50 protein-coding genes and 1 tRNA gene (2 of these 51 running past the window's edge) are annotated in these 57,494 nt (G+C 62.4%); 23 read left to right on the top strand and 28 right to left on the bottom strand.

Annotated features, from left to right (window positions below):
- Positions 1–517, bottom strand: the 5' end (the start) of a protein-coding gene (locus PQQ86_RS00965; protein ID WP_408264218.1) for a sensor domain-containing phosphodiesterase. It extends 752 nt beyond the left edge of the window; only the first 517 of its 1,269 coding nucleotides appear in the window; the start codon lies at positions 515–517; its stop codon lies off the left edge, out of view.
- Between the two features lie 383 nt (positions 518–900).
- Here PQQ86_RS00965 and PQQ86_RS00960 point away from each other — a divergent pair, with 383 nt between their 5' ends.
- Entirely contained in the window at positions 901–2,556 is a 1,656-nt protein-coding gene (locus PQQ86_RS00960) for a Na+/H+ antiporter (protein WP_408264216.1), read from the top strand.
- Positions 2,557–2,653: 97 nt separating this feature from the next.
- Here PQQ86_RS00960 and PQQ86_RS00955 read toward each other — a convergent pair whose 3' ends face one another.
- The 8 genes from PQQ86_RS00955 to PQQ86_RS00920 all read right to left on the bottom strand — a co-directional run bounded on the left by PQQ86_RS00955 (position 2,654) and on the right by PQQ86_RS00920 (position 11,804).
- Positions 2,654–3,961, bottom strand: a complete 1,308-nt coding sequence (locus PQQ86_RS00955; protein WP_408264214.1) for a solute carrier family 23 protein — start codon at positions 3,959–3,961, stop codon at positions 2,654–2,656.
- A 127-nt stretch (positions 3,962–4,088) separates the two neighbouring features.
- Positions 4,089–5,654 carry a methyl-accepting chemotaxis protein gene (locus tag PQQ86_RS00950; RefSeq protein WP_408264212.1) on the bottom strand — a complete coding sequence of 522 codons (1,566 nt, stop codon included), beginning with the start codon at positions 5,652–5,654 and terminating at the stop codon, positions 4,089–4,091.
- Positions 5,655–6,090: 436 nt separating this feature from the next.
- Positions 6,091–6,702: a DUF2239 family protein gene (locus PQQ86_RS00945; protein WP_408264210.1), complete on the bottom strand. Its 612-nt coding sequence runs from the start codon at positions 6,700–6,702 to the stop codon at positions 6,091–6,093.
- A gap of 180 nt (positions 6,703–6,882) precedes the next feature.
- A complete protein-coding gene (locus PQQ86_RS00940) occupies positions 6,883–8,394 on the bottom strand; it encodes a sensor domain-containing diguanylate cyclase (protein WP_408264208.1) in 1,512 nt (503 codons plus the stop codon).
- Between the two features lie 209 nt (positions 8,395–8,603).
- A complete protein-coding gene (locus PQQ86_RS00935; protein ID WP_408264206.1) occupies positions 8,604–9,305 on the bottom strand; it encodes an NAD(P)H-binding protein in 702 nt (233 codons plus the stop codon).
- On the bottom strand, positions 9,302–10,252 hold the full coding sequence (locus PQQ86_RS00930; RefSeq protein WP_408264204.1) for an oxidoreductase: 951 nt from the start codon (positions 10,250–10,252) through the stop codon (positions 9,302–9,304). Before PQQ86_RS00930 ends, PQQ86_RS00935 begins: the two co-directional genes overlap by 4 nt.
- A gap of 47 nt (positions 10,253–10,299) precedes the next feature.
- Entirely contained in the window at positions 10,300–11,175 is an 876-nt protein-coding gene (locus PQQ86_RS00925) for an SDR family NAD(P)-dependent oxidoreductase (RefSeq protein WP_408264202.1), read from the bottom strand.
- 56 nt (positions 11,176–11,231) lie between these two features.
- The gene (locus PQQ86_RS00920) at positions 11,232–11,804 is read right to left on the bottom strand and encodes a TetR/AcrR family transcriptional regulator (protein WP_408264200.1); all 573 of its coding nucleotides are present in this window, start codon (positions 11,802–11,804) and stop codon (positions 11,232–11,234) included.
- Positions 11,805–12,269: 465 nt separating this feature from the next.
- Between PQQ86_RS00920 and PQQ86_RS00915 the strand changes: the two genes are divergently transcribed.
- Entirely contained in the window at positions 12,270–13,988 is a 1,719-nt protein-coding gene (locus tag PQQ86_RS00915) for a methyl-accepting chemotaxis protein (protein WP_408264198.1), read from the top strand.
- A 98-nt stretch (positions 13,989–14,086) separates the two neighbouring features.
- Here PQQ86_RS00915 and PQQ86_RS00910 read toward each other — a convergent pair whose 3' ends face one another.
- Complete coding sequence (locus tag PQQ86_RS00910; protein WP_408264196.1) at positions 14,087–16,297, bottom strand: xanthine dehydrogenase family protein molybdopterin-binding subunit; 2,211 nt, start codon at positions 16,295–16,297, stop codon at positions 14,087–14,089.
- Positions 16,298–16,299: 2 nt separating this feature from the next.
- Positions 16,300–16,761, bottom strand: coding sequence for a (2Fe-2S)-binding protein (locus tag PQQ86_RS00905; protein WP_054037852.1), 462 nt, complete (start codon positions 16,759–16,761; stop codon positions 16,300–16,302).
- 186 nt (positions 16,762–16,947) lie between these two features.
- Between PQQ86_RS00905 and PQQ86_RS00900 the strand changes: the two genes are divergently transcribed.
- Complete coding sequence (locus tag PQQ86_RS00900) at positions 16,948–17,892, top strand: AraC family transcriptional regulator (protein ID WP_408264194.1); 945 nt, start codon at positions 16,948–16,950, stop codon at positions 17,890–17,892.
- Positions 17,893–18,028: 136 nt separating this feature from the next.
- Here the strand turns inward: PQQ86_RS00900 and PQQ86_RS00895 are convergent.
- The 5 genes from PQQ86_RS00895 to PQQ86_RS00875 form a co-directional block, all read right to left on the bottom strand.
- Positions 18,029–18,104 (bottom strand) — tRNA-Ala (locus PQQ86_RS00895).
- A gap of 88 nt (positions 18,105–18,192) precedes the next feature.
- Positions 18,193–18,543 (bottom strand): c-type cytochrome, encoded by a 351-nt coding sequence (locus tag PQQ86_RS00890; RefSeq protein ID WP_408264192.1) that lies wholly within the window; start codon positions 18,541–18,543, stop codon positions 18,193–18,195.
- The gene (locus PQQ86_RS00885; protein WP_408264190.1) at positions 18,540–19,334 is read right to left on the bottom strand and encodes a BON domain-containing protein; all 795 of its coding nucleotides are present in this window, start codon (positions 19,332–19,334) and stop codon (positions 18,540–18,542) included. Before PQQ86_RS00885 ends, PQQ86_RS00890 begins: the two co-directional genes overlap by 4 nt.
- Positions 19,335–19,360: 26 nt before the next feature.
- Positions 19,361–19,948, bottom strand: a complete 588-nt coding sequence (locus PQQ86_RS00880) for a phosphoheptose isomerase (RefSeq protein ID WP_408264188.1) — start codon at positions 19,946–19,948, stop codon at positions 19,361–19,363.
- Between the two features lie 227 nt (positions 19,949–20,175).
- Positions 20,176–20,619 carry a YraN family protein gene (locus PQQ86_RS00875; RefSeq protein ID WP_408269998.1) on the bottom strand — a complete coding sequence of 148 codons (444 nt, stop codon included), beginning with the start codon at positions 20,617–20,619 and terminating at the stop codon, positions 20,176–20,178.
- A 37-nt stretch (positions 20,620–20,656) separates the two neighbouring features.
- On the opposite strand from PQQ86_RS00875, the gene rsmI reads away from it, so the two are divergent.
- A complete protein-coding gene (gene rsmI, locus PQQ86_RS00870) occupies positions 20,657–21,535 on the top strand; it encodes a 16S rRNA (cytidine(1402)-2'-O)-methyltransferase (RefSeq protein ID WP_408264186.1) in 879 nt (292 codons plus the stop codon).
- A gap of 208 nt (positions 21,536–21,743) precedes the next feature.
- Here the strand turns inward: rsmI and PQQ86_RS00865 are convergent, their stop codons facing one another.
- On the bottom strand, positions 21,744–22,334 hold the full coding sequence (locus PQQ86_RS00865) for a septal ring lytic transglycosylase RlpA family protein (RefSeq protein WP_408264185.1): 591 nt from the start codon (positions 22,332–22,334) through the stop codon (positions 21,744–21,746).
- 638 nt (positions 22,335–22,972) lie between these two features.
- Between PQQ86_RS00865 and PQQ86_RS00860 the strand changes: the two genes are divergently transcribed.
- The 3 genes from PQQ86_RS00860 (at position 22,973) to PQQ86_RS00850 (ending at position 24,792) form a co-directional block, all read left to right on the top strand.
- The gene (locus tag PQQ86_RS00860; protein WP_408264183.1) at positions 22,973–23,617 is read left to right on the top strand and encodes an MBL fold metallo-hydrolase; all 645 of its coding nucleotides are present in this window, start codon (positions 22,973–22,975) and stop codon (positions 23,615–23,617) included.
- On the top strand, positions 23,614–24,243 hold the full coding sequence (locus PQQ86_RS00855) for a 3'-5' exonuclease family protein (RefSeq protein WP_408264182.1): 630 nt from the start codon (positions 23,614–23,616) through the stop codon (positions 24,241–24,243). The genes PQQ86_RS00860 and PQQ86_RS00855 overlap by 4 nt, the downstream gene beginning before the upstream one ends.
- A gap of 90 nt (positions 24,244–24,333) precedes the next feature.
- Positions 24,334–24,792: an Lrp/AsnC family transcriptional regulator gene (locus PQQ86_RS00850; RefSeq protein WP_012431468.1), complete on the top strand. Its 459-nt coding sequence runs from the start codon at positions 24,334–24,336 to the stop codon at positions 24,790–24,792.
- Positions 24,793–24,806: 14 nt separating this feature from the next.
- Here PQQ86_RS00850 and PQQ86_RS00845 read toward each other — a convergent pair whose 3' ends face one another.
- From PQQ86_RS00845 to PQQ86_RS00835, 3 genes are all read right to left on the bottom strand, one after another.
- The gene (locus PQQ86_RS00845) at positions 24,807–26,051 is read right to left on the bottom strand and encodes a cation diffusion facilitator family transporter (RefSeq protein ID WP_408264180.1); all 1,245 of its coding nucleotides are present in this window, start codon (positions 26,049–26,051) and stop codon (positions 24,807–24,809) included.
- A 260-nt stretch (positions 26,052–26,311) separates the two neighbouring features.
- Positions 26,312–26,614 (bottom strand): H-NS histone family protein, encoded by a 303-nt coding sequence (locus tag PQQ86_RS00840; protein ID WP_054037926.1) that lies wholly within the window; start codon positions 26,612–26,614, stop codon positions 26,312–26,314.
- Between the two features lie 395 nt (positions 26,615–27,009).
- Positions 27,010–27,672 carry a HugZ family pyridoxamine 5'-phosphate oxidase gene (locus tag PQQ86_RS00835; protein WP_408264177.1) on the bottom strand — a complete coding sequence of 221 codons (663 nt, stop codon included), beginning with the start codon at positions 27,670–27,672 and terminating at the stop codon, positions 27,010–27,012.
- Positions 27,673–27,797: 125 nt separating this feature from the next.
- On the opposite strand from PQQ86_RS00835, the gene PQQ86_RS00830 reads away from it, so the two are divergent.
- Together PQQ86_RS00830 and PQQ86_RS00825 are read left to right on the top strand one after the other, a co-directional pair.
- Entirely contained in the window at positions 27,798–29,009 is a 1,212-nt protein-coding gene (locus PQQ86_RS00830; protein WP_408264175.1) for an MFS transporter, read from the top strand.
- A 257-nt stretch (positions 29,010–29,266) separates the two neighbouring features.
- The gene (locus tag PQQ86_RS00825; protein ID WP_408264173.1) at positions 29,267–30,838 is read left to right on the top strand and encodes a collagen-like triple helix repeat-containing protein; all 1,572 of its coding nucleotides are present in this window, start codon (positions 29,267–29,269) and stop codon (positions 30,836–30,838) included.
- Positions 30,839–30,928: 90 nt separating this feature from the next.
- On the opposite strand, the gene PQQ86_RS00820 is transcribed toward PQQ86_RS00825, so the two are convergent.
- The 3 genes from PQQ86_RS00820 to PQQ86_RS00810 all read right to left on the bottom strand — a co-directional run bounded on the left by PQQ86_RS00820 (position 30,929) and on the right by PQQ86_RS00810 (position 34,768).
- A complete protein-coding gene (locus PQQ86_RS00820) occupies positions 30,929–31,945 on the bottom strand; it encodes a cupin-like domain-containing protein (protein ID WP_408264171.1) in 1,017 nt (338 codons plus the stop codon).
- Positions 31,946–32,086: 141 nt separating this feature from the next.
- Positions 32,087–33,232 carry a branched-chain amino acid ABC transporter substrate-binding protein gene (locus PQQ86_RS00815; protein ID WP_408264169.1) on the bottom strand — a complete coding sequence of 382 codons (1,146 nt, stop codon included), beginning with the start codon at positions 33,230–33,232 and terminating at the stop codon, positions 32,087–32,089.
- Between the two features lie 432 nt (positions 33,233–33,664).
- The gene (locus PQQ86_RS00810; RefSeq protein WP_408264167.1) at positions 33,665–34,768 is read right to left on the bottom strand and encodes an NAD(P)H-dependent flavin oxidoreductase; all 1,104 of its coding nucleotides are present in this window, start codon (positions 34,766–34,768) and stop codon (positions 33,665–33,667) included.
- Positions 34,769–35,042: 274 nt separating this feature from the next.
- Between PQQ86_RS00810 and PQQ86_RS00805 the strand changes: the two genes are divergently transcribed.
- Positions 35,043–35,741 (top strand): dienelactone hydrolase family protein, encoded by a 699-nt coding sequence (locus PQQ86_RS00805; protein WP_408264166.1) that lies wholly within the window; start codon positions 35,043–35,045, stop codon positions 35,739–35,741.
- 207 nt (positions 35,742–35,948) lie between these two features.
- The gene (locus PQQ86_RS00800; protein ID WP_408264164.1) at positions 35,949–37,451 is read left to right on the top strand and encodes an amidase; all 1,503 of its coding nucleotides are present in this window, start codon (positions 35,949–35,951) and stop codon (positions 37,449–37,451) included.
- 27 nt (positions 37,452–37,478) lie between these two features.
- Here PQQ86_RS00800 and PQQ86_RS00795 read toward each other — a convergent pair whose 3' ends face one another.
- The 4 genes from PQQ86_RS00795 to PQQ86_RS00780 all read right to left on the bottom strand — a co-directional run bounded on the left by PQQ86_RS00795 (position 37,479) and on the right by PQQ86_RS00780 (position 42,137).
- Entirely contained in the window at positions 37,479–38,771 is a 1,293-nt protein-coding gene (locus PQQ86_RS00795; RefSeq protein WP_408264162.1) for an MFS transporter, read from the bottom strand.
- A 274-nt stretch (positions 38,772–39,045) separates the two neighbouring features.
- On the bottom strand, positions 39,046–39,357 hold the full coding sequence (locus PQQ86_RS00790; protein ID WP_175051830.1) for a high-potential iron-sulfur protein: 312 nt from the start codon (positions 39,355–39,357) through the stop codon (positions 39,046–39,048).
- 202 nt (positions 39,358–39,559) lie between these two features.
- Positions 39,560–40,666, bottom strand: a complete 1,107-nt coding sequence (locus tag PQQ86_RS00785) for an NAD(P)/FAD-dependent oxidoreductase (RefSeq protein WP_408264160.1) — start codon at positions 40,664–40,666, stop codon at positions 39,560–39,562.
- A 493-nt stretch (positions 40,667–41,159) separates the two neighbouring features.
- Entirely contained in the window at positions 41,160–42,137 is a 978-nt protein-coding gene (locus tag PQQ86_RS00780) for an AAA family ATPase (protein WP_408264158.1), read from the bottom strand.
- Between the two features lie 294 nt (positions 42,138–42,431).
- On the opposite strand from PQQ86_RS00780, the gene PQQ86_RS00775 reads away from it, so the two are divergent.
- Both PQQ86_RS00775 and PQQ86_RS00770 read left to right on the top strand, forming a co-directional pair.
- The gene (locus PQQ86_RS00775; RefSeq protein ID WP_408264156.1) at positions 42,432–42,926 is read left to right on the top strand and encodes a hypothetical protein; all 495 of its coding nucleotides are present in this window, start codon (positions 42,432–42,434) and stop codon (positions 42,924–42,926) included.
- A gap of 68 nt (positions 42,927–42,994) precedes the next feature.
- The gene (locus PQQ86_RS00770) at positions 42,995–43,792 is read left to right on the top strand and encodes an endonuclease/exonuclease/phosphatase family protein (RefSeq protein ID WP_115781607.1); all 798 of its coding nucleotides are present in this window, start codon (positions 42,995–42,997) and stop codon (positions 43,790–43,792) included.
- Between the two features lie 98 nt (positions 43,793–43,890).
- Here PQQ86_RS00770 and PQQ86_RS00765 read toward each other — a convergent pair whose 3' ends face one another.
- A complete protein-coding gene (locus PQQ86_RS00765) occupies positions 43,891–44,880 on the bottom strand; it encodes an aldose 1-epimerase (RefSeq protein WP_408264154.1) in 990 nt (329 codons plus the stop codon).
- 338 nt (positions 44,881–45,218) lie between these two features.
- On the opposite strand from PQQ86_RS00765, the gene PQQ86_RS00760 reads away from it, so the two are divergent.
- The 10 genes from PQQ86_RS00760 to PQQ86_RS00715 all read left to right on the top strand — a co-directional run.
- Entirely contained in the window at positions 45,219–46,271 is a 1,053-nt protein-coding gene (locus PQQ86_RS00760) for a LacI family DNA-binding transcriptional regulator (protein WP_408269995.1), read from the top strand.
- A gap of 113 nt (positions 46,272–46,384) precedes the next feature.
- The gene (locus PQQ86_RS00755; protein ID WP_408264152.1) at positions 46,385–47,410 is read left to right on the top strand and encodes an ABC transporter substrate-binding protein; all 1,026 of its coding nucleotides are present in this window, start codon (positions 46,385–46,387) and stop codon (positions 47,408–47,410) included.
- Between the two features lie 385 nt (positions 47,411–47,795).
- Positions 47,796–49,361 (top strand): sugar ABC transporter ATP-binding protein, encoded by a 1,566-nt coding sequence (locus tag PQQ86_RS00750; protein ID WP_408269993.1) that lies wholly within the window; start codon positions 47,796–47,798, stop codon positions 49,359–49,361.
- A gap of 40 nt (positions 49,362–49,401) precedes the next feature.
- Positions 49,402–50,379 (top strand): ABC transporter permease, encoded by a 978-nt coding sequence (locus tag PQQ86_RS00745; RefSeq protein ID WP_093644891.1) that lies wholly within the window; start codon positions 49,402–49,404, stop codon positions 50,377–50,379.
- Between the two features lie 29 nt (positions 50,380–50,408).
- Positions 50,409–51,368 (top strand): ABC transporter permease, encoded by a 960-nt coding sequence (locus PQQ86_RS00740; protein WP_408264151.1) that lies wholly within the window; start codon positions 50,409–50,411, stop codon positions 51,366–51,368.
- 587 nt (positions 51,369–51,955) lie between these two features.
- Entirely contained in the window at positions 51,956–52,726 is a 771-nt protein-coding gene (locus PQQ86_RS00735) for a ferredoxin--NADP reductase (protein ID WP_408264149.1), read from the top strand.
- A gap of 431 nt (positions 52,727–53,157) precedes the next feature.
- A complete protein-coding gene (locus tag PQQ86_RS00730; RefSeq protein ID WP_408264147.1) occupies positions 53,158–53,994 on the top strand; it encodes a sensor histidine kinase in 837 nt (278 codons plus the stop codon).
- Positions 53,995–54,004: 10 nt separating this feature from the next.
- Positions 54,005–54,661, top strand: a complete 657-nt coding sequence (gene rqpR, locus PQQ86_RS00725; RefSeq protein ID WP_408264145.1) for a response regulator transcription factor RqpR — start codon at positions 54,005–54,007, stop codon at positions 54,659–54,661.
- Positions 54,662–54,944: 283 nt separating this feature from the next.
- Complete coding sequence (gene bcaP, locus PQQ86_RS00720) at positions 54,945–56,336, top strand: branched-chain amino acid transporter BcaP (RefSeq protein ID WP_408264144.1); 1,392 nt, start codon at positions 54,945–54,947, stop codon at positions 56,334–56,336.
- A 1,025-nt stretch (positions 56,337–57,361) separates the two neighbouring features.
- Positions 57,362–57,494, top strand: partial view of a (2Fe-2S)-binding protein gene (locus PQQ86_RS00715; RefSeq protein WP_408264142.1) — the 5' end (the start) only. Its footprint extends 386 nt past the window's final position; the window shows 133 of its 519 coding nt (coding positions 1–133); it begins with the start codon at positions 57,362–57,364; its stop codon lies off the right edge, out of view.

Raw genomic sequence — 57,494 nt, 5'->3', positions numbered from 1 at the left:
CGTCGAGTGCAATCAGGAAACCACGCTCGCGAAACTGACGCACCGCGTCAGCGAGACGTTCGAGATCTTCCGCGCGTTGTTCGAGCACCTCGAGCACGATTCGCCGTGGCGACAGATCGAGCCGCTTGAGGTTGGCGAGCAATGCGGCGGCGAGATACGGGTCGGTGAGCGCGCCGGGATGCACGTTCAGGAACAGCCATTCGCGCTCGGCGCCGAGTACCTTGAAGTTCTCCAGATGCAGGGTCTGGGCGAGCCGGTCGACCTGCAACACGTCGCCAAGACGCGCCGCCTCACCGAATACGTCGAGCGGCGACACGGGCCGGTCGAGCGCATCGTGCGCGCGCAGCAGTCCCTCATAGCCCACTGCCCGCATATGCGACAGGCTGAAAATGGGTTGAAACACGCTAGTCAACGTCAGCTCGCCATGCTGCGCCGAAAAACGTTCGAGCCCCGACGTCACCTCGACATCGAAGCCATGCGGCGCGCTGGCCGTCCTTTCCTGTTGCGCAATCGTCATGCAATCCTCTCACGCGAGAGCCGGGCCGGTCCGAACGCGGAAGCGAACAACCTCGGCACCATTTCTCAAAATGTGCGTCATCGATATTCCTTAAGCAAGCTCCATGCGCACGCTGGCGCACATTCGAATGAAATTTGCATGAAAGATTGCACCGATGAACGAGCCAATGCGCCGCACGTGGGCGCAGAGCGCACCGTTAAGGTGCATTACCTTACCTGGACGCTTGCCGACCGCGCTCGCGGGACCTTGCCGGGTTAACAATGACGTGGCGCGGCAGCGGGCTAAACTTCTGCCTTGTGCCTCACGCGCGCCTCGTGATCGATATGCGGCGGCATCGTCGACGATCGCAGAGGACGCACCGCTATATCTCCAGAAATAGACCGATGGATATTGTCTTTACCGTACTGATTCTTTTGCTCGCCGTCGCCGCATCCGGCATCGTGGCCCGGATGATGCGGGTCGCCTTGCCGCTGCCGCTGGTCCAGATCGCGATCGGCGCATTGCTCGCATGGCCGAAGCTCGGGCTGCACGTCACCTTCGATCCGGAAATTTTCATGATGCTGTTCATTCCGCCGCTGCTGTTCGCGGATGGATGGCGAATCCCAAAGCGCGAATTGTTCATGGCGCGCCGTTCCATCCTGATGCTCGCGCTTGGCCTGGTTTTCATGACGGTGCTGGCGGTCGGCTACTTCATCCATGCGCTGGTGCCGTCGATCTCGCTGCCGGTTGCGTTCGCGCTTGCCGCGGTGCTGTCGCCGACCGATGCGGTGGCGCTGAGCGGTATTGCCGGCAAGGGCAAGATTCCTGGGCGGCTGATGCATATCCTCGAAGGTGAGGCGCTGATGAACGACGCGTCGGGCCTTGTCGCGTTGAAGTTCGCGATTGCCGCGGCGCTGACGGGGGTGTTTTCGCTGCGCGACGCGTCGATCAGCTTCGTGATCATCGCGGTGGGCGGTCTCGCGACAGGCGCGGCGGTGAGCTGGCTGTTCAGCTTTGTGTCCGCGCATTTTCTGAGTCTTAACGAAGAAGGCGATCCGGCGCCCGGCGTAGTAATGACGCTGCTGATTCCGTTCGCCGCGTATCTGATCGCCGAGCGCTTTGAGTTCTCGGGCATTCTGTCCGCGGTCTCGGCCGGCATGATGATGAACTACGCGAACATCGCGAACGCCGGACCGGTGTCGTCGCGAGTGCGCGGGAACAGCACGTGGACGATGATCGAATTCGTCTTCAACGGCATGGTGTTCATTCTGTTGGGCCTGCAGTTTCCGCACATTCTCGGCCGCGCGCTGCTCGACGCGCACGAGACCAGCGACGTGGAGGTGGGGCGGCTGATCGGGTACATCGCTGCGGTGGCGGCGGCGCTCTACGCACTGCGCTTCGTGTGGGTGTGGTTGCTGCGCTGGTTCGCGAGCCGCGGCGCGGCGAAGCACGGCATGGCGAGTGCCGTGCCGGGGTTGCGCACGGTCACGGTGACAACGGTAGCCGGCGTGCGTGGCGCGGTGACGCTGGCGGGTGTGTTGTCGTTGCCCGAGGTGTTGCCGGGTGGTGCGCCGTTGCCGGGGCGAGACCTGGCGATTTTCATTGCGTCGGGTGTGATTCTGCTATCGCTGCTGGTGGCAGTCGTGGCGTTGCCGCTGTTGTTGAGCGGCTGGCGGCGGGGTAAGGATCCGCATGCCGCAGAGGAGGCGATGGCGCGCACATTGGCGGCGCAAGCCGCGATTCGCGCGGTTGATGAAGTGCACGATAGAGATTGCGCGGATCTGGATGAGTCGGCATCGGCATACGCCGCGGATGTCACCGCGCGAGTCATGGACATTTATCGACGGCGGCTCGCCACGCTGGAAGACGAACAGGAGCCACGTGAACTGGCGCGCCGTGCCGATGCGCTGGAATTCCGGATGAAGTTGGCGGCGATGCGAGCCGAGCGGAAGGTGCTGCTTGCGCTGCGCAATAGTCAGGCAATCAATGACGAGACTTTGAACAAGCTCATGCGCGAGGTAGATCTGTCGGAGACGGCGCTGACAGTGCGGAAACGATAGAGGTAGCGGTAGCAGTCAGCGTCTCGACGCGGCGATGGCCTTTCTCTTGGTCGCTTGTTCTCCCGATCACAAAAGAAAAGGCCATCGCCCAGATCAATCAGGCCACCGGCCCCTGCGCCGGCTTCCTTCTCAGGAGCGCGTACAAAATGATCGCGCCAAAGGTCGCGGTACCGATCCCGCCAAGTCCGAAGCCACCGAGCTTCAACGAAAAATCTCCCGCGCCCAACACGAGCGTCACCGCTGCCACGATCAGATTCCGGTTGTCGGAGAAATCGACTTTATTCACGACCCAGATGCGCGCGCCAGTCACCGCGATCAGGCCGAACACGACGATCGACACGCCGCCCAGCACCGGCCCCGGAATGGTCTGAATCACCGCACCGAACTTCGGCGAAAAGCCCAAAACCAGCGCAATCGCTGCGGCAATCATGAACACCAGCGTCGAATAGATTTTGGTCACGGCCATCACGCCGATGTTCTCGGCGTACGTCGTCACCCCGGTGCCGCCGGCAAAGCCAGACAGAATCGTTGCGAGTCCGTCGCCGATAAATGCACGTCCGACATAACGATCGAGGTTCTGACCGGTCATCGCGCTCACCGCCTTGATATGCCCAAGATTCTCAGCAACAAGGATCACTGCGATCGGCGCGAGCAAGGTCATCGCCTGCACGTTGAAAACCGGCGCGGTGAACTGCGGCATACCGAACCACGCAGCGTTCGCCACAATCGCAAAGTCGATCGGCTTGCCCATGCCGAGACCATTCGTGACGATCGCGTAAATCACGTACGCCATCAGCAGGCCGACCAGAATCAGCAAACGCTGCAGCATGCCGCGCGCAAACACCGCGACCGCGCCGACGCACAGCACCGTCACCAGCGCCATCCACGAATCGAAGTTGCTGCCGCTCACGCCATGCACCGCGATCGGCGCGAGATTCAAGCCGATCACGCAGACGATCGCGCCCGTCACCACCGGCGGCATCAGCGTTTCAATCCATCGGGTGCCGACCGCCGACACGATCAGGCCAATGATCGCGTACACCACGCCGCACGCGATGATTCCGCCCAACGCCACCGGAATATTCATGTTCGGACCGTGGCCGCCGTACCCCGTCACCGCGATTACCAGACCGATGAACGCGAAGCTCGAACCGAGATAGCTCGGTACGCGCCCACCCACGAGCACGAAGAACAGCAACGTGCCGATCCCCGACATGAAGATGCACAGGTTCGGGTCGAAGCCCATCAGTAACGGCGCAAGCACGGTGGAACCGAACATCGCGACAACGTGCTGAATACCCATTGCAAACATCTGCGGCCACGCGAGACGCTCGTCGGTGCCGACAATGCGGCCCTCGGCAGCGTTCGGCTGGGCGCGCCAGCGTGGGAAATAGGAATCGGCCATGGCGGGGGTTCTCCTCTGTCGGCGTTTTAGTGGACGACGCAGCGGAACTGCGCCGTCTGGGAATTACGCGCGAGTGTACGGAGAGCCACCAGGCCTGGCAAGGGCGGCAAAACGCGTGTGAAGAGCGCTATGCGTGCCGAGCGTCCAGCGAGAAAACCGTGACCGCCGTTTGCAACTGCCTCGCCTGGTCCGCCATTGACGCCGCCGCGGCCGCCGCCTGCTCGACCAGCGCCGCGTTCTGCTGGGTCACGTCGTCCATCTGCGCGACCGCGCGGTTCACTTCTTCGATGCCGGTGCTCTGCTCCTGCGACGCCGACGAAATCTCACCCATGATGTCGGTCACGCGTTTTACCGCATGCGTGACTTCCGCCATCGTCTGACCGGCCCGCTCGGCCAGTTCGGCGCCGCTGCCCACACGCGCCGTCGAGCTTTCGATCAGCTCCTTGATCTCCTTGGCCGACACCGCGCTGCGCTGCGCGAGCGAACGCACTTCGCCCGCCACCACCGCGAAGCCGCGGCCCTGCTCTCCGGCTCGCGCCGCTTCTACGGCTGCGTTCAGCGCGAGAATGTTGGTCTGGAACGCGATCCCTTCGATCACCGCGATGATGTCCGTCATGCGCTTCGAGCCGGCTGCCAACTCGCGCATGGTTTCGACCACATCGCCGACCAGGCTGCTGCCGCGCGCCGCGACTTCCGACGCACCATGCGCGACACCACCTGCCTGCTGCGCGTTCTCGGCGTTCATCTTCACCGTCGACGTCAGTTCCTGCATGCTCGACGCGGTTTCCTGCAGCGCGGCAGCCTGCTCTTCGGTGCGTTGCGACAGATCAGTGTTGCCCTGCGCGATCTCGCCCGACGCCATCAGGATCGATTCGCTCGACTCGCTGATGCCCGAGACGATGCCCGCCAGCCGCTCACGCATGTTGCGTAGCGCGAACAGCATGCTGCCGGTGTCGCCCGCACGAGTGTCGACGCGCACGCTCAGGTCGCCATCGGCGATGCGGTTGGCGATATGCATCGCGTAATCGGGTTCACCGCCGAGCTGGCGCGCGAGGCGTCGTGCGATCACCGTCGCGAGCAACGTGCCCGCCGCGATCGCGCCCAACACCAGCACGAGCATCACGATGCGCATGTGCTGATAGTCGGCGCTCGCCTCCTGCTGGGCTTCGTTGGCTTGCTGACGGCGATAGTCGATCAGCGCCGTGATGCGATCACGCAACGCCTCGCTCGACGCAATCGCGCGGCGCACGAGTTCGTTGTTGTCGACGCCTGCCGGAATCGGTTCGAGACCGATCTGCTGATGCACGATGCCCTCCCACACGCCCGACTTGCGCAGCACTTCGTCGAACATCTCCTGCCCCCTGCTGGTCGCGATGGTCGCGTGATACTGATCGTAGGCGCCATGCATCTCCTTGAGCGATGCGACGATGCTGTCCTTCAACTTTTGACGGCCGGCGTCGTCAGCGGCGTAGCCGAGATTCGCGGCGGCAAGATCGGAATCAATCTTGTGGCGGTTCGCCTCTTCCATCCAGTAGAGGCCATTCATGTGCTGGTCGCAGATGGCATCGGTAATGGCGTGCATCGACGACAACGTCTTCAGCGAAGTCCCACCGATCACGACGCAAAACCCGATCACAACGGCAAACGCCAACAGCAGCTTCCTGAATACGGTCATGCGGTCGAACCACTTCATCTCACCATCCTTCACAAGTCCTAAGGGGACGCTCGCGTCGCTGCGCCATGGCAAAACATTTCGCCAGTTTTCAGCTACGAGGCGACGCTGCCACCTCTTTTACGGCGTGCGTAACGAAGACTTGATGCGATAAATGGTGGGCATAACCGGGACAGGATGATGTAAGGAATGCCTGGCACACGGGGCCGGATCGCTACGTGAACGTGTTTTGTATGTCGGCGCGATGATTGGGATTTGTCTGATATTTGGGGATGAGCCGGGCTTTTAGACTTTGTTTGTTGCGTTCACCCCCCATGAGCGCACGTGATGTTGATGTAACTCTCCGACTTACCGCTCACGCTCCCCGGCGTGAGCGGCTTTTTTTTTATCTATACGTTTCGTCGGCCGACGCACTCGCCGGTGCGTCCGGCGCGTTCAATGCAGTGCGCGGTTGAATTTACGGATGCGTGACGAGCGCACCTTCAGCCAGGCGCAGCGTGTGATTGCGCACATCTTCCGGCCATGTCGAGACGATGCCGTCAAACCGGGCCCGATCGTCGGCATAGAGCGCGCGCGTTGCGTCTTCGTAATCAGGCAGATTGCCGGCGATCGCGGTCATGAAGCGATACACCGCTTCTTGCGCTGCGCGTTTGCGGTCCTTGTCCTCACCTGCGAGCCGCGCCGCGTCGACCAGTTTGCGCAGCGCGACCGAAGCGCCACCCGATTGCCCGTTGAGCCAATCCCAATGACGCGGCAGTAACGTGACCTCTCTCGCCACCACACCGAGCTTGGGCCTGCCGCGGCGCGGAGTGTCGTCTTCCCTGACGTCAGCGCTTGGTGCAGGTTGTTCGCCGGGCGCCTCGCTAGCCAGCCGCGCCAGAATCTCTTCAGGCGTGCCGCGCAAATCAAACTCGACCGGGCGACTCGTGACATCGTCGAAAATCAGCACGGGTGCCTGTTCACCGCGCGCCAGCACTTCGCGTACAGCGAGCGCCACATCGGACATGGGGCCCGCGGAAATGCGGCGGTGCCCTTCGAATGCGATACAGGTTGCAGGGTGGGGGGTCATGACAAATTCCAGAAAGATGAATTTGTCGAATTATACCCGGGTATAAATTGAACGCAACATATTACCCGGGTAAAATTTTTCAGCGCAGCGCGCGCGGTAGGTTCCGCGCCAATCAGCGCTGGCCCTCTGCTCGAACTCAGCGCGATCCGCGGACCGGCACACCTCTGAAATTGTCCTGCCTCATTGCGCCGGCGACGCCACGGCACTCCGCCGATCCGCCCGCGCCGCCACCGGATAGCAAAGCACCTGGTTGCGGCCGGCGTCCTTGGCCTCGTAGAGCGCCTCGTCCGCGGCGATTGCGAGCGCGCGGCTCGTCGCAAATACCTGGCGGCTAGTGCACGCAATGCCGATGCTGATGGTCAGCACATGATGCGAACTCGCGACATGGCGAAGTTCGAGCGCCTGAACCGCCGTGCGAATTTTCTCAGCGATGGTCGCCGCTCCGGCTTCGTCGGTATCCGGCAGGAGCACGGCGAATTCTTCGCCGCCGTAGCGCGCAGCGGTATCGCCCGGGCGCCGCACGCTCTGTCCGATGCAGCGCGCCACGGCGATGAGTGCATCGTCGCCGGCCGAGTGGCCGTATAGATCGTTGAAGCCCTTGAACGTATCGACATCGATCAGCAGCATCGACAATGGCCAGCCGTTACGTTGCGCGCGGCGCCACTCTTCCTCCGCATGTTCCTCGAACGTGCGGCGATTGTTCAGACCGGTCAAGCCGTCGGTACGCGCGAGCACGCGCAACTCTTCTTCGGCCGCGCGGCGCTGCCGCAGTTGCTGCGAGAACAGGACAGCGAGCGCAATGATCACCACGTCGAGCGCCGCAATCAGCGAACCGATGAGCCACGCGCGATGCCGCCACTCCACGTAGATATCGCGCGTAGAGAGCGCCACGTCGAGAATCAACGGATACATATCGATATGGCGGAACGCGTACCAGCGCTCGACACCGTCGATCGCTGCCGTGCCGAAGAAGTCCCCGCTCGGCTGTTGGAGGAAGCGTGAATAGTTCGAGGTGCCGGTCAGACTCCGGCCGATGATTTTCGGATCGTAGGGGCGCCGCATCAGCATCGTGCCGTCGCTCAGCATCAGCGCCATCGAGCCGCCCGAGCCGAGATTCATGCCGGCGAAAAGATGCCTGAAGTAAGTAAGGCGCATCGTGCCGACCACCACGCCGCCGAAGCTGCCGTCCGGCCGCGAGATCCGACGGCTCAACGCAATGCTCACGTCCTTGCCGGTCAGCTTGGGCATGAACGGATGGCTAACGTACAGGCCGACATCGGGGGAATCGCGCTGAACCTTGAAATAGTCGCGCTCGGCGAGATTGATGGGACGCGGAGGCGTGGATTGCGAATCGAAGATGACGTTGCCGGCTGTGTCGAGTACGAAAATCGAACCCATGTCTTTGGCGCTGGCAGAGCCGTCGAACAGCACCATCTGACGGATCTTCGGCGGCAGGTCCAGCACGCCGGGTTGTTTCAGGCCGTCGATTACCGCCCGCAGCGACAGATCGTAGATCTCGAGATTGCGTGACACGTCGCGCTCGACCAGCAGCGAGACGTTGAAGACCGAATCCTGTGCACGCCGCAGCGCATCGTCGCGCATCTGCGCCAATACCCACACCGCGATCGCAAGGATCGCGCTGGCCAGCACGATACTGATGGCAATCACGATGTTCGGTCGGCGCGTCACCATGAGCGTGTCATTCGAGCATGCGCTGACCTGCGCGCGTGGAGAAGTCGGGCGCGTCAGGAAGGCGCGTCTCGTGAAACGGTAGCCTACCAGACGCAGAGGCTCGTCGAATGAGGGAAAAGACAGGTTTTTGGCGGATTAAACGAAATTTTTCGACTAGGGGACATCGCGGGCCGCGGCGCGGCGCGCGGACGTCCCCCCCGTCCAGGCGTTCAGCCCGCGTGCAGATCGAGCGCCGGCTCGGCAGCGGCGCGGCTGAGCGCGCGGATATCGGCGACCTCGAGCACCGCTTTGGCGGCGCCACGGCGCGCGACCTCCAGCATGGCTAGGCCGATATCTTCGGTGCTTAGAATGTGGTTGGGAAACAGCGCGCGCAACGTCGACAGAAGCGGCCTCGCCACCGTATAGAACAGGCGGTACGAGCGAGTTTTCGAAACGGCGCCGTTCAGCGGCTCGATCACGCCGGGGCGGAACAGGTAGACGGCCCTGAACGGCAGCCGTAGCAACGCATTCTCCGTCTTGCCCTTGACCCGCGCCCACATGGTGCGGCCGTGTTCAGTGCTGTCGGTGCCCGCACCCGACACATAGACGAAAGTCATCTGCGGATTGAGACGGGCAAGCGTCTGCGCAGCGGCCAGCGTCAGGTCATAGGTGAGGCGCGCATACTCGGCCTCCTGCATGCCTGCCGACGAGACGCCCAGGCAGAAAAAGCACGCGTCGAAACCCGTCAGCGACGCTTCCACCGCCCGGTAGTCCATCAGGTCCGGCTGAATCAGTTCAGTCAGACGCGGATCGAGCTGGCCGGTGCGGGTGCGGCCAACCGTCTGGACTACCTCGACGTCAGGCGCGCGCAGGCATTCTCGCAATACGCCCTGCCCGACCATGCCGGTCGCGCCGAATATCAGAACCTTCATGATGCGTGCTCCATGATTGCGCCCGGCCAGCGCGCATTGGTCAAACCTTCGGATATGTCCCACAAGCGGGCGGCGACCGCTTTGTCCTGAGCGTGGCGGGCGATCTGAGCGTCGCCCGGCGGCCCCCTCAACTCGAACAAGCCGCTCGGACCGTAATAGCCGCCGGGCTTGGCCCCGGGCGCCGTTGCGGCGAACAGCGTCGGCAACGCGCCGGCCGCGGCCGACTGACTCGCCAGCGGCTCGAGCGTCAGACGATTGACCATTTGCAACAAGGTGTCGGCGCCCGGCCCGTTGGCGATCAGCTCGGTACGCGCATAGCCCGGATGCGCTGCGTTGCTCAGCAGCCCCCAGCCGTTTGCGTCGCTACGGCGCTGTAGTTCCAGCGCGAACATCAGCATCGCCAGTTTCGACTGCGCGTACGAAGACATGGGCTTGTAGCTGCGCTCCGACTGCAGATCGTCGAAATGAATCGCGCCGCCGGTCCGGTGCGCGAGGCTGCTCACATTGACGACGCGCGGCTGCCGGCCCGTGCGCAAGATCGGCAGCAAGCGCTCTGTCAGCGCGAAGTGACCGAGATAGTTCGTGCCGAACTGCAGTTCGAACCCGTCCGAGGTCGTTTGTCGCTTCGGCAGCATCATCACGCCCGCATTGTTGATCAGCAGATCGAGTGCGGCGTGCTGAGCCGCGAACTGCTCGGCAAACTCTCGCACGGAAGCGAGGCTCGCCAGATCGAGATGCGCGTAACGGATCGACGCGGCCGGATACTGCGCGCGAATCGCATCGAGCGCCGCCTGCCCTTTTTGCGCGTTGCGGCCGGTCAATACGACGTCCGCGCCAGCAGCGGCTAGCGCGAGCGCCGTCTCGAAACCCAGGCCGCCGTTTGCGCCGGTAATGACCGCGAGGCGGCCGGTCTGACGCGGAATGTCCGCAGTAGTCCAATTTGCCATGTCGCTCGTCCGCTGATTGCCTGTTACCCAGTTGCCTGTAAGCGCGCTCAGGCTTTCGCCGGTGCACCCGGAAATTCCGGCAGCGGCGTCGGCGCGGAGAAATCGGTGGCCGCGCTGACCGCTCGCCACGCTTCGGCGGCAGCAGCGCGAGCCTTGTCGCCTTCGCCCGCGAAATGCAATGCGTCACTACCGAGCAAAAGATGCGCCGGCAACGAATCGTGATACGCGAGCTTCAGCACCACTTGCGCAACCTTTGCGGGATCGCCGGTTTCATGGCCGACGTACTTGGACAGCATATCCGTGATGGCGCCGACCGACGGCACATAGTCCGGCAGCAATTCCGGCGCCTCACCCATCGCCCCCGTACCCCACTCCGTTTTCATGCCGCCTGGCTCGAGCGCAGTGACGTGGACGCCGAAGGGCGCGAGTTCCTGGCTGATCACCTCGGTAAACCCGCCGACCGCCCACTTCGCGGCCTGATACGCGCTCAAACCCGCGATCCCGACACGGCCGCCCACCGACGAAATCTGGATCACGTGGCCGGCTCGCTGTTTGCGCAGCACCGGAAGCGCCGCACGCGTGACGTTAACCACACCATAGAAGTTGGTGTCGATCTGCGCACGGAAATCGTCTTCGGTAGTTTGCTCGAACGGCGCCAGATGACCGAAGCCCGCGTTGTTGACGACCACATCGAGCCGGCCGAAAGCATCGACTGCGGCCTGCACAGCCGCGCGTGCCGCCGCCGGATCCGTGACATCCAGCGCAACCGCGCGAACCTGCTCACCGTAGCGTGTCACCAGATCCGCCAACTGATGTGGATCGCGCGCCGTAGCAACCACCCGCTCGCCGGCACGCAACGCCGTTTCGACAATGTCGCACCCAAGCCCGCGAGCGCTTCCCGTAACCAACCAGACCTTCGACATAATGTGCTCCTTACATTTAAATGAGCATGTACGCGCTCATTAATAAGACAAAAAAATTAGTTCTGGGCAATCGCGTGCCAGAACGCCTCAAAGCCGGCCTTGCGATAACGGTCAGCATCAGCCGGTTCGCGAGCGATGAAATCCATGGTGGTTTCGGCCAATGCCGCCATGATTGCCGACAGGAAAGCCGGCGGATGATCACGCAACGCGCCGCTCGCCACGCTTGCCTGAATCATTGCGTTGATGTCTGCGAAGGACTCCATGCCAGTTACACGCGTGCAGTCGGTCAGACGCTCCGATACGGACAGTTGCGCCATTGCCCGGCGTTTTTGCGGTTGCGCCACGCCCCAGTCGACAAACCTGTTCCACACGTGTTGGACGCGCTCGCGCACACTGGCTTGCTTCGGATAAGTCGTCATCATCACTTCGCGCAGTTCCGCCTTGATGTCGAGGTAGAGCTGGTTCAGCAACTCGTCCTTATTATCGAAGTACGTGAACAGCGTTCCTTCAGCCACGCCCGCGACTTTTGCAATGCGCGCGGTGGGCGCGCTCAAACCCTGCTCGGCAATGACCTCGGTTGCGGCGGCAAGGATGGCGTTGCGTTTGTCTTCGCTTTTGGGACGGGCCATATGCTTCGTTTTGACTACAAGCGATTAATGAGTGATTGCTCAATCATATCCGTAGACGATCGCTTGTTCAAGGCATTTTTTGTTGCCTGATGCTCACCAGCGGATCATTTGCCCGGACACATGCCGAAAAATGAAATGAATGTGTAAGGCCCATGTTTTCACTATGAGCCTAAATATATTCAAATCAACCGAAAATGATGCGTTCTTCGCGCATCGCACGCAAGCTTAGTAGAGAAATACCCGAGATTTCTTAAGTATGTAAGAGTCTGATCCGATAACCAGTAAATGGGATACCCATTTATCGCCTGACGTTCGACGCGCTTCAGGGTGCGTCCTGGGGAAGGCACGAAGGGTAAACCGCGCGGGGCTGCCACGATGATCGGCGGCCAGATAGACGCTCCCATGCCCGGACCTGAGAGTCCATTGCGAACGCTTCAACGTTTCGTTATTGGAGAATAAAAAATCGTGACACTCAAAAACCTCACCATCAAGACCAAACTCATTGCCGGTTTCGGCATGCTGTCTCTCATTGTCGTCGCGGTTTCCGGCCTTTCCTTGAAGGCGCTGAGCGATTCGACCGACGGGTTTTCCAACTTCGTCCACGGCATCAACGCACGCGCCGATATGGCGGTGCAGGTTCGAACCGCCGTGGACCGCCGAGCGATCGCGGCGCGCAACCTTGTACTCGTAACCAAACCCCAGGATCTCGAAATAGAGAAAGCTGATGTAACGCGCGCGCACGAAGACGTGCAAACCGACCTGAAAAAGCTCAACGACATGATCGCTAGCGCGACCGATACGTCGGAGAAAGCACGCAGTCTCGTCGCCGAGATCAACCGCGTCGAATCGGCTTATGGTCCGGTTGCCCTCAACATCGTCAATCTCGCGCTCACCAACAAGCGGGACGAAGCGATCGTCGAGATGGACGAGCATTGCCGGCCGCTGCTCGCCGCGCTGATTCGCGCGACCGATACGTATGCCGACTACACGCGCTCACGCCAGGAACAGCTCGTCAACGAGTACACGGCGCATTACGAAAACCAGCGCAATCTGCTGATCGCCATCTGCCTCGTCGCGTTGGGTCTCGCCGTCGGTGCATGCGTGGTGATCACGCGCGCCGTGACCGGACCACTGCGTTTTGCGATCGACGTCGCGCGCACGGTGTCGGAAGGCGATCTGCGCACGCGCATCACGGTCGAGGGCCGCGACGAAACCAGCAAACTGCTGACCGCCTTGCGCGAGATGAATGAACGGCTGACGGTGACCGTCGGACGGGTGCGCGACAGCAGCACCAGCATCGCCGGCGCGGCACGCCAGATCGCGGCGGGCAATATGGACCTGAGCCAGCGTACCGAGCAGCAGGCTGCTTCGTTGCAGGAAACCGCTTCCAGCATGGAAGAACTCACCTCCACGGTTAAGCAGAACGCCGACAACGCGCAGCAAGGCAGCATGCTGGCTGCGAATGCATCGTCGGTGGCGCAAAAGGGTAGCGAGGTCGTCGGTCAGGTGGTCAACACGATGCACGACATCAGCGACAGCTCGACGAAGATCGCGGACATCACGGGCATCATCGAAGGCATTGCGTTCCAGACGAACATCCTCGCGCTGAACGCGGCGGTCGAAGCCGCGCGTGCGGGCGAACAGGGGCGGGGTTTCGCGGTGGTGGCAAGCGAAGTCAGAAGCCTCGCTCAACGTTCATCGAGCGCGGCCAAGGAGATCAAGGACCTGATCGCCACTTCCGTGGAAAAGATCCGCGACGGGTCCGCGCTTGCCGGCGAGGCAGGTAAGACGATGACCGAAGTGACTCAGGCAGTCGCGCGAGTCACCGACATCATGTCGGAAATCGCGGCGGCATCGACCGAACAGAGCCGTGGCATCGAGCAGGTCAATCTTGCGATTACGCAGATGGACAACGTCACGCAGCAGAACGCGGCTCTGGTGGAAGAGGCGGCAGCGGCTTCGCGGTCGATGGAAGACCAGGGGGAGCAGTTGAATGAGGCCGTGGCGTTTTTTCAGGTGAAGGATGCGGCGGCTGCGGTAGCGGCTGCTCCGATTCCTGCTCGGCGAGAGGCGCAGCGGCCTAAGGTTCCTGCTACTCCTAAGCGCGTTGCGCGGGCTACGGCCGCCGCGCCGGTTGCTGCGCTTGCTACTGCAGCTGTAGATGAAGGGTGGGATAAGTTCTGAGCGGATCGTTCTGATTCGGGAAAGCGCCACGCTCCCGCATGACAAGCACGCGGGAGCGCAGTCAATCGCGACGCGTCGCGTCGTCTTAGGTCGGCCCTTCAGGCGGTCTTTTCCGTAGCGGCAGGGAACGGCAGCGAGTGAATCCGCCTGCCGGTGGCCGCGAAGATCGCGTTCGCGACCGCCGGCCCGACCGGTGCGACACCCGGCTCGCCGACACCCGTCGGCGCTTCGCCCGATTGCACGATATGCACCTCGACCTTGGGCATCTCCGCGAACCGCAGCACCTGGTAGCCGTCGAAGTTGTTCTGCTCGACCTTGCCGTCTTTCAGCGTGATCGCGCTGTGCAACGCCGCGCCGAGGCCGAAGCCGATGCCGCCTTCCATCTGTGCGGCGATGACGTCGGGATTGATCGGCGTGCCGCAATCCACCGCACACACGACGCGCTCCACTTTCACGTTACCGTCTTTGTCGACGGAGACTTCCGCGACTTGCGCGACGAAGGTCTTGAACGCCTCGGCTACCGCGATGCCGCGCCCGCGGCCTTTTGGCAACGGTTTCGCCGGATCCCAACCCGCTTTCTGCGCAGCGAGTTCGAGCACGCCCCGCATGCGCGGTTCATGTGCGAGCAGATCGCGACGGAAGACGAACGGATCCTTGCCCGCGGCGTGCGCGGCTTCGTCGATGAACGCCTCGACCGCGAATGCCGTGTGCGAGCTGCCGACCACCCGCCACCACAACACGGGCACGCCGGTCTGCGTGGTCGTCAGTTCGACCGAGATGTTCGGAATCGCGTAGGCCACGTTAGCGGCCCCCTCGACGGACGTCCCGTCGATCCCGTTCTTGACCATCACGCTGGCGAACGGCGTGCCGGCAAGAATCGACTGACCGACGATGCGATGCCGCCATCCGACGAGCTTGCCGTCGGCGCTCAGCCCCGCGTCGAGCTTGTGGAAGTACATCGGCCGGTAGAGGCCACCGTGGATGTCGTCCTCGCGGGTCCACTGCAGCTTGACCGGGGTGCCGTTCGCCCCCAGCGCCTTCGCGATCGACACGGCCTCGACGATGTAATCCGACTGGGTGTTCGCGCGTCTGCCGAAGCTTCCACCCGCATACAGCGTGTGGATCTTTACCTGCTGCGGATCGAGCCCCGCCGTATGTGCGGCGTTGGCCTGGTCGACCGTCTGGAACTGATCGCCTGCCCAGATTTCGCAACTGTCAGCGGTGAGTTTGACAACCGCGTCGAGCGGTTCCATCGGCGCGTGAGCGAGATACGGGAACGCATAGCTGGCGGAGATTTTCTTCACCGCGCCTGCGAGCGCCTGCGTCGCATCACCGTCTTTTCGGGCGGACATGCCGGGCTGCCCGGCGAGCTGCCGGTATTCAGCCATGATCGCGTCCGAGCTGCGCTTTTCGGCCTTTGAATCGTCCCATTCGACTTTCAGCGCATCGCGGCCCTGCTTCGCCGCCCAGAAACCCTTCGCAACCACCGCGACGCCACCCGGCACCTGCACGACCGACACGACGCCGGGCACCGCTTTCGCGGCCGACGCATCGAACGACTTGACCGTCGCGCCAAAAAGCGGCGGACGCTGTAGCAGCGCGACCAGCATGCCAGCGAACGTCACGTCGAGCGTGAACTGTGCAGTGCCGTTGGTTTTCGGCGGCACGTCGACACGCGGCAGCTGATGGCCGATCAAACGAAAATCCTTCGGCGATTTAAGCGTGACCGTATCCGGCACCGGCAAGCGGGCTGCGGCCGACGCAAGCGATCCGTAGGTCGCGGTCCGGTTGGTGACTGCGTGATGGACGCTGCCGTCGAGCGTCGTCAGCTCGGACGCGGGCACCTGCCACTGCGCAGCGGCGGCGGAGACCAGCATCGCGCGCGCTTTCGCGCCGGCTTCGCGCAATTGCATCCACGAGTTGGCCATCGCCGAACTGCCTCCCGTGCCCTGGATCGTGCCGAACGCGAGATTCGCATAACGCTTCGCGTCCGCCGGCGCGCTTTCGACACGCACGTCCTGCCAGTTCGCATCCAGCTCTTCCGCGACGATTGTCGCGATGCCGGTGTACGCGCCCTGGCCCATCTCGACATGCTTCGCGATGACGGTGACGCTGTTGCCCGGCGCGACGCGCAGGAACGCATTGGGCGCGAACGTCGCGTCGGGCATCGTGGCGGCGAGCGCGCGGCGGCCCGTGCCAGCCCATTCGAAGCCGATTGTGAGACCGACTGCCGCGAAGGCGCCGGCTGCTTTCAGGAAGGTGCGGCGCGACGGGCGTACCGCATCCGTGAGATCGAGATCGGTCGTCATGGTCAGGCCTTCAGGGTGGCAGCGGCTTCGTGGATGGCCGCGCGAATGCGGGTGTAGGTCGCACAGCGGCAGAGATTGCCGTTCATTGCGGCGTCGATGTCGGCGTCAGTGGGTGTCGCGTTATGTTCGAGCAAGGCTGTCGCGGACATGATCTGTCCGGACTGACAGTACCCACACTGCGGCACCTGCAGCTTGACCCATGCGGCCTGGATGGCTTTTGCGGGCCGGCTTTCGATGCCTTCAATAGTCGTGATGCGCTTGCCCGCGATAGCCGCAAGCGGCAGCACGCACGAGCGAGTGGCCTCGCCTTCCAGATGAACCGTGCAGGCGCCGCATTGCGCCATGCCGCAGCCGAACTTCGTGCCGTGCAGGCCCGCGTCCTCGCGGATTGCCCAGAGGAGCGGCGTGGTGGGATCGGCATCGAGCGTAACGTTCTTGCCGTTGAGGACAAACGATGTGGACATGGAACCTCTCCGTGGGGAAAGCCCGGACTTGGCGCCGGGTGTACGCGGCAGTGTGTACCGACTGCCGTCTGTTGCGCTTACACAATCCTGCAAATTTATTGAACAATGCTGCAAATCCAGCCGGCCAGCCGCACTTGCCCGGCAGCGGTTGGGTATGCTCGATTCCGTCCACGGAGTTCCATGCGCATGAAACAGCATTCCTCCCGGCCCGATCCTTCAGCGGCACGCGAAACCGCGCGCCGGGAACTCGCCGCGCTCATCAGCCGCTTCGCGCCGACGGACGGCACCCATCAGACGGCGATCGCGTCGCTCACGTTCTATCGCTACTCGCAGCCCGTGGATCTCGGCTGCGGCGTGACGACCTCCGCATTCGTGTTCGCGGCGCAGGGCGCCAAGCGGGTCATGGTTGCGGGGCAGGCGTACGTCTACGATCATCTGCATTGCCTTGTGACATCCGTCGATCTGCCGGTGATGTCGCAGGTGACGCGCGCCTCGCCCGACGCGCCTTATCTGTGTGTAAAGTTCACGCTCGATCCGCAGCGGATCGTCGAACTGGCGACGCAGCTGCGCCTGCCTGAACCGGATGCCGCGTCGGCTGGCGAAGGCATCGCTGTGGCCACGCTCTCGGCACCGGTTTTCGATGCGGCGCTGCGACTCGTACGATTGCTCGATACTCCGGGTGACATTCCCGTACTCGCACCGCTCATCGAAAAGGAATTGCTCTACCGGCTGATGACGAGCGAGCAAGGAAAACGGCTGCGGCAGGTCGCGGTGAACGGGAGTCAGACCTACCGGATCGCGCGGGCAATCGAGTGGCTACAGAATCACTACACCGAGCTTTTGCGGATGGAGACGCTGGCACAGGCGGTAAACATGAGCGTGTCGTCGCTCCATCATCACTTCAAGAACGTCACGACTCTGACTCCGCTGCAGTATCAGAAGCAACTGCGGCTACACGAGGCGCGCAGATTACTGCTCCGGCATAGCGGAGATGTCGGGTCGGTCGCGGTCCGGGTCGGGTATGACAGCCCTTCGCAGTTCAGTCGCGAATATAGCCGGCACTTCGGCGCGCCGCCGCTTCGCGACATCGCGCAGTTGAGGCGTTTGGATGGGGTGGAGTTTCGGGAGTAGGCGTAAGTCGCATTCGCGACATCTCCCTCCGGGGGGCGATGGAGACGCGATTGTACTTCGTTAGAAACAGAAAACCCCGCGAACCTTTCGGCTGCGGGGTTTCCGGACAAGCTTGGACAACTTTCGATGTGATCTTTGGTGGAGAGGAGGAGGATCGAACTCCCGACCTTCGCATTGCGAACGCGACGCTCTCCCAGCTGAGCTACCCCCCCAACATGCAAACAATTCTAGCACAGGCATTTTGCGTTTTGCCAAGCCCCCGCGGCGGTAAAACTCGGAGGCAAAACGGGCGGCAAAACATCACTTCGACGGCGCGCCAGCCAGCACCCAATCCACTACCGTGCGGATGTCCGCATCGCTCATCGATTGATGCGCCGGCATCGGAATCATCCCCCATACGCCGGAGCCGCCGTCCTTCACCTTACGCGACAATTTTGCCGGCGCTTGCGCATCGCCCTTGTACTTCGTAGCGATCTGCTGGAACGACGGGCCGACCAGTTTGCGGTCTACCGCGTGACATCCCATGCAGGCATTCGAGTTAGCAACGATCTGACCACGCGGTGCATCGGCCGCACGCGCTGAAGAGGTAAAAACGCCGGCCAACGCGCCAGCCGTCAACATCGCGACAACGAAAGCAACGCCCCGCTTCATGGGGTCGTCGCCTTAGGATTACCCGGATGCACCGCGTTCGAATTGCTGACCGGCGCCGGCGCCTGCTGATCGAGCGGACGCGAACTCACCGATGAATCGGGGATCGCACCGACAGTCGGCGTGCTCGCGTCCGGCTGCGAAGCGGCAACCGGTGCAGTCTCCGCTGCAGCGGCCGCCGCCGCCGCTTCCTGCGGCTGGATGTACTGGAACACCTTCACGACCTGCACCACGCCCGGCACACGGCTCGCGACATCGGCGCCGCGATTGCCTTCGTCCATGGTGACAAGGCCCATCAGATACACCGAGCCGCGCTCGGCCACAACCTTGAAGTTGTTCGCCGAAATGTTCTTCTCGGCGATCAGCGCGGTCTTCACGCGCGTCTCGAGGTAAGTGTCATTCGTGCGCGACGAGAACGAGCTGGCCGGCATGATCGCCAGTTCGTTGACGATCGTGTTGACGTTGTTCAGGCCTCGCACGATGGACTCCGCGCGTTGCTTCGAGACGTCACCCGCCACTTCGCCGGTCAGCAGCACGCGGCGGTTGAACACCGTCACGTTGACGTGCGCGTTATCAGGCAAGTTCTGGCTGATCTGCGCCAGCGCCTTTACCTGCATCTCGCGATCCTCGGTCTGCGCGCCGAGCGTGCGCCGGTCGGTCGCCACCAGCGCGCCGCCGCCCGCCGCGCCGGCAACGGCGAGAAAGCAACCCTGCAACGTCGCGGACAGTCCCGCGGCGAACCCGACCACCAGCACGGTTCTCACCAGTGTCTTCTTGACGCGGAATACGCTCATCAACTAGATCTCCTTCGGAATCAATCTCAGTCTTCGCCCAGCAACATGGCATCGATGCCGTCGCACAGACAATGGATGGTCAGCAAATGCACTTCCTGAATACGCGCGGTGCGATCGGACGGCACACAAATGTGAATATCGGTGTCGCCCAGTACATCCTGCATACGGCCGCCGCCCTTACCGGTCAGCGCGACCACGATCATTTCGCGCTCGTGCGCGGCCTCGATCGCGGCCAGGACATTGGCGGAATTGCCGGACGTGGTGATGGCAAGCAGCACATCGCCTGGCTGACCGAGGGCCCACACCTGCTTCGAAAAAATCTGCTCGAATGAGTAGTCGTTGGCGATGGCGGTGAGCACGGACGTGTCGGTGGTCAGCGCAATCGCCGGCAAACCCGGGCGCTCACGCTCGAAGCGGCCGATCAGTTCGGCGGCGAAATGTTGCGCGTCGGCCGCCGAGCCGCCGTTGCCGCACGCAAGAATGCGGCTGCCGTTGGCAAGCGCGGCGAACATCGTGTCGATCGCTGCGGCGATCGGCATCGACAGGGTTTCGAGGGCTTCGAGTTTGACTGCCGCGCTGTCGCGGAAGTGTTGTTGAATGCGTTCGACTGACATCGAGTCTCTAGTTTCTACCGCGAATAGACCGCCGTACGCGGCCGTGTTGTGAAGTCGTATTGCGAAGTCGTGCCGCTCTGATGAACCATGCCGGCAACCCAGTGCAGATGCGAAAAAACATCGCGAAATGCGCTACCTCGTCGCTGCACTCCATACACCGGTGTGGTTCACGAGGCCCGCACGCGAGCGCAAGTTTATCGCACTCACGCCGTTCTCCCCGCACTGCATCAGACTTCGTCCGCGCGAAACGCATCGCGCAGCCACACGAGCCGGCCCGCTTCGAACGCAATCACGTCGAAACGGCACGCGGGCTCATCATGCGAACGCCTGCTGTGGGTTGCCAGGTAATGCCGCGCCGCACGCACGATCCGCTGCTTCTTTTGCCAGCCGATGCTCGCTGCCGCGCCGCCATAATGCTGCTGCGCACGCGCGCGAACTTCGACGAACACCAGCGCGCCGTCACGGTCGCGCATCACCAGATCGATCTCACCGCCCCGGCACAGCACGTTGCGCGCGACCAAACGCAAACGCTGCCGTTGCAAAAACTCCATCGCACGTGCCTCGAAAGCCGCGCCGACGAGTTTGGACCCCGTTGGTCTCGAAAAGTTGTGGCCGTCGGCCCGCGCACTCACCTGCCCACCACCCGGTTCACGCGCCGCTGCGTGGCACAATGGCGGCCTCGTTCCGTCTGTCTGCGTCTTCTGCCTCATGACTCCTCTCTCCGAACTCGCGCAAGGGCAGCAATACCCTGCCGCCGCGCTGTATGTGGTGGCCACGCCGATCGGCAACATCGCCGACGTCACGCTGCGCGCGTTGCATGTGCTCGGACTGGTGGACCGCATCGCCGCCGAAGACACCCGCAACACCGGGCAACTGCTCGCGCGCTACGGGATCTCGAAGCCGCTCGTCGCGGTTCATCAACACAACGAGCGGGCCGCGGCGCTGCGCCTGATCGAGCATCTGCAAGCGGGCGAACGCGTGGCCTACGTATCCGATGCGGGGACGCCCGGCATCTCGGACCCCGGCGCGAAACTCGTCGACGCGGTGCGCGAAGCCGGTTTCCCGGTCATTCCGCTGCCCGGCGCAAGCGCGCTCGCCACCGCGCTGAGCGCGGCCGGCGACTGGGTCGCGACGTTCTCGTTCCTCGGCTTCCTGCCGCCGAAGGCAAAAGCACGCGCCGCGGCACTGCAAGCGCTCGCAAACCATCCGCACGCGATGGTGTTCTACGAAGCGCCGCACCGGATCGTCGAAACGGTGCAGGCGTTGACTGACGCATTCGGCGGCGAGCGCAAGCTGCTGATCGCACGCGAATTGACGAAGTTACATGAAGCGCTGCACCGCGGCACCCTGGCCGAAGGGCCAACGTGGCTCGCGGCCGATCCAAACCGGCAACGCGGTGAGTTCGTTCTGGTGGTGGAAGGCGCGCAGCCGGAAGCCGCAGGCGAACACGATCACGACGCGTTGCTGAGCATCCTGCTGGAAGAGTTGACGGTGAGCAGCGCGGCGAAAGTTGCGGCAACCCTCACCGGCGCGTCGCGCAATGCGCTCTACACGCGCGCTTTGGCGCTGAAGAAAGACGAGGAATAAAGCGGACGGGAAGAAATGACCACCAGCGGATCAGGTTCGCAGCACGAGCCAGGACTGCAAGGAATGAGCGGCTGCGTGCAGCCACGGTTGATGAGTAAAAGTCAAAGGGCCGCGCGAAGCGGCCCTTTGACTTTCGGCGAACAACGGCGCGAGTTAACGCCATGCTGCTCGGTGTCACGAGCGCGTCAGAGACACGCCCGCGGCTACATTACTTCTCTGAATTCGACGCCAGCGTTTCATTCAGCTCAGCGCGTGCTTCCTGACGCGTCAACCCTTCGATCTGAACGCGTGCGGTACCGGCGTGGCGCATGTCGAGCGCAGCGGCGGCGGCCATCGACAGGTCAATGATCCGGCCACGCGCATACGGGCCACGATCGTTGATGCGCACGACAACCGAGCGCGAGGTGGCCGGATTGGTCACGCGAACATACGAGCCAAGCGGCAACGTACGATGTGCCGCAGTCAGCGCGTGCATGTCGAAACGTTCGCCGTTGGCCGTGCGGCGGCCATGGAAGCCGCGGCCGTACCACGAGGCGCGACCGATCTGATGAAAGTCCGAAGCGCCGGAGTTGTCGTCAGTAAGCGGCTGCGCATCGGCCAGCGCCGAGCCTTTGGCGGCTGCGCCGGATGCCGGCGCGCTGCCGAAAGCTTGCGGGCCAAAGGAACCTGACTGCGCATTCTTCGTGCTCAGCGGCGCGCCGCTGTCGGACGTGCTGCTCGCGCCCGGAGGCGTGGCACAGCCGGCCAGCACAAAAAAGGCAAAAAGAGTCCCCAGACCACGGGATAACCGAGTTTTCATAAGACGTGCAATCAAATTGTCGAGCCGCATCACGCGAAAAGTTGAGCGTGTTGCCTGCGACTCCGGCGGCAATGGACGACAACGCGCCGCGCAGAAAAGCGCAGTACGTCAAAGCCCGGATGCGGCTACCCAGCCGCTACCGCACGGTTAATTTTCACGTCTGGCGCAACCTGTCCCCGGCAGCCTGACCAGACCCCACATGCCGCCATCGAACGTGGCAAACACGTTCTTGCGCGCGGAACTCAGCGCGCAGGAACAGCGGCGTAGGCCCCACCCAGCGTCACGGAATTTAAGTCCGTTGCAGGCGCGCGGCGCCTGGCTGGGTAAGACGTGTGCATCGAATGCATCGATACCTGATGGCCGCCCAAAACTGCGACAGCCCATACTTGAGTGGCAATCCGCGTGCCCATTTTTGATGGGGACGCATCGCCGTGTGGCACGCACAATTCCTTGTGCATGGAGGCCATTATACCCAAAAGAAAATTTTGGGATGGCAAGCGACTGAAAACCTTGATGAATTTTCACTCCTGCTGCAAAAATGGGCAGCGCAAAGCCCGCTGCGGCGGGGCCTCAGCGCCGTCGACGAGCGTCGACGAGACGCCGGTACAATCAACGTTTTTCCAGCGGCATCGTCATCCATGAAAGTCACCTTGATCCCCGTTACGCCGTTCCAGCAGAACAGCTCGCTGCTCGTTTGCGAGGCAACCGGACGTGCGGCCGTCGTCGATCCGGGCGGCGACCTCGATGTCATCCAGGGTGAAATCGCGCGCCAGAATGTGACGGTCGAAAAAGTATTCCTTACGCATGGCCACATCGATCACTGCGCCGGCGCGAAGACACTCGCCACACACTACGGCGTGCCGATCGAAGGCCCGCATCCCGACGAAAGTTTCTGGCTCGACAAGCTGCCGGACCAAAGCACGCGCTTCGGCTTTCCTGCTGCCGAAGCGTTCGAGCCAGACCGTTGGCTGCAAGACGGCGAGACCGTGCAATTCGGCGACGAAACCCTCGAGGTCTATCATTGCCCCGGCCACACGCCGGGCCACGTGGTGTTCTTCAGCCGCGCGCATCGGCTCGCGCTGGTGGGCGACGTGCTGTTCGCCGGCTCGATCGGCCGCACGGATTTTCCGCGTGGCAATCACGCCGACCTGGTACACGCAATCCGGGAAAAACTCTGGCCGCTCGGCGACGACGTCACCTTTGTTCCGGGCCACGGTCCCACCTCCACGTTCGGCGCCGAGCGCCGCACCAATCCGTATGTCGCCGACGGAGCCAAAGCATGAGCAGCGAAATCTACGTGAGCACCGATGTCGAAGCGGACGGCCCGATTCCCGGTCCGCATTCGATGCTCAGTTTCGCCTCCGCCGCGTACACGGAAGACAAGCAACTGATCGCCACCTTCTCCGCGAATCTGGAATCGCTCGACGGCGCCACGCCGCATCCGGTGCAGGAAGCATGGTGGAAGACGCAGCCGGAAGCGTGGGAAGCCTGCCGCAAGGATTTGCAGGATCCGCAGGCCGCGCTGACGGCCTATGTCGAATGGGTCGAGGCGTTGCCGGGCAAGCCGGTGTTCGTGGCGATGCCGGCCGGTTTCGACTTCACCTATATGTTCTGGTACATGATGCGGTTTGTGGGCCGCTGCCCGTTTTCGTGGTCGGCGCTCGACATCAAGACATTGGCCTTCGCACTGACTGGCCTGCCATACCGCAAAAACATCAAGCCACGCTTCCCGAAGCACTGGTTCGACGAACATCCGCACACGCATGTCGCGCTGGATGACGCGATCGAACAGGGCGCGCTTTTCTGCAACATGCTCAAGGATCTGCGCGCCGTTCAGGCGGCCACGCTGACGACCGCCAAAGATGGGGACGGCTCAGGACAAAACGCCGCTGAGGAACCGACAAATTAGGTAATCTCCCTCGTCGAAGCCGTTTTACATTGCGTTTCGTTTTCGAGACCTCTACCATGCGTTGATAGGGCGACGCCAACGGAGGCGCAGTTGACACTTGATACGTTCTCTCAAAAAATCCTGCGCCTGCTGCAGCTCGACGCACGCCGGTCCGTGCAAGAGATTTCCGACCAGGTCGGCCTGTCGAGCACCCCGTGCTGGCGCCGTATCAAGGATATGGAGCAATCAGGGGTGATCCAGCGCTACACGGCATTGCTGGATCGCGAAAAGCTGGGGCTGCACGTCTGCGCGCTCGCGCATATCCATCTCACGCGCCACACCGAGGGCGGGGTCGAACAGTTCGAGCGGGAAATCGCTACCTGCCCGGAGGTCACCGAGTGCTACAGCACGACCGGCGAATCCGATTACATCCTCAAGATCGTCGCGCCGGACATCAAGGCGTACGACAGCTTTCTGCACGAACGCATCTTCAAGATTCCTGCCGTCGCACAGGTGCGTACGAGCGTCGTGCTGCGCGAGATCAAGTTCGATACGCAATTGCCGCTGTGAGGGTGTAACCGCACTCACGTGGCGCTATGCGGTTGCTCAGACTTGGTGCTGGCGATGGCCTCGCCGCGCCCTGCTTCCGTCGAGACGCTGCTTTCGGCCTGCAGTGCGTCCACCCCCTGCAGCACGTTCAGCTTGCGGGCACCGAGACGGCGCCTGAGCGCATCCAGATCGACACCAGCAAGACACGGCTCATCGCTTTCGGCCGTGCGTGAGCCCGGCGCCGGCAAAACCACTTCGACATCGAGTCCCGTGCTCAAGTAGTGCATATTGACCAACGCGGCCTTCACGCCACCCGCGGCGAGCGCGGCGTCGACTTCGGCGACGACCCGCTCCCGGGTCGGCAGATTGACGGGCGGGTGCGCAACCGCGTCGTTCTCCGGGTCGACATGGATCAGCGCGTCGAGCACGCGGTTGTCGGCCAGCACGCGCGAGCGCGCCGATTCGGCGATGTAGTGCCCTTCCGATACCGAGATCAGCGGGTCGACCAGAATGTGCGCATCGACAAGCGCGAAGTCACCCATCTTGCGGGTGCGCATTTCATGTACGTCGCGTACGCCGGGCGTCGCGAGCAATAGCGCGCGCATGTCGGTGGAGGTGGCTTCGTCGAGCGCGCGGTCGGAAAGATCCTGCAGCGCGTCCCAGCCGAACATCCAACCCATGCGCGCAACCATGAAACCGACAATCGCCGCGGCAATCGGATCGAGCAGGCGCACGCCTGCGAGGCTGCCGATAATGCCAAGCGCGACCACCAATGACGAAGCGGCGTCCGAACGTGCGTGCCACGCGTTCGCAATCAACATGGCTGAACGCACGCGTTGCGCTTCGCGCAGCATGTAGCGAAACAGGCTTTCCTTGGAAATCAGCACCAGCACCGCGACCGCGAGCGCGCTCATATGCACGGCAGGGATGCTTTGCAAATCGGCGAGACGCGTGCCGGCGCGCCACAACATACCAACGCCGACCACAATCAGCAGCGCACCCAAAAACAATGACGCAACCGTTTCATAGCGGCTATGTCCGTAATTGTGATCCGCGTCAGGCTTGGCGCCGCTGTGCCGATTAGCGAATAGCACGACAAAATCGGAAATCAGATCGGCTAACGAATGGATACCGTCGGCGACCAGCGCCTGCGAATGGGCAAACACGCCGATGAAGATTTGCAGCGCCATCAGCACCGTATTGAGCGCAATACTGACAAAGGTACTTTTGCGCGCAACGCGATGTTTCTCGACGGACTGGACGGCGGCGGTAGAAGGCATCGCTGAAACAAAGGGAAGAGTTCAATACCTGCATTCTACCCGGCGCATCTCAATATGCGCTGGATAAACCACAAAAAAACCTTTTAAATCAGACGCTTATCTAAACGAAAAGCATTCGCGTTCCAGTTTCATGGAGCGCGTGCGACAAAGAGTCACGGCGATTTGCAGTGGAAATAAAAAAAACCGCGCCCTTGACGGTACGCGGTTTTTCTTCTGGCAACAGCGGGCGCTATAGGCGCCACTGATTGACCGTATAACTATTACTTCTGGATCAGAAATTTCTCACGATCCAGACCTGCGATCCAGCGCGGCGGCTTACCGCGGCCCGACCACGTGCTACCGCTATCCGGGTCACGATACTTCGGCGCGACGCCTGCGCGCGGACGACCGGCTTTAGCAGCCTTGGCACCACGGCCACCACCGAGTTCAGTCAGCGAAATGCCGTAATCGGCCATTTTCTGCTTGATCTCATTCAACACTTCTGCATATTCACGCGACTTTGCTTCTTCGATCTGCTTTTCGAGCTTCTCGCGCTGTGCGAGTAGTTCCTTGTAGGAAGACATAGGTTCCCTTATGGTTTAGATAAATGACTGCCAGTCTTAAGCCGGCTTGCCCTTTGAAGTGATCATGCCTCGGAATTTGATGGCGAGATTAACACAAAATAGAAAAACTACAAAAGCGGCGTCGTAAAATTAATCTCAATTCGTTTCAAAAAATTTCACTGCGGCGCGATGTTACGCGGACCCTTTCAAATAGGTAATTTTCGCATTCCGCTGAAAAGCGCAACCGCACATCACTGATTATTGAATTAACTATCAAAAAATGAAATTTAAGATAAGAAAATTGTCCCAACATTTCATGCGATGAAAGCTTTAACATGAAACGTCGGAACATATTACGACCCACGCTCTGCCTTGTTATTGCGGCATGAGTGTTTTCCCCAAACAGCAATCGAAACTTAATTAGCGTGGCGCCGGACACAATCTTCGAGCGCCGCATGCAAGGTTTCAGTATTGCGTTTCGCATCGTCGAAGGCAAAACGGGTGCGCACGCCGTCCAGCTTCAGATCAGCGCCATAGCGATCGACGCCGAGTAGTTGAAGTCCGCGGGTGCCTTGGGAATGAGCGGCGAAATGTTCGATCAGCGCATTTTCTTCGTCGAAGCCGAGTGGCGGCAGTGGATCGAGGTCGGCGCCGGCGAGCCAGCCCATCGCGCCGAAGCCGCCGATGTAGCGCAGCCGTTCGAGCCTCATCGCCCAGAACGTGAAATCGCCGAGAACCAGGTACCGTTCGGCGTCCGGGTGATAGCGCAGATAGCGCTGTACGACTTCGGGGGGCGAGTCGACCGGTTCGAACGTGCCAAGTAAGGTGACGCGCTGGCCGCTCAGCACGTCGCCGTCCGGCGCGTCGACGACCAGAAAGCCGGCGCGCGGATCGGCGTGCAGGTTGTGCGTATGCTCGGCGAGCCGGCTCACGAGGATCGTCGGAAGATGCTGCGGGTCCGGCGCGAACGGCAACACTGAAGGATAAGGAAAACCTTCTGGCTGACGCGCATGAGTGGCGAGCGTACCGATAGCGGCCATATGAAGCAGATGCAGCGGAGCGTGAGCGGGAATGTTCAAGTGCGCGTTCCTCGATAGCCAGGCATTGGATCAATTCGCTCCAAGCATAAGACAGCGCGCTTCGTTAGAATCGGAAATTCGCTTTCAACGCGCTTTCTCGCGCGTTCTCCCTCCTCGAGATTTCCGTGTCCGACCGCTCTTCCGAATTCGCCACCCTCCCCGCTGCTCATCGCGATCTCCCCGGCACCGCACGGCAGCGCGCCCGTATCGCCACGATGGCGTTGTTCTTCATCGCCGGCATGATGTACGCGTCGTGGGGGGTGCACGTGCCGACAGTGCGCGACCGCTTCCATCTGAACGCGGCGATGCTCTCGTACGCGCTGCTTGCTCTCGCCGGTGGCTCGATCGGCGCGATGGCGGCGAATGCGTCCTGGATTGCACGGGTCGGCACGCGCCGGGCCTGTCTGACGGGCGGTCTGGTGATGTCGGCATGTGCGGTGCTGATCCTGATCGTGCCGGCTTACTGGATGTTACTGATCGTGCTGGCCATCTTCGGCGCGGGCATGGCCACGCTCGACGTCGCGATGAACGCGGAAGCCAGCGCGGTCGAGAAAACGCTCGGCAAGCCGATCATGTCAGCGCTGCACGGCATGTTCAGCGTCGGCGGAATGGTCGGCGCTGCGGTGGGCGGTGTCCTGTTATCGCGTGGCATGGCGCCGGCTGTGCATCTCACGCTGGCCGCGGCGATCAGCGCGTTGGTCCTGGTTGCCGCCTGCCCTTCCGTGCTGCCGCACGTGCCACACGCCGACCATCCCGACGCCGCCACGCCGCGCGCCAACCGCTGGCGCTCGCCGGCCTTGTGGGCGCTCGGCGCCATGGCGCTGGTCGCGCTGATCGCCGAAGGTGCGATGTACGACTGGGCGACCGTCTACATGCGCGACGTCGTGCTGTCCACGCCGGCACTCGCGAGCGCGGCCTACGCGGCGTTTTCGGGCGGCATGGCAGCGGCGCGTTTCGCCGGCGACGCCGTGCGCGCCCGCTTCGGCGCACCGCAACTGGTGATGGCGAGCGCGTCGCTTGCCTGCGCCGGGATGGTCGGCGCACTGCTGCTGCCGAATCCGGTCGTCGCCCTTATCGGCTTCACGCTGATGGGTCTCGGCCTCGCGAACATGATGCCCGTGCTGTTTGCGGCAGCGGCGAGCGTCAAAGGCATTCACGCGGCCGAAGGACTCGCGCATGTCGCCGGGCTGGCGTACTTCGGGCTGCTGCTCGGGCCGGTGATCATCGGCGCGGTAACGCAGGCGACCAGCTTGCCGATCGGGTTGTCCGTGGTGGCCGTGTGTTCGGCCCTGATCGCGGTCGCCGGTCCGAAGGTACTGCGGCGTTTGAAGATCTGACGGAGACGCGCGCTGCTGTTGCATCGGCAAGTGTCACGCCATATGAAAACTGGCGTTCTTACGTTACGTTACGCGAGGCCTGCACGCTGATGTGTTCCTCGCCACATCGGTGGCTTGAATACCTTTACCGCTTCACGCGCATGATCGCAATCCGTTGATCTGTATGAATTTATTCCTCTCGATAATGGTCGAAACACAAATGGCATAGGCCTTGCAGTTAGCTTCCCAGCAATTTTCAAATTACGGGGGAGCAGACCATGAATCGCAATTTCAAACTGTCGGCGATCGCAATGTGCGTGACGTCGATGATCTTACTGACCGGATGCGGGAGCACGTTGGTCAGACCGGGCGTCTCGAGCGGGTCCGGTAGTGGTTCCGGCAGCGGCTCAGGTTCCGGCTCGGGGAACGGAGGCGGAACGCCGACTCCGACACCCACGCCGACGCCGACGCCCACGCCCACGCCCACGCCTACACCCACGCCGACTCCGACTCCGACTCCGACACCCACGCCAACCAGCGCCAATCCGATCGGCGTCGTCGTCCAGAACACTGGCAACGTGGTGACCGCGACCGGCCAAACCGTCTCCGCAATCGGCAGCCAGATCGGCCTCACGCCGATCCCCGGCGCGAACCCGGCCACCACGACCGCGCTCGGCAACGTCGTCTCGAATCTCGGCGCCGGTGTCACCGCAGTCGGCACAGGTGCGGCGAACGGCCTCGGCCAGCTCGGCAATTCCACCGATCCGCTCGGCACGACGCTGGCGAGCAGCGGCGGCCTGGTTTATAACGCCGGCCAGGCCGTCAATAGCGCCGGCCAGCTCGTGACGAGTCTTGGCAGCGGTCCCACTGCACCGCTCAGTCCGCTGACCACGCCGCTCGGCAGCACGGTCTCAACGCTCGGCATTGCAGTCAGCGGCCTTGGCACGCAACTCACCTCGCAGCTGACGAACGGCCCGATCCAGCAAGTGACGCAGACCGTCAGCACCGCGATCACGCCGATCACCGCCACGCTCGCGCAAACGACCCAAACCGTCGGCGATACGACCGGACTCGGCGCACCGCTGAACGGTTTGCTGTCGACCATCGGTCACGGTCTCGACACCGCGGGCAGCCAGGTCAGCAACGCGACTAACAACCCGATCGGTCAGAACCTGGGCAATGTCGTAACCAAGCTCGGCGACACGGTCACGTCCGCCGGCGGCCTGCTGACCGCGGGCGGCACGAGCAGCGGCAACCCGCTCGGTGGCCTCACCGGCATCCTGAATCCGGGCGGCAGCGGCGGTGCAACGGGCAATCCGCTGGCGCCGTTGACCAGCATTCTCACCGCGTTGCCCGGCACCCTGAGCGGCGGCCTGACCGGCGGCAGCGGTTCAAGCAGCCCGCTTGCGCCGATTACCAGCGTCCTTAGCACGGTGACCGGCAGTCTCGGTGGCCTCGGCGGAAGCTCAGGCAGCAATCCGCTTGCCCCTCTGACCAGCGTCCTCAACACCGTAACTGGCAGTCTCGGTGGCCTCGGCGGAAGCTCAAGCAGCAGCCCGCTTGCACCGCTGACTGGTGTGCTGAATTCGGTAACGGGCGCATTGAGCGGCGCGACCGGTGGCAGCGGCAGCCCGCTGGCACCGGTGACGTCGGCGGTGTCGTCGTTGACTGGCGCGCTCGGGTCGGCTGCGGGTTCGGGCGGCACTGGCAGCACCAGCAACCCGCTTGCACCGATCACCGGCCTGCTTGGCAGCGTCACCGGCGTATTGACCGGTTCGGGGACCTCGACCGGCGGCACCTCGAGCGGTGGCTTGCTCGGCGGTCTCGGCGGCTTGACGAGCAAGAAGTAACGAATACGAATAACGACAGTAAATAAAGACGCAAAAAACAAGCGTCGAAGGGGGGAGCGGCGAGTCGGGTCAACCGGCTCGCCGTTTTTTTCACAGTTCGTGATACGTCACGTAATCGCGCGAGAAGTCGTTACGCTGCAGGAAATTGGTGAACGTCATCGTCACCGATGCATCGAGTCCTTCCACGTAATGCCACCAGCCGATCGGCAGAAACAGTAATTCGCCGGGTTCGAGCGTGCATTCCGTCAAATGCGCATTGCGCATCGACGGGAAACGCTCGTAGTCGATCGCACCGCCGTCCACCTCCGAATAACAATGCAGCATGTTCGCCATATGCGGCGTATCGGACAATGGCACCAACTTGATCTGTTTGCGGCCGATCACCTGCGCCATGAAGTTATTGGTCAGATCATGGTGAAACGGCGTCTTCGTTCCCGCCGGCCCCATCCAGAAAAAGCCCGTATCGGGCGATGCAGCGTCGAGATATTCGCAGATAGTCGGCACGTCTGACCATAACGTCGCGAGGGCCGCGCGATTGTGCGACGTGTTATTGGCGGTCATGTAGAAATCGTTAGTCGGGCCGCTGCGCTCGACGAGATCAACATAATCGGCAAAGCGCATCATGCGCTTGAGCTTCGGCTGATTGATTTCGTAATTCGTATCCGACTCGCGGCCGAACTGCACTTCGACTTCACAATCGCCGCACCGCTCGCGAAAGTAGTCGAAACTCCACTGCGTGCGCGCCGGCCAAAAATCGAAAGCGCCCGTGATGATGACCGGCCGGTTCTGAAAGTAGTACTGCTCAAAGAACTCGTCACGCGATAAACGTTCGCGCCGTTCGATCACACCGCTTCCAGCGCGCATGCGATTGAGCGTGCCGTACACCGACAATATCCATTCGCGCTTGCGCAAACGATTGCGCAAGCGCAAGGCGCCCTCAAAGTAAGGACTCGCGAGCGCCGCCTCGATTTCGCGGGCGGCTTCGGCAGAGTCGAAACCATGTCCGACCAGCGCACCGTGCAGGGCGGGCGGCGGTGCGTCGAGCAGCAGATTCTCGGTAATCCAGCGGCGCCAGCCGTTGTCGATCGAACGGATCACAGTGGTCACGGCATTCTCCCAAACGATGTTCTCAAACCCGCCAGCCTCTCATGCAAATGCCCAAAAGAAAAGGCACGCGAGCCATGCGGCGCGCGTGCCTTTTAACTGCTTGACCTAAGACAAACACAGCTGTCTTCGGTCATGCGGCTCTTACATCTTCACTACGTCGAGCAGTGTCTTCTTGCCGCCCTTGTAGTTGTACAGCGAGATCACGCCGTGCTGAAGGTCGCCCTTCGAGTCGAACGTGGTTTCGCCGATCACACCCTTGTAGTCGGTCGCCGGCATAGCTGCCAGGATCTTCGCCGGATCGGTGGAGTTCGAACGCTTCATAGCGTCGACGATGATGTACACAGCGTCATACGTGAACGGAGCGTAGATCTGGATCGGCTGACCGAAACGCTTCTGATACTTGGCGAGGAACGCTGCGCCGCCAGACATCTTCTCGAGCGCCATACCGGCTTCCGAGCAGACGATGTTGTCGGTTGCGTCGCCAGCCAGGTCCGACAGCTTGTCGGTACACACGCCGTCGCCTGCCAGCACCTTCGCACGCAGGCCGAGCTGCTTGGCTTGCTTGGCGAACGGGCCGCCGGTTGCGTCCATACCGCCGTACATGATCGCGTCCGGGTTTTCGCCCTTGATCTTCGTCAGAATCGCGCGGAAGTCGACAGCCTTGTCGTTCGTCGCGTCATGCGACATCACGTTCAGGCCCAGCGACTTGGCGGTCTTTTCGAATTCGTTGGCGAGACCCTGGCCGTAAGCGGTCGAGTCGTCGACGATCGCGACGCTCTTCACTTTCAGACCCTTGGCTGCGTAGTTAGCCAGTGCCGGACCTTGTTGCGCATCGGTCGCCACGACGCGGTACGTCGTCTTGAAACCTTGTTGCGTGTAGGCCGGGTTCGTTGCCGACGGCGAGATCTGCACGATGCCAGCATCGCTATAGATCTTCGAAGCCGGAATCGACGTGCCCGAATTCAAGTGGCCGACCACTGCGACGACCTTATCGTCAACCAGCTTCTGTGCAACTTGCGTAGCCGTACGCGGGTCAGCTGCGTCGTCTTGCGCGTCGAGTTGCAGCGTGATTTTCTGGCCACCGATCGTCAGGCCCTTGGCGTTGATTTCTTCAACAGCCAGACGCGCGCCGTTTTCGTTGTCTTTACCCAGGTGAGCGATACCGCCGGTCAACGGTGCAACGTGGCCGATCTTGACGACCTCGTCCGCCACCGCGCCCGTTGCCAATGACGCAAACAACATGGCCGCAGCGCTGATCGGCAAAAGCTTTTGAATCTTGATGTTCATGTAAGTCTCCAGTTTCGGTCCCAAAAACAACGTAATCGCCCTGTGCCCCCGCTTCCCTACACGTGTCGCTCAGTCCCGTGGACGACCACGCCGGTTGCATCGTTCATGCACTTGGCCAGCACGTTCACCGGACTGTTTGTGGCAGACGGCAAACCGTACTTGCGCGCAAGTGTAGGCCATCAAATTAAATTGTGGGACTTTTTTGAGGAAGTGGGATGAACACTAATAGCGTTTATCCAACAAGAGCCGATTCCGGCTGGAAAGACAGGCTGGAAAGCACCAGCCCATGCGGGTTTCCGCTAGGTGCGCCTATCGTCTAACAGCACGGCCTAAAGCTTTTAGCGTGTTAAACCGTTAATGTTTCGAATAGGCTTTTTGCGTAAAAACAAAGCGCGCCGCAGTTGCCGCGACGCGCGTCTGAGCCATGCCGAATCAACGCTCGAGCGCGCCGATCCGTGCTGCCACAGCATGCCATTCCTGCTCGAGTTGCCCGACCAGTTCGGCAGCGCCGAGGCCTTCCCGGCGCTTGCGGCCAAGCGGCGCGCCCTGGCCTGACCATAGAGACAGATAGTCGCCGTTATCCGCGCGGCTCGCGGTTTGCCGCAGCTCCTGCGTCAAGGCGTTTTGCACCGGATAAGGCGCGACCTTATGCGCCGACTCGCTTAGCCGCTGCATCAACGGATTGCGTATGCCGCGCGCATGACGACCGGTGATCGCGCGCGTGACGGACGTCGATGTATCCGACATCGAGCGCACCCGGGTTTTCCATGCCTGCGGTATCGCACTCTCCAGACAAGTGAGGAACGCAGTACCCATCACCGCGGCTTGCGCGCCAAGCGCAAGCGCGGCGACGATGCCGCGTCCGTCCATGATGCCGCCGGCGGCCAGCACCGGCAGGCCGGTCGCATCGACGAGTTGCGGCACGAGCGCCATCGTGCCGACCAGCGCCTCCTCGAATGCGCCGATGAAGGTACCGCGATGCGCGCCCGCCTCCGCGCCTTGCGCGGCGATGGCGTCTGCGCCCACGTCGCGCCAGGCGACACCCTCGGCAACATGTGTCGCGGTGCCTATTACATATAGGCCGTTTGCATGCAGACGGGCGACGTCGGCGGCTGAGAGCAATCCGAACGTGAAACTCGCCACCGGCACGCGCAATTCAATCAGCGTTTCCAGTTGCGCGCGGAAATCCGGCGCATAGCGTTCGAGCGGGTGGCCCGGCGGCAAACCGAGGTCCGTGCGTAGTGGATCGATTGCTTCGAGCGCGTGGCGCACGGTGGCATCGTCCGGCGCGGCCGGCTCCAGTACAAACAGATTCACGCCGAACGGGCGATCTGTCAGCGCGCGAATCGCCGCGACTTCGCTCGCGATTTTCTCGGGCGACAGTGCCGCCGCCGCGAGAAAGCCGAGGCCGCCGGCATTCGATACCGCCGCCACCATCGCAGGCGTCGTCGCGCCGCCGGCCATCGGCGCCTGCACGACCGGCACACGCAATTCGAAACGCGCCGCAAACGGCGTCACAAAACTGCCTTCATTCATGATCGATTTCCTCTCCGGCAAAGCGCTCGTAGCAACGACGAGCCAGCACTTTGGACTCTACCGAGCCATGCGCGCGCGGAGAAATGAATTATCGAGAATGTTTCAATCGCCTTACGAGATCATCGCCGCGCGGCGGGCGTTGTCGGGCCACGCGCGGCCTCACTGCAAGGCGTTTCTTTTGATGGCAAACTGACCGCCCGTCTCAGGCATTCAGGCCTCTGGCATTCATTCAGACCGACCCCGCGCGTCAACGCACGAGTAAATGGAGAGCAATATGAGCACGACTTCCCGCTGGATCGACATTCCCGCCGGCAACGACAGTTTCGGCGGCTATCTGGCGCTGCCCAAAGGCGGCAAGGGACCGGCCGTCATCATCATTCAGGAAATCTTCGGCGTGAACAGCCATATCCGCTCGGTCGCGGATCAGTACGCGCAAGACGGCTACGTCGCGCTCGCACCGGACATTTTCTGGCGCGTGCAGCCGCGCGTCGAATTGACCTATGATGGCGCGGATCGAGAGAAAGGCATCGAGCTGATGCAGAAAACCAATGTCGACCAGGCGGTGGCCGATGTCGGCGCGGCTGCCGCAGCGCTGCGCGCGATGCCGGAAGTGACCGGCAAGGTTGCGGCGATCGGCTACTGCTTCGGCGGCCAGCTCGCGTATCTGGCTGCCGCGCAAGGCACGCTCGACGGCGCGGTGGCGTACTACGGCGGCGGCATCCAGAACAAGCTCGATCAGGCCGCGAAGATCAACGTGCCGATGCAATTCCACTACGGCGAACTCGACGCGCATATCCCGTTGTCGGCTGTCGGCCAGATTCAGGAGCGCTTCGCCGGCCGTGCCGATGCGGAATTCAATATCTATCCGAATGCCGACCACGGCTTCAACTGCTCGGACCGCGCGTCGTATAACCAGCCCGCTGCAGCGCTCGCGCATGGCCGCACGCTGACCTTCCTTGGTGAGCGGCTGTAACTTCGCGGCTTTAACTCACGGCTTTGATCAGGGCCTGTAACTCGCACCTGTACCTGAGTTACTCTCTCGAAGAGGACGTGCCATCAGCGCGTCCTCTTCTTCCATGCGTAGCGATGAACCAGGAACAACCGGACGCCCAGCCAGACCGTTCATCATGTGCATAGGCAACCGGCAGATTCAACACTCGATAGCGAGGGTCCCTCCGTCGTGCAATCAGACTATCTCGCCCATGACGCCATCGGCCTCGCCGAACTGATTCGAAGCCGCGAAGCAAGCGCGCGCGAGTTGCTGGACATCGCGATTTCCCGCACCGAGGCCGTTAATCCCGCGATCAATGCGATTGTCCTGAAGGACTACGACGCCGCCCGTCAGCGTGCCTCGCGTGATGATGCGAACAGAGCGAATGACGGAAGCACGCAAGCAGCGCTCGCGGGCGTGCCCTATCTGATCAAGGACCTGGGCGCAGCGGTCGCCGGATTGCGCATGTCGATGGGCAGCCGTCACTATCGCCATTTCATTCCTACCGAGGACGCGCCGGTCGTCGCGCTCGCAAAGGCGGCCGGCCTCAACATCTTCGCCAAGACCAGTACGTCCGAACTCGGTCAGATGCCTTATACGGAGCCCGAATTGTTCGGCGCTTGCCGCAATCCGTGGAATCTCGACCACACGCCTGGTGGCTCGAGCGGCGGTGCCGCCGCGGCAGTGGCCGCGGGCATCGTGCCGCTCGCGCATGCATCAGACGGTGGCGGCTCGATCCGCATTCCCGCTTCGTGTTGCGGACTGTTCGGCCTCAAGCCTTCGCGCGGACGTGTGCCGCGCGCGACACCGACCGCCGCCGTCGGTGAGCTCGGCATCGATCACGCGGTATCGCGCAGCGTGCGCGACAGTGCGTTGCTGCTCGATCTGCTGGCGGGCAACGCGGACAGACCGCTCGGCGCGCCGGGCACTTTCCTTGGCGCCAGCCGCGAGCCATGCAAGCCACTGAACATTGCCTACGTCACCGATTCGATGCTGGCGCCCTCGCTCTCCGCCGACTCGCGCGCCGCGCTGGAAGATGCTGCGCAACTCGCCAGTTCGCTCGGCCATAACATCGAACCGGTGTCGCTCGGCATCGATTTCGCGGCAGTCCGCCATGCGTTCCTGATGCTCTGGTCCGTGACAGCGGAAGAGATGGTGCTGCACACCGATCGCATCACCGGCCGCAAACCGCTACGCGACGAATTCGAAATCTCGACGTGGGCAATGGCGCACGTCGGCCGCAAACTCGGCGAGCGCGGCTTGCCTGGCGCGCTCGAAGAACAGCGTCGCATCACAGAACGTCTCACCGATTTGCTGAGCCGCTACGACGTGCTCCTGTGCGCGACGCTTGCCGGCGCGCCGATCAAGATTGGCGAAATGCACCCCACCTCTGCGGAGCGCATGCAAATGCGCGCCGTCACGGCGATGCCGCTCGAAGCCCTGATGAAGAAGCTGCTGACCGAAGCGTCGAACAAGGCGTTTGCGTGGGCGGGATGCACGGAGTTGTTCAATCTGAGCGGACAACCGGCAATGTCGGTGCCGCTCTACTGGAACGCGCGAGGGCTGCCAATCGGCGTGCAGTTCGCCACGCGTGATGGCGGTGAAGCAACGCTATTGCGACTGGCAGCACAACTAGAAGCGGTGCGGCCGTGGTTCGACAAACGGCCGCCGTTGATACCGGCGCGCAGCTAGACGAACGGGCGCCGCTCGACTGAACCCTCAAGCCGGTTTGCGCCGCGCGTCGAGATCCGCATGGCGCTTGCCGGGGATGCACGCCACTGCGACGATCGACAACGCCAGTCCGCCCATCACGTAGTAAGTCGGCGCGAGCGGTGAACCCGTGGTGTTGATGAGCCACGTCACGACGAACGGCCCGAAGCCGCCGAACAGCATCACCGCGACGTTGTACGCGAGCGATAAGCCGATCGAGCGCACGTTCGCCGGGAACAGTTCGGCGATCAACGCGCCGAACGGCCCGTAGTATCCGGACAGCGCAATCGACAGTAGCGCCTGCACGAGAATCAGTTTGGACACGCTCGGCTCCGCCGCGAGCCACGCAAATAGCGGATAGATGATCACGAGCGTCAGTACCAGCGACCACAGCGAAAGTCCCTTGCGTCCGATCCTGTCCGACCATGCGCCGGTCAGCGGTGAGAGCACGGTGAGCAGCAGATTGCCGACGATCACCGCGTAAAAGGATTGCGCATAAGGCAGCTTCAGTTGCTTGACCGCGAAGGTCGGCAGATAGCTGATCAGCACGTAGATCGTCACGGTGAGCGCGATCACCGCGCCGAGTCCGCACAGCACGTCGCGGCTATGGCTCCTGAACACTTCGCCGAGCGTTGCGCGCCGCGCCGTCTTTTGCGCAAGCAGGAAGGCTTCCGAATCGGAGAGATGCCGGCGGATATAAAAACCGATCGGCCCGATGATCAAGCCCAGAATGAACGGTACGCGCCAACCCCATGACTTCAGTGCCTCGTGCGAGAGACCGTGCGTGATCAACGCACCAACCACCGCACCGAGCAGAAGCGCCGCCGCCTGGCTCGCCATCTGCAAGCTGCCGTAGAAGCCGCGCTTCGAGAACGGCGCCGCCTCGATCAGCAAGGCCGTAGAACTGCCGAATTCACCACCGGCGGAAAAGCCCTGCAGCAAACGCCCAAGCACGATCATCAAAGGCGCGCCGATGCCGATCGCCGAGTACGGCGGGGCAATTGCCAGCAGCAGAATGCCGAGCGTCATCAGCGCAATGACGAGTGACAGCGCCGCCTTGCGTCCCGCGCGATCCGCGTAAAGTCCAAGCACGATGCCGCCGATCGGCCGCATGACGAATGCGACGCCGAAGGTTGCGGTAGTCAGCAGCATCGACGAATAGTCGTTCCCTGCCGGAAAGAACAGTTGTGCGATCACCACCGTGAGGAAACCGAACACGGTGAAGTCGTACCATTCGAGTGCGTTGCCGATCACAGCCGCCACGACGGCGCGTGTGTTGAGGCTCCGTGACGCTGGTGCCATTCGAATCTCCAGCTTGCGAAAAATGTCGCGTGGTACGGCGTCTCAGCGTAGATGTGCTTCAGCGTGCGTTAGTGCGCCCTGGCGCGAGCGAGAAAAATAATGCCCGCCGCAGCAATCGCATTGGAGTGTAAAGAGCGCGCAAGCTGTTTTCAAGCAACAAAAAGGCGTCTGTCGCGCAGGGCGGCAGACGCCTTGATGATCGGACTGCAGTCCGGCGCCGCAATGTTGCGGCGCACTTGCCGCGACACTGAATGTGTGTGCGGCTGAAACGTAATCAGGCCTTCTTGTTATATGCGCTGCACCAACCCTTGCTCGCGACCTGCTTGCCCGCGAACATCGGGCAGCCGGCGTAGGCGTCGGTTGCCTTGCCTTGATAGAAGCTGCAGTTACCGCAGTCCTGGCCCGCTGCGTATTTCGCGAACTTGGCCTTGTCGACTTTGCTCGCGTCGGCCTTGTAGCCAAGCGCTTGTGCGGTCGGGTCGGTCTCGGCGACCTTCGGTGCGTCGGCGAAAGCCTGGCGCGACAGGGCGAACGTGGATGCCACACCAATGCTGGTGATCAAAAACGTACGACGGGAAGATTTCATGGGGGACTCACTCCATTTATATTGAACTGATCGCCGTTCTGATGACAGCGGTCCCCAAGGATAGCAATGAAGCCGTCGCGCGTGACGGCCCAAATGATAGAGATAACCGAATTGGTACTACGCCGCGCGCGCGTTATACGCTCGGAATGTCCGTTGATCGCATGACGTGAGCAGCGCGACGGGAACGCGAGGGGTGCGACAATTAAGCGCGCCCACTCAGCTCGCAGACACGCTGAGCGATCGCGAGCGACGCCGTCAATCCAGGCGACTCAATACCGAACAGATTGACGAGCCCACGCACGCCATGCGCAGCCGGACCTTGAATCACGAAATCGGCGGCGGGCTCGCCTGGGCCGGAAAGCTTCGGACGAATCCCCGCATAAGCGGGCTGCAACGCATCGTCAGGAAGCGCGGGCCAGTACGCGCGAATCGCCGCGTAAAAGGAATCCGCACGATGTGGGTCGACGTCGTAATTAATCACATCGACCCATTCGACGTCGGGACCGAAACGCGCCTGGCCGCCGAGATCGATCGTCAGATGCACGCCGAGGCCGGCTTCGTTCGGCATCGGATAGATCAGACGGCTGAACGGCGCGCGCCCCGAGATGCTGAAGTAGTTGCCGCGCGCGAGATAAAGCGGCGGCACATGCCGCGCGTCAAGGCCGCGAATCGTGCGCGCCAGCGCATTCGCGTACAAGCCGGCGCTGTTGATCACGCAGGCCGCGCTGATCGTGGTCGGCGCGCTGCCGCCTACCTTGATGATGAAACGGCCGTTGCTCGCTTCGATCGCCGCGACCGGCGCATGGAACGCACACACCGCGCCGTCGCGCTCGGCGTCACCCTGAATCGCCAGCATCAACTGGTGACTATCGACGATGCCCGTCTGCGGCGAGAACACGGCCTCCACACATTCGAGCGCGGGTTCGAGCGCTTGCGCCTGGTCGCCGTTGATTCGCATCAGGTCGAGCACGCCGTTCTCACGGCCCTTCGCCATGATGCTTTCAAGCTGAGGAATCTGATTGCGCGAGGTGGCGACCAGCAGTTTGCCGCAACGCGAATGCGGCACGTTATGCTCGACGCAGTAGTCGTAGAGCATCTCGCGGCCGCGCACACAAAGCGCCGCTTTCAACGAGCCGCGTGGATAATAGATCCCCGCGTGAATCACTTCGCTATTGCGCGAGCTGGTGCCCACGCCAATCGCTTCAGCCGCTTCCAGCACGATCACCTCGCGCCCGCGCGCCGCCAATGCGCGCGCCACGGCAAGACCGACGACGCCAGCGCCGATCACTACACATTCGATCTGATCCATGTCCCTTGACGCGGCTAACCTCGCCGCGCGCTGCCTCGTTCACCCGATAATCATGAAGACAGGGTACGGCTATCGAGGACCGCACACCGCTCGCTGTCGAACGCACCTGGCCTTACGCAACCGCTATACAAAATTGTACGACGCCGCACAGACAGAAATGCCCGCAGTCGGACGACTGCGGGCATTCGGTCTTGAGCAGGGCTTAAACGTATGGGCCGGACAAGATCAGTGTACGCCGTCGACGATTGTCGCGCTCGATTCTTCATGCGCGCGATGGCATCGCCCCGCGTCCTCGGAGCGTTGCCGGCCATGGCGGCCACCTTGCCGCCGGGCGCCTGTCTGCCCGAAGACAGACCGACGCAAACCCTCCGGATTCGCGAAACTCGCAACAATTGCTGCGACATTCATCCTGTTTTAAATGTCGAACTGCCTGTTTCGTGTCCGCAGAAAGCCGTCCGACGGCGGTTTTCTGTCAAAAATAGGGCAAAAACACTCAAAAACCGATCGGTTTCCTCCGATTTCCGTAGTCCAAGCGGATGTCGCCGGCTTCGATCCGATCGCGCCCGTCGATGCGCGCCGCGCCGAAGCCATTCAGAATCGCGCGCCGCATTTCACGCGGCGAGGCCAGCTTCAGCGCATCGAGCGCGGCGTCGCCGAGCGTTTCGGGAAAGCGCAGGCCCCAGTTATGCGCCGAGCGAATCTCGTCGTAGATCGATTGGGCGATACGGCGTGCGCCGTCACGATCCGGCGGCGGAATCTCATACACGTTCATCCGGTTCAGGATCGGCTCCGGGATCGAGCGCTCGTCGTTCGCGGTCGCGATCCAGATCACGTGGCCGGCATTGATCGGAATCTCCGCGAATTCGTCGATGAACGTCTGCGCCGTGTCGTGTTCGAGCAGCGCGTAAAGCGCGCCGAGCGGATCGTATTGCGAATCGCCCGTGGCCTTGTCGATTTCGTCGACGGCAATCACGGGGTTTGCATAGCTGCCGTTCACGAGCGCATCGAACACCTTGCCCGGCTTCGCGTTCTTCCATTGCGACGATGCGCCCGACAGAATCCACCCCGCCGTCAGCGAACTCATCGCCACGTATTGGTACGCGGTGCCGAGCATGCGCGCCAGTTGCTTGGCAAAGTGCGTCTTGCCGATGCCCGGATCACCGAGCAACAGGATCGGCATCAGTTCGAGCCGGTCTTCAGTCTCGAGACACAAGGCGACCTGCTTGCGGATGTCGTCGAGCGGCTCCGAAAAGTTGGGCAGCGCGTCGATCAGATCGTCGATCGACGGCATCCGGTTCGGCTTGACGCAGAAGCGCAGATTGCCGGTTTTCAGCATCTTTTCGTACGTGGCGCGCAGCGCCTCGTTCGCCCCTTCGCTAAGCTCGTTCAGCGCGGTCTCGACCTGATCGAGGTCGTACACCCGACTGAAAGATGCCACGGCGATTTCCTGTTTGACCATTGCTGTTGTCATCGCTCACCCCGTCTGGCTGGTCTTGCTGCTGCGGCGCCTGATGGGCACCGTTTCAGGTCCAGTGTAGCGAGGACATATTCGCGTGCAAGCCAGCAGTCATGCGGGTCTGCTGCTAACAAGGCCTTGTTTCCTGCGACGCCCCGGAGGAAGTCCCTTTGAGGATTCTCCTTCTCGTCGGAAATGGTGTTTTGCTGAACCCGGCCCCGTTTGACGTGTCAGAAAGGCGTCCAGCCCATCAGGCGTAAGATGGCCTTCTGTCTACTCTGCCGGAAGCAGTGACCGGAGAAACCTTCTATGTGGAAAACCAGTATCGTGGCCGTACTGTTCGGCACTTCGCTGCTTGCGAACGCGCAACAAGGAGCGACGCAACAGGCCGTTCAATGGCAGTTGCAGGTCATGCGCGACGGCCAGCAGATCGATTCGTTCGACGGCACCACCACCGTCGGCCAGGCGCGCACGGACACGCATCACAAGATGGTCCAGCATAACGTCGGCTGTAAAGACCAGCCCGGCGGCAGCATCGATCTGGCGCGCACGCTGACAATCTCGCCGCTGCAGGCGGATGCGAGCGCGGTCACACTGTCGATCGAAGCCCAGGAAACATTCGAGGAAGACGCCGCACGACAAACCGACACCGGTTGCAAGTTGCCGCCGCAACCGCGTCAAGTGAGCGCAAGCCATCCGGGCCTGAAGCTGCCGCCTGGTCAGTGGGTCAGCTGGACGATCGTCGACAAAAATCCGAACCTGGTTTATCGCGTGCGTGCGAGCCTTGCGAACGGCACGAACTAGTGCAATGCGAACCGCACGCACCGAAACGAACTACCGAAGCCCCCAACAGAACACGTGGACAACGCGGCATGCGAAACCCAGAAGAATTGATCCGCGAGAGCGCAGCGCCCAAGGATTTCATTGCGGTCAGCTGGAATCTGCACAAGGGCCGCACACCGCTCGGCTTTCAGGCGTGGCAGGCGATGCAGCGCTGGGTTCAGTCAACCCATGCGGACGCGTATTTTTTGCAGGAAGCGATGGCGCGGCGCATGCCCTCGCCGATATTAGCCAGTAGTTTCGGCTCGCCGCTCGCCGATCCGTTGAGCGATGTGTGGCACTGTCAGGCCACCGAGATCGCGCGCGCGGCCGAACTCGAAATCGCGCTTGGGCCGAATGTCTTCAAGCCGTCGTGGCGGCATGGCAATGCGATTCTGTCGCCACATCCGCTCGATCTCGGCGGGCGCTGGGATATCTCCGCGCATCGCTTCGAAAAGCGCGGATTGCTGGTGGCGCGGGCAACCTTCGGCGGTCATTCCGTCACACTGCTGTGCGCGCATCTCGCGCTCACGCGCTCGGCGCGCTTGCGGCAAATGAACTGGATCGCGCACTGGATCGCGAAGGAAGCGCCGGAAGGTCCGCTGGTTCTGGCCGGCGACTTCAACGACTGGCGCAACGACTCGGTGCCGCTCTTCGCCGAACACGGCCTGCAGGAGGTGGCGACGCTGCTCGGTGAATCGGGCCGAACGTTTCCGGCTTTCTCGCCGGCACTCGCGCTCGACAAGATGTTCGTGCGCGGCATGGAGCCGGTCGAATGGATCCAGCCGACGCAGGAAACCGCGTGGCTGTCGGATCACTTGCCGTATATGGCGCGGTTGCGAGTCGAGTGAGCTACGTAAAAAAGGCGGCATAGCCGCCTTTTTCTTTTTGCCCGCCTTGAACGTGAAGCCGGCAGCGCAGCGCTGATCAAAGCGCGTTACTACGCGCACTAGCCTCTTCGCGGCGTCCAGTTCAGCGCCGCCACGATCTCCTCACCGGGCTGCAACACGCAGCCGCCCACCTGCTCCCGCATGCCGACCGCATTGAAGCAATCGGTGGTGTTGGTCACCGGTTCCACGCACAGTTGCGCATCGTTGACGGGCGCGAATACCACCATGTGATCGAAGGGCGCATCGGCGGTCATTGTCAGTTGACGGTGTTCGTCGGGCCACGCAATCGTCGCCTCGCGCGACCAGTTGGCGAAGTTGTTGTCGAGATCGAACGCGTCCGGCGACATGCCGTGGCGCAACGCTTCGACCGCAGGGTGCGGACCGAGATGCGTGGGCAGCACGTCAGCATCGGCATGCCACATGGCTTGCACTTCGGCGTAGACACGGGTTTGCGCGGTGCGCGGATAGTACGGGTGATGGCCCATGCCGAAGGGCATCGGACGCTCACCAAGATTCTGAGCGGAGAGCGTGATGCGTAGCGCGCCGCCGATCAACTCGATGCGCTGCCGCGCGCGATAACGGAACGGCCAGTCGCCGGGCTGTTGCGAATCCGGTTCGTGTTCGAAGTGCAATTCCACGGAACTATCCGTGCACGCCCCCACCTTCCACGGATGCCGCCACGCATTGCCATGCAGCGCGTGCGTAAAGCGCAAGTCATTGCCGTTCAGATCGACTGTGCCGCCGTTGAACTGGAAACGCGCGTCGCGAATCCGGTTGCAATAGGGAAAGAGCGGAAAGCTCGCCATGCGCAGCGGATCGCGTTCGTCGAACGCTGCTTGCGTGGCTGGCCGCAGCCAGTGCAGTGGGCCTTCCGGCGTCGATTCGTAGTAAGCCGCGAGCGCGCCGCCGACTTCTGGCGCGACCACCACGCGCATGGCGCCTGCCGTCAGCGTGACAAGCGACTTCGCAATCGCGGGGTCATCGAGCCACGCGATCCCGGTGTGTTTAGTGACGAGCGGCTGGATCGGATTCAAGGAAACGTCGCGCATGGTCAGAAAAGGCGGGGCCTCAGGCGGATGGCAGCATGAACGCCCATCGATGTCTCCTATGACGTGCCGCGCACAGCGCGCGGCTGGCGGAACCCTCAGGTCCGCGCGACCGAGAATCGCACGCCAAAGCGCATCGGTCAATATTATTAGTAATAAATTCGTCAAAACCAACCGATTTTCGCCTTACCAAATCTCCCAAATGGCGGGTTAGCGCGCGTTGCCGCGCGCATATTATTAGTGGTACCGTCAGCACCACGAGTGCCACTGGCATGCCCCCGCTTTTGCGCCGCTGCAGCGCGGCCCGCACAATGAAAAAATCGACTCAACGCCGTCCGACCATGACCGACATCGCCAAGCTCACCGGCGTGTCGCAATCGACTGTCTCGCTCGTGCTGAACAACGCGACCGGCGCGAAATTCTCCGAGACCACCCGCAACAAGGTGCTGAAGGCCGCGCACGACCTCGGCTACCGATTGTCGCTGCGCGAACCGGTATCGGTTTCGGCTGATGAACGCAACCTCATCGTCTATCTGGCTGACGAGATTTCCACCAGCCCGCATCCGGTCGTCAACGTCGACGGCGCGCGCGATGCGGCCTATGCGAGCGGCAAGATGCTTGCCGTCTACTCGACGCACGGCAACGCCGATATCGAAAAGCAGGTGCTCGATGCGACGCTGTCCAATCCGCACGTATTCGGCGTGATCTACGCGACCGTCTACACCCGCAAGGTCACCTTGCCGGCGGCGCTCTCGCAGGTGCCCACCGTGCTGCTGAACTGCTACACGAGCGAAGGCGGGTTGTCGTCGGTGGTGCCGGCCGAGGTCGCGGGCGGCCATCTGGCGACCGACTACCTGCTGCAGTCGGGGCATCGGCGGATCGGCTATATCAACGGCGAACCGTGGCAGGACGCCTCGAAAGACCGCCTCAAGGGTTATCGCACGGCGCTCGCCACGGCCGACTTGCCGTACGCACCGGAACTGGTGCGCGACGGCGACTGGAGCTCGGGGGTCGGCTTTGAAATGACGCTCTCCCTGATGCACGAGGCGCATCCGCCGACCGCCATTTTCTGCGCCAACGATCTGACCGCGCTGGGCACGATCGAGGCCCTGAAGCAACTCGGCCTGCGCGTGCCTGAAGACGTTTCCGTGCTTGGCTACGACGACCAGGAAATTGCCCGCCACACGCATCCACCGCTGTCGACGGTGGTGCTGCCGAACTACGAACTGGGTCGCTGGGCCGTCGAGACCCTGCTGCAGGAAGAACACAACCGCGCAGCGGGCGCGCCGGTACGGCATCGACTCGTCAAACTCGACGGACCGCTCGTCGAACGCGGCTCGGTCAGGGTAATTACCGAGGCAGAAAAGCCAATAATTAATATTATTAGTGATTGACCGATAATAATTCCCGGTGGAATAATCGGCACGTCCGGTCAGGGTGAAACAACTCGGCCGACAGGAGAAACACTAAAAAGTAAATACACCTCACCAGGTACTGGAGGAAGACAATGGCGTCGCTCAACACGCAGTCGCGCAAGCACGCGCGCAAGCAGCAGATTCGTCCGCTGGCAGGTTCGCTGCTGGCTCTGGCCATCGGCTTCGGCGTTGCCACGGCGACGGCGCACGCCGACGACGCGCTACCGAAGTTGCCTACCAAGACTCCGCTGAAGGTCGGCTTCGCGCAGACCGAAAGCAATAATCCGTGGCGTCTCGCGGAAACCAAGAGCTTCAAGGACATCGCCGCGAAGTGCGGCTGGCAGTTGGTCATGACCGACGCCAATAGCTCGAACTCCAAGCAGGTATCGGACATCCAGAACATGATCGCGCAGCACGTCGATCTGCTGGTGTTCCCGCCGCGCGAAGAAAAGCCGCTTGCGCCGGTCGTGCTGCAAGCTAAAAAGGCTGGCATTCCGGTGATCCTGGTGGACCGTGACGTCGATCAGTCGGTGGCCAAGGCGGGCCGCGACTACATCACGTTTATCGGCTCGGACTTCATCGATCAGGGTCATCGGGCGGCTGACTGGCTCGTCAAGGCGACCGGCGGCAAGGCGAAGATCATCGAACTCGAAGGCACCACGGGCGCGTCCGCTGCGAACGACCGCAAGAAGGGTTTCGACGAGATCATCGCGAAGAACCCGGGCATGACGATCATCGCCTCGCAAAGCGGCGACTTCGCGCGCGACAAGGGCCGTCAGGTGATGGAAACGCTGTTGCAGGCGCACCCGGAAGTGACCGCCGTCTACGCACATAACGACGAAATGGCGCTGGGCGCGATCGCCGCGATCAAGGCCGCCGGAAAGCAGCCGGGCAAGGACATCCAGATCGTCACGATCGACGGCACCAAGGGTGGCATGGACGCGATCGCCGCCGGCGAGCTCGGCGCGAGCGTGCAGTCGAGCCCATTCTTCGGCCCGCTCGCCTGCGACGTCGCTCAACGTTACGCGAAGGGCGAAAAGATCCCGACGTGGGTCAAGGTCTCGGACCGCTTCTACGACAAGAGCAACGTACAGCAGAGCATGCAGTACGGTTATTGATCGACAGCCGCCGCCGTACACGCGGTTGTGTAGCTTGAGGGCAGCGCTTTAGCGGAGTGTCCAAGCGCTCCGCACCTCGGAGAAAGCCTCTTCGAGGGCTGTGCCCGCAGGACGTCCCCGTCCCGAATCAATCTCCTCGGGGGGCAGGTGACGGGAAGGGTTCGGAGCGACGCGTTCGTGGCAGCACGGGCCGTCGCTTCGCTTTTATGCGGCGTAACATGGTTCGACCACACCGCCTGCATGGAGCCCGAACGAACGGCCACAGCGGCTCGCACTGCCCAGCGCATGCAGCACGTGAAGCAGGACACGCATCAGGAGGACACCCGTGACGGAATCCGGCACGCAGACACCGCACTCTCCCCTTACCCGTTCGCCGCTGCTGGAGATGCAGGACATCGGCATCAGCTTCGGCGGCGTCCCTGCGTTGCGCAGCGCCAATCTGAGCGTCGCAGTCGGAGAAGTGCACGCGCTGATCGGCCAGAACGGCGCCGGCAAATCGACCATGATCAAGATCCTGACCGGCGCCTATCGGCGCGGCTCGGGCAGCGTGCGCTTCGAGGGCCGCGAAGTCGATTTCCGCACGCCGAAGCAGGCACGCGAAGCCGGCATCAGCACGATCTATCAGGAGATCAACCTGGTGCCGTTCCGCTCGGTGGCGGAGAACATTTTCCTCGGCCGCGAGCCACGCCGCTTCGGCCTGATCGACTGGCGCGCGGTGCAGCAACGCGCCGCCGCCCTGCTCGATTCGTTCGGTTTGCAGATCGATGTGAAGAAACCCGTCGGCCGCTATTCCACCGCGATCCAGCAGATGGTGGCGCTGGCGCGCGCTGTCTCGTCAGACGCGAAGATGGTCATCATGGACGAGTCGACCTCGTCGCTCGATGAACGCGAAGTGGAACTGCTCTTCACCGTCGTGCGCAAACTGCGCGACGACGGCCGGGCGGTGATCTTCGTCTCGCACCGGCTCGACGAACTGTACGCGCTATGCGACCGCGTCACCGTGATGCGCGATGGCCAGACGGTCGCGCAAAGCACGATGGCGGAGATGGACAAGCTGCAACTCGTCACGACGATGCTCGGCCGCACGCTGGCCGCCGTCGTGCACGAAGACGCCGCTGCGCGCGAAGCCAACCTCGCGCGGCGCGGTAAGCAGGCGATCGCCGCGACGCACCTGAGCGCCCATCCGAAAGTGAGCGACGTATCGCTCGAAGTGCATGCGGGCGAAGCGGTGGGTCTCGCGGGTCTGCTCGGCTCGGGCCGCACCGAAACCATGCGCCTGATGTTCGGCGCCGATCCGCTCGAACAAGGTTCACTGTCGATTGGCGGAGAAACGGTGGCGTTGAAGTCGCCGCAGGACGCCATCGCGCGTGGCCTCGCTTACCTCACCGAGGACCGCAAGGCCGAAGGCATCGTTCCCGAACTCTCGGTGCGCGACAACCTCACACTCGTCTGCTTGCGCACGCTGGCGAAGAACGGCGTGGTCGACGTGAAGAAACAGCAGGCGATCGTCGACCGTTTCATTGCGTCGCTCGGCATCAAGCTGCGTTCGGCCGATCAGCCGATTCGCGAACTGTCGGGCGGCAATCAGCAGAAGGTCCTGCTCGCACGCTGGCTCGCTGCCGAACCGTCGCTGCTGCTGCTCGACGAGCCGACGCGCGGCATCGACGTCGGCGCCAAAGCCGACGTGGCGAAGATCGTGCGTGAACTGCGCGACGCGGGCCTCGCTGTGCTGCTGTCCGCCTCCGAACTCGAAGAACTGACGGCGGTGGCCGACCGCGCGGTGGTGATCCGCGACGGCCGCACCGTCGCCGAACTGAACGGCGCCGACATGAGCGAGACCGCAATCATGGACGCCATCGCCTACGGCAGCGAAGGCCAATCGCAACTGGTCGAAGCGGCCCAGACCGCACATATCGAAGACGCGTTGGAGGGCGACCGTCATGGCGCTTAAGTTGCACACTGAGTCGTTACATACCCAAGCCACGCCGCCTATGCCGGACGCAGCTACATCACGCGCCACGGCCGCATCGACGGTGAAGAAATGGCGGCACCTGGCCATGCAACGTGAAGTGATCGTGTTGCTTGCTATGGTGCTCTTCAACCTGATCTTCACCCCGCACTTCTGGTCGCTGCAAACCTTCAACGTCAACATGACGCAGGTGGTGACGATCGTGATCGTCGGCATCGGCATGACACTCGTCGTGGCGACGGGCGGCATCGATCTGTCGGTGGGCGCGTCGATGGCGATTTCGGGCGCGCTCGCGCCGATGCTGTTCCTGAATATTCCCGGGCCGGGCGGCATTGCGCTCGCGTTCGTGCTGCCGGTGCTGGCGGCCGCCGCGTGCGGCGTCTTCAACGGCTTGCTGGTGACGAGGCTATCCGTCCAGCCAATTGTCGCGACGCTGGTGCTGTTTATCGCCGGGCGCGGCATCGCCCAGGTCGTCACCGACGGCAGCCTGCAGGCGTTCAACACGCCCGCGTTCCAATGGATCGCCTTGGGCAAGGTTGCCGGCGTGCCGTTCCAGGTGCTGCTGATGCTCGCGCTGGTCGTACTGTTCGCGTGGATCGTGCGCAAAACCCTGTTCGGCCAGTATTTGCTGATCACCGGCGGCAACGAAAAGGCCGCCTATCTGTGCGGGGTGCCGACGGCCACCGTCAAGCTGATCGCTTACACGTTGTGCGCCGCGCTCGCGGGACTGGCGGGGCTGATCTCGATCTCGGTGAATTCGTCGTCGGATGCGAACGTGGTGGGGCTCGGCGTCGAACTCGACGCGATCGCCGCGGTGGCGGTCGGCGGCACGGCGCTGACGGGCGGCAAGGCGTATATCGGCGGCACGCTGATCGGCGCGCTGATCATCCAGTTGCTGCGCTATACGCTGCTCGCGCACGGCATTCCCGACGCGGCGGCACTGGTCGTGAAGGCCGGCATCATCGTCGCGGCGGTTTATGTGCAGCGGCGCTCGCGCTAACGCCTCCAGGACACTTCGGACCCGATGCGATGAAAAAGAACCTTCCTATCCTGCTCGCTCTCGTCGCGCTCATCGTGCTCGGCCTCGTGCGCTACGACCATTTCGGCTCGGCCTACAACATCACCTCGTTCTGGCGCTACAACTCGATGTTCGCGCTGATCTCGATCGGCATGGCCTTCGTGATCATCACGGGCGGGATCGACCTGTCGGTCGGCACGGTGGCGGCTCTCGCTAGCGTCGTCGCCGCGTTGACCAGCGTGTACGGCGGCTGGGTCGCGGTCGTGGCCGGTTGCGCGGCGGGCACGGCGGTCGGCGTGCTCAACGGCCTGATCATCACGCGGCTGAAAATCCTGCCATTCATCGTGACGCTCGCGACCAGCCTCGGCGCGCACGGTGTCGCGCTGCTGCTCGGCAAGAACGATGCGGTGTCGATTGCCGCGGACTCGAACTTCGGCAACTTCGGTCAAGGCGATCTGTTCGGCCTGCCGATCCCAGGGATCGTCGCGGTGGTCGCCGCCGTGGCCGGCTGGCTCGCGCTGCGCAGCACGCGTTTCGGGCGGCATTCGCTGGCCATCGGCGGCAGCGAGGAAGCGGCGCGGCTAATGGGCCTGAACGTCGACCGCACGCTGGTGATGGCCTATGCCGTAAGCGGCCTGCTCGCCGGCATGGCAGGCGTGATCCTGGCCGCGCAGTTCGGCGCCGGTCAGCCGAACGAAGGCGTCGGCTGGGAACTGTTCGCAATCTCCGCGGTGGTGCTCGGCGGCACCTTGCTCACCGGCGGGGAAGGCTCGATTGCGATGACGATCGCCGGCGTGCTGCTGCTTGGGCTGGTGTTCAATCTGCTGAACTTCGAAAACGGCCTGGGGTTCATCAGCCTGTCGGCATACTGGCAATCGGTGATTCGCGGGGTGTTCCTGCTGCTGGTGATCGTGCTGCAGGCGAGAGTGCTGAAGCAGCGCGGCAAGAAGCGTGTGGCGGCTCCGGCGTAATCAAAACAGAAACCGCTGGAAGCCTTATTTCACGATGGATTCCAGCTGCTTGCCCGAGCACCAATCAGCCTTTGTGTACCAACATGGCAACACCAGGCAGCTCAAACGGAAGTGAGCACACTCGCCCTGCACATCTCGCCTTTACGGCCCAATTTCCTCACCTTACGCACCGATCTCCCGCCCTTTTGCCAGTTTTATCAGCAGGGTCAATGCTGCGGTGCACGGCAGGTTTCGGTATCATCCTGAAAATGTTGCCCGCGCGGCGCGCCTATCCGGCGCATGCCGGACAGCCGATGGCTGCCGCCCTGCGCGGTTTTCGCCCATCGCCGTACCCTTGCTGAAGCGCGGCTGCACCCACGCCAACGTACTTCGCGACGCCGATCGTCACAACCGCCGGCGCCGGCGCTTCCAGGTCCGGTAACCCGCTTCACCACGCTCAACCGCCGCGCCAGAACCCTCGGGCAGCGGGCGCGGTAAAATAGCGGATTGCGCGTGATTCCCGATCTCGGGTTAGCGCAGCATCGCCCTTGCCGTGCCGGCCGGCTAAAACGACTGGCCGCCTTTGTTTTCGCACTATCCAAGAAGCCATGAGCAACCTGAATCCACAAACAGTCCTGAGCGTCCATCACTGGACCGATACGCTTTTCAGCTTCACCTGCACGCGCGATCCGTCGTTCCGTTTCGAAAACGGCCAGTTCACGATGGTGGGCCTCGAAGTCGACGGCAAGCCGCTGATCCGCGCCTATAGCCTTGCGAGTGCGAACTACGAAGAGCATCTCGAATTCCTGAGCATCAAGGTGCAGGACGGCCCGCTCACGTCGCGTTTGCAGCACTTGAAGGTCGGCGACGAAGTCCTGATCGGCAAGAAGCCGGTCGGCACGCTGATGGCCGACAACCTGCTGCCGGGCAAGACGCTGTGGCTGCTGTCCACCGGCACCGGTCTCGCGCCGTTCATGTCGATCATTAAAGATCCGGACATTTACGAGCGCTACGAGCGCGTGGTCCTGACGCACACCTGCCGTTTCGTCGACGAGCTGGCGTACAAGGAATACATCACCGATCACCTGCCGGCGCACGAGCATCTGGGCGAGCTGGTGCAGGAAAAGCTGCTGTACTACCCGACGGTGACGCGCGAAGCGTTCCAGAACCGCGGCCGTATCACCGAACTGATCGAAACCGAAAAGCTGTTCGCCGACCTCGGCGTGCCGGGCTTCTCACTCGAAGACGACCGTGTGATGCTGTGCGGCAGCCCGCATATGCTGCGCGACACGCGCAAGCTGCTTGACGACCTCGGCTTCGAGGAAGGCAGCAACAATGCGCCGGGTCACTACGTGGTCGAAAAGGCGTTCGTCGGCTAAGCAGACGCGCAAATTGAGCGGCCCACGCCGCGTACTCAGCAGAAAGGAGCCCTCGGGCTCCTTTTTTGTTTCTCAGTTACAAATCGAAGCCATCGTCCTGACATTTGGTGTCAGCATTATTCCTACATTGCGTGCGTTGCAAAACATCAACCGTTGCGTGAAATGTAGGCGCTAACCCTTGGTGCACCTGCATTTTTTCTTTTAATGAGATATCATCGCGGCGCATGATCGGTCGCTTTAAACGTCGGCCGCAGTACGATCAGCATGTTACTGAATGTAAATTTCGTTACGGCGCGCCGTAGCGATTTGTCCGTCGCGGACGACGCGAAAGGACGTCACTGGAGGCCAGAGACTCGCATGCGTTCTTTCGTCTTCGCGCCGCCGATGCGCACCCGCTTCGCCGTTCGCACTGCTTCCTGAGAGGGAAAGTCATGGATACGTCGACCGTCGTCCCGATTAGCGCTCACATTTCGCCTTCACTTGCACACGCCGCGCCGCCCTGCGCTGCTGAGCGCGAACTCGCGCAACTGCGCGCCCGCGTGCGCCAACTATCGGCCGAGCTCGTTCAGGCGCAGGAGGCTGCCTGCCGCCATGTGGCGCGCGAGTTGCACGACGGCGTCGGCGCCGAGCTGACCGCGACGCGTTTCGCCCTTGCCGGCGTCGAAACCTGGCTGCCCGCCGATGCGCCGCCGCAGTGCGCGGCCGCGCTCGCCGTTGCGAATCGCTCGCTCGACGCTGTGTGCGCCGCCAGCCGCCAGGCCGTCGCGGAACTGCATGCGCCGTCGCTCGAGGCGGGCATTGTCGGCGCGCTGGCGCAATGGACTGGCGACTTCGCCGCGCGCACAAACCTGCGTACGAGTTTCGTCTGCGCCGCCGATGTGCGGCTCACGCGCCTGCCCACCGACGCGGCACTAGCCGTGTTCCGGGTCGCCCAGGAAGCACTGAACAATATTGCCAAGCACGCACGCGCCGAATCCGCCGACGTGCGGATCGAGGCCGGCCGCCGCCACCTGACGTTGATCATCAGCGACGACGGCATCGGCTTGACACGCACCGCCCGCAGCCGTCGCGGCCATTTCGGCCTGAGCGGCATGCAGGCGCGCTGCGCCGCCTTCGACGGCACGCTGCGGATCAGCGCCCGGCGACTCGGCTCAGGCCGCGGCGACAGCGGCACCGCGTCGCGCGGCACGCTCGTGCAGGCGCGCTTTGCGTGGGATGCGATGCTGGCGAGCGCACCAGGCGCTGAGCGTCGCGCGCTGCAATCGTGAGCACGCCATTATGAGCCTGCGCATCCTGCTCGCCGACGACCATGCGGTGGTTCGCCAGGGCGTCCGCCAGTTGCTGCTCGACCGAGGCGTGGCACGCGAAGTCACCGAGGCGCAAAGCGGCGCCGAAGCACTCGAGGCCGTTTCCCAACATAGCTACGACGTGGTGCTGCTCGACATTTCGCTGCCGGACATGAACGGCGTCGAAGTGCTCAAGCGTTTGAAGCGCAAAGCGCCGCGCGTGGCCGTACTGATGTTCTCGATGTACCGCGAGGACCAGTACGCTGTGCGCGCGCTGAAGGCCGGCGCCGCCGGTTACCTGTCGAAGACGGTCGACGCCGCGCAGATGATCGGCGCGATCCAGCAGGTTGCGGCGGGCCGCAAATACGTCAGCCCGGCCATGGCCGAAGCGCTGGCTGACTACGTCTCCTTCGACGGCGAACAATTGCCGCACGAAAAGCTCTCGGATCGCGAATACCAGACGCTATGCATGCTCGCGTCCGGCAAGCGGCTGACGGATATCGCCATGACGTTATCGCTGTCGGTGAAGACGGTCAGCGTGTACCGCACCCGGCTGCTCGAAAAGATGAAGCTGCGCAATAACGCCGAACTGACCTTCTATGTGATGAGCAACCGTCTCGTCGACTTGAATCCGGCGATGGCCGGTTAAAGCTTTCTTCCCCAGATCGCTAAGTAGCGTCCGACCAGCGCGGATGCGATCGCAAGGGCGCGACTCCACCGGACTGGGCGTGCAGCGCGCGAAAGCTTTTCCCCGCGCGTTGTGCCTAGACGAACGTCACAGCCAAATCGCTTTCATCAGGCATTTTTCGCCTCCTCTTCAGACGCTAAAAACGCCGTCCCAAAATGGTGCAAAGGCGCGCATCCGTTAAAATCGCGGGTTTCCCCTGACATTCGGCGCGCAAGATGCGTGCACTACTGGAGACCCACCGCCAATGTCCCTGTTCCGCAAGAAGAGCGTCGAGCACATGATCGCCGCGAGCGCTCAGAACGCCGGCTTGAAGAAGGCGCTCGGCGCACTCGATCTGACTTTCCTCGGCGTCGGCGCCATTATCGGCACCGGCATTTTCGTGCTGACCGGCACGGGCGCCGTTCAGGCCGGCCCGGCGCTGATGGTGTCGTTCCTGATCGCGGCGATTGCCTGCGGGTTCGCCGCGCTCGCCTATGCCGAGTTCGCATCGACGATTCCGGTTGCGGGGTCCATCTACACGTATTCGTACGCGACGCTTGGCGAACTGGCCGCGTGGATCATCGGCTGGGACTTGATGCTTGAGTATGGGCTGGCAACGTCGGCGGTATCGGTCGGCTGGTCGGGCTATCTGCAATCGCTGCTGTCGGGTTTCGGCGTGAGCTTGCCGGTTGCGCTGACGGCGGCGCCGGGCGCTTTGCCTGGGCACGAGACATGGTTCAACCTGCCCGCTTTCCTCGTGATGATGGCGATCACGGCGCTGTTGTCGCTTGGCGTGCGTGAATCCGCGCGGATCAACAACATCATGGTGGCGATCAAGGTGATCGTGGTGCTGCTGGTGATCGGCGTGGGTGTTTTCCACGTGACGCCGGCGAACTGGCATCCGTTTATGCCGAACGGCTGGAACGGCGTGTTCGGCGCGGCGGCGGTGATGTTCTTCGCGTTCATCGGATTTGATTCGGTGTCTTCCGCAGCGGAGGAAGTGAAGGATCCGAAGCGCGATCTGCCGATTGGGATCATTGCGTCGCTGGGCGTGTGTGCGGTGCTGTATGTCGCTGTGGCGGCTGTGGTCACCGGCATCGTGCCGTCGGCGCAGTTCGCGAACATTTCGCACCCGGTGTCGTACGCGTTGCAGGTGGCGGGTCAGAAGTGGGTGGCGGGCTTTATCGACCTTGGCGCCGTGCTGGGCATGCTGACGGTGATTCTGGTGATGGCGTATGGCCAGACGCGCGTGATTTTCGCGATGTCGCGGGATGGGTTGTTGCCGGCGCGGCTTTCCCGTGTGCATCCGAAGTTTGCGACGCCGTTCTTTACGACGTGGCTCGTGGGGATTTTCTTCGGGCTGATTGGTGCGCTGGTGCCGTTGAATGTGCTGGCTGAGCTGATCAATATCGGCACGTTGGCCGCGTTTTCGATGGTGTCCATTGCGGTGCTGGTTTTGCGGAAGACGCATCCTGAGTTGCCGCGGGCGTTTCGATGTCCTGGTGTGCCAGTGGTGCCGGTGCTGGCTGTCGCCTCGTGTTTGTTTTTGATGGTGAATTTGCAGGTTGTCACCTGGGTGGCGTTTGTTGTTTGGTTGCTGATTGGGATGGTTGTTTATTTTGGCTATTCGCGGCGGCATTCGAAGTTGGCGAAATGAAGGTTTTTTTGCCTGCTCGGCGCTTTTGTCAGTGTTCTTGGGGCGTTGGCCTTTCCTTGAATTGTTAGTGGTCTATTAGTGTTGCCCCTGTGCGGGGCGGCACTTACTTTCTTTGCCGCCGCAAAGAAAGATAAGCAAAGAAAACGGCTCAAACCGCTCATGCTAAGTGGGCACCGTGGCTTGCTGCGGGTAGTGGCGCATCTGGAATCCGTGCTCTCGTACATTCCGCGCTAGTGACAAAGGAGTCATCAGCTCCCACTCCGCACTGCGTGCGTCGCGGACGGGTCTGCATGGGAAACCACGCTTCGGTTGAGGTCCGTGGGGCCGTCGGCTTCGCCTCGGCGACGCGCCTCTGCACTCTCCGGCGCCCCCCGCCTCAAACGATATGTCGGCGTGCTGAATCACCGCCCCTCCCGCTCCCCTCTGCCCCAATCCCAGTCACGTTCGCATCTGCCGTTGGCGTTGGCGTCAAAACGCAGCGATCGGTTTTATGAACTGCTCTTCGGCGCGCGCAGCGCCGCCGGAAGTATGACGCCCTTGTCACAAGCGTATGCAGGTGCACGAACACAGATTCCAGATGCACCACTACCTGCAGCAGACCACGGTGCCCCCTTAGCATTAGCGGTTTAAGCCGCTTTCTTTTGCCTACTTTTCTTTGCGGCATGCAAAGAAAAGTAGGTGCCGCCCCGCACAGGGGCAACGCTAATAGACCACTAACAATTCAAGGAAAGGCCAACGCCCCAAGAACACTGACAAAAGCGCCGAGCAGGCAACCAAACCCCGCCGAAGGCAAAAACCCCAAAACCCACGCCGCCAGCCAATCCCCAGCCCGAACGGGCAAAAACCACCCCAAACCCCGCCGAGCAGGCACACAACCCAATAGCGCCCCCACCCAATTTGTGCTTTACTTTTCGGCAGACCCATAAAAAAAGTAAACCCGCAGCACCCTAATCGGACCCCACGAACAGGCAGCTGAAGGCAGGAAAAAACAAAGGTCCGGTTTCACCCCATAAGGAGACAACTTCATGGCGATCAGCATCAGTCTGACGGTGAACGGCGCGCCCATCAGCGCCTCAATCGACCCTAACACCCTGCTTGTCCAGTTCCTGCGCGATCAACTTCGCCTCACAGGAACGCACATCGGCTGCGACACGGCCC

This window comes from Paraburkholderia sediminicola (assembly GCF_046026675.1).
Classification (GTDB): domain Bacteria; phylum Pseudomonadota; class Gammaproteobacteria; order Burkholderiales; family Burkholderiaceae; genus Paraburkholderia; species Paraburkholderia sediminicola_F.
This window is presented reverse-complemented; position numbering and strand designations above follow the sequence as displayed.

Coding starts and splice junctions, on each gene's coding strand:
- PQQ86_RS00735 (WP_408264149.1), top strand. CDS start 51,956: ATGAGCAACCTGAATCCACAAACAGTCCTGAGCGTCCATCACTGGACC.
- PQQ86_RS00770 (WP_115781607.1), top strand. CDS start 42,995: ATGCGAAACCCAGAAGAATTGATCCGCGAGAGCGCAGCGCCCAAGGAT.
- PQQ86_RS00890 (WP_408264192.1), bottom strand. CDS start 18,543: ATGAAGCGGGGCGTTGCTTTCGTTGTCGCGATGTTGACGGCTGGCGCG.
- PQQ86_RS00910 (WP_408264196.1), bottom strand. CDS start 16,297: ATGACGACCGATCTCGATCTCACGGATGCGGTACGCCCGTCGCGCCGC.
- PQQ86_RS00920 (WP_408264200.1), bottom strand. CDS start 11,804: ATGGCCCGTCCCAAAAGCGAAGACAAACGCAACGCCATCCTTGCCGCC.
- PQQ86_RS00765 (WP_408264154.1), bottom strand. CDS start 44,880: ATGCGCGACGTTTCCTTGAATCCGATCCAGCCGCTCGTCACTAAACAC.
- bcaP (WP_408264144.1), top strand. CDS start 54,945: ATGTCCCTGTTCCGCAAGAAGAGCGTCGAGCACATGATCGCCGCGAGC.
- PQQ86_RS00785 (WP_408264160.1), bottom strand. CDS start 40,666: ATGGATCAGATCGAATGTGTAGTGATCGGCGCTGGCGTCGTCGGTCTT.
- PQQ86_RS00760 (WP_408269995.1), top strand. CDS start 45,219: ATGACCGACATCGCCAAGCTCACCGGCGTGTCGCAATCGACTGTCTCG.
- PQQ86_RS00730 (WP_408264147.1), top strand. CDS start 53,158: ATGGATACGTCGACCGTCGTCCCGATTAGCGCTCACATTTCGCCTTCA.
- PQQ86_RS00775 (WP_408264156.1), top strand. CDS start 42,432: ATGTGGAAAACCAGTATCGTGGCCGTACTGTTCGGCACTTCGCTGCTT.
- PQQ86_RS00780 (WP_408264158.1), bottom strand. CDS start 42,137: ATGACAACAGCAATGGTCAAACAGGAAATCGCCGTGGCATCTTTCAGT.
- PQQ86_RS00940 (WP_408264208.1), bottom strand. CDS start 8,394: ATGGTGACGCGCCGACCGAACATCGTGATTGCCATCAGTATCGTGCTG.
- rsmI (WP_408264186.1), top strand. CDS start 20,657: ATGACTCCTCTCTCCGAACTCGCGCAAGGGCAGCAATACCCTGCCGCC.
- PQQ86_RS00930 (WP_408264204.1), bottom strand. CDS start 10,252: ATGGCAAATTGGACTACTGCGGACATTCCGCGTCAGACCGGCCGCCTC.
- rqpR (WP_408264145.1), top strand. CDS start 54,005: ATGAGCCTGCGCATCCTGCTCGCCGACGACCATGCGGTGGTTCGCCAG.
- PQQ86_RS00790 (WP_175051830.1), bottom strand. CDS start 39,357: ATGAAATCTTCCCGTCGTACGTTTTTGATCACCAGCATTGGTGTGGCA.
- PQQ86_RS00925 (WP_408264202.1), bottom strand. CDS start 11,175: ATGTCGAAGGTCTGGTTGGTTACGGGAAGCGCTCGCGGGCTTGGGTGC.
- PQQ86_RS00825 (WP_408264173.1), top strand. CDS start 29,267: ATGAATCGCAATTTCAAACTGTCGGCGATCGCAATGTGCGTGACGTCG.
- PQQ86_RS00960 (WP_408264216.1), top strand. CDS start 901: ATGGATATTGTCTTTACCGTACTGATTCTTTTGCTCGCCGTCGCCGCA.
- PQQ86_RS00845 (WP_408264180.1), bottom strand. CDS start 26,051: ATGCCTTCTACCGCCGCCGTCCAGTCCGTCGAGAAACATCGCGTTGCG.
- PQQ86_RS00815 (WP_408264169.1), bottom strand. CDS start 33,232: ATGAACATCAAGATTCAAAAGCTTTTGCCGATCAGCGCTGCGGCCATG.
- PQQ86_RS00880 (WP_408264188.1), bottom strand. CDS start 19,948: ATGTCAGTCGAACGCATTCAACAACACTTCCGCGACAGCGCGGCAGTC.
- PQQ86_RS00810 (WP_408264167.1), bottom strand. CDS start 34,768: ATGAATGAAGGCAGTTTTGTGACGCCGTTTGCGGCGCGTTTCGAATTG.
- PQQ86_RS00950 (WP_408264212.1), bottom strand. CDS start 5,654: ATGAAGTGGTTCGACCGCATGACCGTATTCAGGAAGCTGCTGTTGGCG.
- PQQ86_RS00745 (WP_093644891.1), top strand. CDS start 49,402: ATGCCGGACGCAGCTACATCACGCGCCACGGCCGCATCGACGGTGAAG.
- PQQ86_RS00795 (WP_408264162.1), bottom strand. CDS start 38,771: ATGGCACCAGCGTCACGGAGCCTCAACACACGCGCCGTCGTGGCGGCT.
- PQQ86_RS00750 (WP_408269993.1), top strand. CDS start 47,796: ATGCAGGACATCGGCATCAGCTTCGGCGGCGTCCCTGCGTTGCGCAGC.
- PQQ86_RS00755 (WP_408264152.1), top strand. CDS start 46,385: ATGGCGTCGCTCAACACGCAGTCGCGCAAGCACGCGCGCAAGCAGCAG.
- PQQ86_RS00905 (WP_054037852.1), bottom strand. CDS start 16,761: ATGTCCACATCGTTTGTCCTCAACGGCAAGAACGTTACGCTCGATGCC.
- PQQ86_RS00955 (WP_408264214.1), bottom strand. CDS start 3,961: ATGGCCGATTCCTATTTCCCACGCTGGCGCGCCCAGCCGAACGCTGCC.
- PQQ86_RS00900 (WP_408264194.1), top strand. CDS start 16,948: ATGAAACAGCATTCCTCCCGGCCCGATCCTTCAGCGGCACGCGAAACC.
- PQQ86_RS00945 (WP_408264210.1), bottom strand. CDS start 6,702: ATGACCCCCCACCCTGCAACCTGTATCGCATTCGAAGGGCACCGCCGC.
- PQQ86_RS00805 (WP_408264166.1), top strand. CDS start 35,043: ATGAGCACGACTTCCCGCTGGATCGACATTCCCGCCGGCAACGACAGT.
- PQQ86_RS00885 (WP_408264190.1), bottom strand. CDS start 19,334: ATGAGCGTATTCCGCGTCAAGAAGACACTGGTGAGAACCGTGCTGGTG.
- PQQ86_RS00865 (WP_408264185.1), bottom strand. CDS start 22,334: ATGAAAACTCGGTTATCCCGTGGTCTGGGGACTCTTTTTGCCTTTTTT.
- PQQ86_RS00740 (WP_408264151.1), top strand. CDS start 50,409: ATGAAAAAGAACCTTCCTATCCTGCTCGCTCTCGTCGCGCTCATCGTG.
- PQQ86_RS00935 (WP_408264206.1), bottom strand. CDS start 9,305: ATGAAGGTTCTGATATTCGGCGCGACCGGCATGGTCGGGCAGGGCGTA.
- PQQ86_RS00840 (WP_054037926.1), bottom strand. CDS start 26,614: ATGTCTTCCTACAAGGAACTACTCGCACAGCGCGAGAAGCTCGAAAAG.
- PQQ86_RS00860 (WP_408264183.1), top strand. CDS start 22,973: ATGAAAGTCACCTTGATCCCCGTTACGCCGTTCCAGCAGAACAGCTCG.
- PQQ86_RS00855 (WP_408264182.1), top strand. CDS start 23,614: ATGAGCAGCGAAATCTACGTGAGCACCGATGTCGAAGCGGACGGCCCG.